Source organism: Streptomyces sp. NBC_00259, assembly GCF_036181745.1.
Classification (GTDB): Bacteria; Actinomycetota; Actinomycetes; order Streptomycetales; family Streptomycetaceae; genus Streptomyces; species Streptomyces pratisoli.
Window position 1 is genome coordinate 454,369 of record NZ_CP108080.1, and the last position, 57,671, is coordinate 512,039.

A 57,671-nucleotide genomic window follows, 5' to 3' on the forward strand; every position below is an offset into this window, starting at 1 on the left:
CCGAGGTCCAGGTCACCTACCGCGGGCTGTGCCCGGCCTGCGCCTAGAAGTCCCGTCCGGATCCCTGATCGAGGGTCGGCACCCCTGGAATCAGGGCCCGCACGCCGGATGTCAGTGGCGCTTGGCATCATGGCGATCATGAGTCACAACATCGCGTACTCCACCGCGGACAAGGCCGACGTCCTGGCCTTTCTGGGCAGCAAGGGGGACCTCACGGCGGATCAGCTGCGCCGTCTCGCCACCATGCGCAGGTGTGCCGAGGCGGACCAGGAGGACCTCGACCACCAGGGCGTCGACTGGGGCATGTCCATACCGGAGGCGCTCGACCACCTCATCGCCGGGCGCACCGATTCGGACGCGCGCTGCGCGGGCAACGCCTACCACACCGCGTTGCAGTTCATCATCGACCGCAACGCGTCCGATCCGTCCCAGCTGGGCACCTACTCCAAGCCCTCGACGTTCTTCGGCCTGGTGGACGACGAGATGCGCCGTCTCGGCGTGCCCGCCGACCTCCTGCCCCACGGCTACCTCTACGGCGGGCTGCCCGACGACTTCCCGTTCATCCCCCACTCGATGGACGGCTACCCGGCCATCGGCCACTTGCCGCTGGCCAGGACCAAGCCCGCCGCCGACGCCTATCGCGCCGTCCTCGACCGGATGGACCCGGACTTCCGGTACGACGTTCAGGAACTCGTCACCGCACTCGACTTCGAGCACGGCGAGTGGGAGTACGCCACGAAGCATGTCGACTGGTACACCCAGGACACGCTCTTCTTCAAGCTCACCTGACCCACCGCCACTGCCCGGGCTTCCGGGACGCGGTGGGATCCCTTCACGGCCGGCTCCGTACCGAGCCGAGGACGACCGCTGTTCCCGCGATGCCCGCTCAGCGGCCGTCGGCGGTGGTGCTGCGGGCGGCGGTGGCGGTCAGGCGGCGGGCGATGAGTGAGGCGTGGATCTCGCCGGCCCGCACCGCGGTGTGGGAGAGCAGGGTGGAGGTGATGCCGTGGGTGTGTTCGGTGCCTCCTTGCAGATAGATGTCGGAGACGACGTTCGGGGTGGTCAGGACACGGTGGTCCCGGCCGATGAGGAGGGCGTCCTCTTCGTCGCGCAGACAGAGCTTGCCGACCTCGCCGAGGCGCTCGCCGATGTCCTGGGGCCGGTAGCCGGTCGCGTGGACGAGCAGGTCGGCGGTGAGGACGTCCCGTTCGCCGGTCGGCAGGTACTCGACGGTGACGTCCAGCCGGTCCCCCCGGTGCCCGACCTCACGGATGCGGGAGACGTTCAGCATGCGCAACCGCTGCGTGCCCTGGACCTTCTCCTGGTACATGGTGCGGGAGAGGGCCTCGATCAACTCCATGTCCACCACGGAGTAGTTGGTGCCGCGGTGGTAGTCGAAGAGCGACTGCTTCACGTCGCGCGGGGCGTGGTAGTAGATGTCGACGGCTTCGGGGTCGAAGATGCGGTTGGCGAAGGGGCTGTCGTCGGCCGGGGTGTAGCCGTACTTGGCGAAGACGGAGCAGATCTCGGCCCCGGGGAAGCTGCGATGCAGATAGTCGACGGCTTCGGCCGCGCTCTGGCCGGCGCCGAGGACCACGGCCCGGCGCACCCGGGTTCCGTTGCCGAGCAGTTCGGCGACCCTGGGGATCAGTTCGCTGGTGTGCCAGACGCGGTCGGAGAGCGCGGTGCCGTGCGGAAGGTGGGGCTCCATGCCGGTGGCCACGCAGAGGTTGCGGGCGCGGCGGACGATCAGCCGCTCGGAGTCGTCCGGGTCCCGGCTGTGGACGTCGAACCAGCACACCTCGCCGTCCCGCGTCACCGGTTTCACGGCGACGACCTCGGCGGAGTACTGGACGAGTCCGTCGACGCGGGCCGCGGCCCATTCGAAGTAGTCGTGGAACTCGATGCGCAGGGGGAACAGGGTCTTCTGGTTGAGGAAGTCCACCAGCCTGCCCCGCTCCCGCAGATAGCAGAGGAAGCTGAAGTCGCTGGTCGGATCGCGCATGGTGACCAGGTCCTTGAGGAAGGAGACCTGCATCGTCGCGTCGTCGATGAGCATGCCCCGATGCCAGCCGAATCGCGGCTGCTTCTCGAGGAACCCCGCCACGAGCCGGTCGCCGTCGGGGACTTGCGCGTTGTGCTCCTGAATGGCTATGGCCAGGGCCAGATTCGACGGTCCGAAGCCGATGCCAAGGACGTCGTAGATGCTGCCGGGCCCACTCTGCAGTGTCTTCACCGCGTCATCGCCTCCCTAAGCAGGCACATGTTAGATAAGGTTAGCCTTACCTTGCAATGTCTGAGGAGGGTTCCATGCGGGTCGTCATGTTCGGCTACCAGACCTGGGGTCATCGCACGCTGCAGGCTCTGCTGGACTCCGAGCACGAAGTCGTGTCCGTCGTCACCCACCCGAAGAGCGACCACGCCTACGAGAAGATCTGGGACGACTCGGTGGCCGATCTCGCCGAGAAGCACGGAGTGCCGGTGCTGCTGCGCAACCGGCCGGGTGACGACGAACTCCTGCGTGTGCTGCGGGATGTGGCGCCCGACATCATCGTGGCGAACAACTGGCGGACCTGGCTGCCTCCGGAGATCTTCGATCTGCCGCCGCACGGCACCCTCAACGTCCACGACTCGCTGCTCCCGGCGTACGCGGGCTTCTCCCCGCTGATCTGGGCGCTGATCAACGGCGAGAAGGAGGTCGGTGTGACGGCCCACCGCATGGACGCCGACCTGGACATGGGCGACATCGTGCTGCAGCGCTCCGTCCCCGTCGGGCCCCGGGACACCGCGACCGACCTCTTCCACCGGACGGTCGACCTCATCGGCCCGATCGTGGTCGACGCCCTGGAACGGATCGAGTCCGGTACGGCGGTCTGGACGCCGCAGGACCGCAGCCGGGCCAGCTTCTTCCACAAGCGGTCGATCGAGGACAGCAGGATCGACTGGAGCTGGCCGGCGGAGGATCTGGAGCGCTTCGTCCGCGCCCAGTCCGACCCGTACCCCAACGCCTTCACGCATCACCGCGGAGAGCGCATACGGATCGTCTCCGCGGCCGTCTCCCAGGGCCGTTACGGCGGCACACCGGGCCGGATCTTCATCCGCGAGGGCGACGGGGTCGTCATCGTCGCCGGAGCGGACGCGAGGTCGGGCCGCCGCCACGGCCTGGTGGTCGAGAAGGTGCGCACCGAGGACGGCGAGGAGCACGCCGCGACGGACTACTTCCGCACCATGGGCGGGTACTTGACGCCCCGCCCCTGAACCCACTGAACCCCCTGAGCCCCTCGGGGCCGGTCGCGGTCAGCCCGCCGTCCCGGTGGCCGCGACCGGTTCCGAGGCATCGTCGTGGTGCCGTCCGATGGGGATGATCATCGGTGTTCCGCTGACCGGGTCCTGGGCGACCTGACAGCGGAGGCCGAAGACCTCCTCCACGGTCCGTGCCGTGATGACGTCCCCAGGGCCGCCCTGCGCGACGATCCTGCCGGACTTCATCGCGATGACGTGATCGGCGTACCGGCAGGCCTGGTTGAGGTCGTGCAGCACCATCACGACCGTGCGGTTCTCGTGCCGGTTGAGATCGGTGATGAGGTCGAGGACGTCGATCTGATGGGCCAGGTCGAGATAGGTCGTCGGCTCGTCCAGCAGCAGGACCGGTGTCTCCTGGGCCACGGCCATGGCGATCCAGGCCCGTTGCCGCTGCCCGCCGGAGAGTTCGTCGACGGCGCGGTGGGCGAGGTCCGTCATGGCCGTGGCGCGCAGCGCCTCGTGGACCGCCTGTTCGTCGGAGGTGGACCACTGCCGCCACCAGGTCTGGTGCGGCGAACGGCCCCGGCCGACGAGGTCGATGACGGTCAGGCCCTCGGGCGCGACCGGTGACTGCGGCAGGATGCCGAGGCGCCGGGCCAGTTCACGGGTCGGGATGGACTGCACCGAGCGTCCGTCGAGCCGTACGGTGCCGGCGCGCGGCGCCAGCAGCCGGGCGAGGGCCCTCAGCAGCGTCGACTTGCCGCATGCGTTGGCGCCGACGATCGCGGTGATCCGGCCCGGCGGTATGGCCACGTCGAGGCCGTCGACGACCACTCGGCTGTCGTAGGCGAGCCGCAGTCCCTCGGCGCGCAGATCGGGCCCGGCCCCGGCGTCGAGGACGGCGGGGCCGAGGGGGCCGGCCGGGTGGACCGCGTTGGTGGTGTCCGATGACATGTGTTCACCCTCCTGAGCCGGCGCGGTTGGCGCGGACGAGCAGCCAGAGCAGGACCGGAGCGCCGAGCACTCCGGTGACGATTCCGACGGGAAGCTCCGTACCGGAGATCAGTTTCCGTGCGATCAGGTCGGCGACGAGCACGATCAGCGCTCCGGTGAGCCCCGAGGCGACGGGCGGCGGCCAGGCGGTACGGGCGAGTCGTTGCGCGATCTGCGGCGCGGCGAGCGCCACGAACGCGACCGGGCCGGCCGCCGCGGTGCCGAAGGCGACCAGTCCGACACCGGTCAGCAGCACGGCCAGCCGGACCGGCTGGACGGCCGTCCCGAGGCCCCTGGCGACGTCGTCGCCGAGTTGCAGGGTGCGCAGCCGGCGGCCGAGCAGCAGCGAGGCGGGCACCAGCACGGCCATGGCCGCGGCGAGCGGGCCGACCTGGTCCCAGCCGCGGCCGTTGAGATTGCCGACGAGCCAGCCGAGGGCGGCCTGGGCCTGGAACTGCCCGCCCCTGGCCATGAGGTAGTCCGTGATGCTGGTGCAGATCCATGCGACGCCGATCCCGACGAGGACGATCCGGTAGCCCGTCGTCCCGCGTTTCCAGGCCAGCGCGTACACCAGCAGCGCGGCGGCGAGCGCGCCGAGCAGGCCGAGGGTCTGGGTGCTGAGTCCCGCGTCCTGGCCGAGCACGATCCCGGCGACGACCGCGGCGCCCGCACCCTGGGTGATGCCGATCATGTCGGGGCTGGCCAGCGGGTTGAGCGTCATCGTCTGGAACAGCGCGCCCGAGATCCCGAAGGCGATCCCGACGAGCAGCGCGGCCGTGGCGCGGGGCAGCCGCAACTCCTCGACGATGAGGACGGTTCCGGGGTCGCCCGTGCCCACGACGGCCTGCATCACCTCCGTCACGGTGAACGGGATGTCGCCGAAGGTCATGCCGAAGCAGAACGCCAGGAAGCCGGCGGCGGCGAGGACGAGGGACACCACGACCAGCCGGGGTCGCAGCACACCGGAGACGGGCGGGACGGACAGCCGGAACGTGATCCGCCCAGGGGTCCGCGCGGATGTCCGCCCGGGGGCGGGGCCCGGTGCGGGGCCGGACGATTCGGCAGGCAGCAGATCGGTCATGCTCACAGCTCCGCGAGTCGTCGGCGGCGGACCATCGCGATGAAGAACGGGCCGCCGATGAAGGCGACGAGGATGCCGGCCTGGATCTCCACCGGTCGGGCGAGGAGCCGTCCGACGATGTCCGCGGCCAGCAGCAGACTCGGGGCGAGCACGGCCGACAGCGGCAGCAGCCAGCGGTGGTCCGGGCCGACTCCGGCGTACTGGGCGAGGATCCGGGCGAGATGGGGGACGACCAGGCCGACGAAGACCACGGGGCCGATGACGGCGACGGCTCCGCCGGTGAGCAGGGTGACCGCGAGGACGCCCTGGACGCGGACCAGGCCGGTGCGCAGACCCAGTGAGGCGGCCACGTCGTCGCCGAGGGCCATGCTGTTGAGGGCGGGCGCGCAGGCGAGGGCGAGCACGGCGCCGACGGCGAGGAACGGCAGGACCTGGCCGAGGACGTGGTCGCTCTGGCCGGCGAGCGAGCCGGCGGACCAGAAGCGGTAGCGGTTCAGCGCGTCCGGGTCGGTCAGGGCGACGGCGCTCGTCAGGGAGAACAGCAGGGAGGTGACGGCGACTCCGGCGAGCGCGAGCTTGACCGGCGTCGTACCGGAGCGGCCCAGTCCGCCGAGCAGATAGACGAGCAGGCTCGCGGCGAACGCGCCGGCGAAGGCGAACCAGATGTAGCTGTAGACGGATCCGAGCCCGAGGACACCGACGGCGAACACGATGGCGAAGGCCGCGCCGGCGGTGACGCCCAGCACGCCGGGGTCGGCCAGTGGATTGCGGGTGAGCGCCTGCATGAGCGATCCGGACAGTCCGAGCGCCGCGCCCGCGGCCAGCCCGAGCACGGTCCGCGGGACACGCACGGACCAGATGACGTTCTCGATCCGGGTGCTCGGCGCGTGGCCGAAGAGGGTGTCCCACACCTGGGTGAGGGGCACGCTCAGAGCTCCGGAGACCATGGACAGGACGCACAGGGCGAGAAGGGCGGCGCCCGGCAGGCCCACGAGGAGCACCGCGCGGGGGCGTCGCGCCCGGATCACCGAGCTCTCCACGTCAACTTCCTTAGGTTAGGCAGCCCTTAACTGTAGAGCAGTGACCAGCGCGCTGCCCACCGACGGAGAAAGCCCTCGGGGATCTCGCGTGGGATCCCCTATTGGATTAGGTAACCCTTACCTTACTATGGCGCCGACCCCGGCTTCTGCGAGCCGGCTCCGACAGACTGGGGAGGCTCGGCCACCGTGTCCGGTTCCGAAGAAGTCGTGTCGTACTGGCGGGAATTGCTCGACCCGCTCCCCCAAGAGACGGCGTTGCCGACGGACCGTCCGTATCCGGTCGAACCGGCCGGGGAACGGTCGGTACGCATCGGCCGCATCACGCCGGCCGAGACCGCCACGGACGAGGCACTGCTCGCGGCGTACGCGGCCGTGCTGCACCGCTGCAGCGGCGCGCCGGAGATCACCGTCGGGCATGAATCGCTGCCCGTGCGCGTCGACTTCGCCGCGGAACCGACCTTCGGCGAACTGGTACGCAGGGTCACGGACGCCTGCGACGGCGCACGCGCGCACCGGATCCCACCGGCCGAGCTGGTGGAGGCGCTGGAGCCGGAAGCGACCCGGGGCGGCGGGCTGTTCTTCAACACCGCGTTCGGCACCGCCGCCCGGCCGGCCGGGGACGCGCCCGGTCCGCTCGATCTGGTGCTGGAGGTCTCCCCCGACGGCGAGGTGCGGGCGACGTACCGGTCCGACCTCTTCGAGGCCGCGACCGTCGACCGGCTCCTCGGGCAGTACGCGACCCTCCTCGCCGATGGCCTGGCACGGCCGGAAGTGCCCGTCGGAGCCCTGGAGTCGATGACGGCGGAGGAACACCGCCGCGTCGTGGCGGAGTGGAACGCGACCGGGCACTCCGTGCCCCTCGCCACCTGGCCCGCGATGTTCGCCGAGCAGGTCCGCGCGCGCCCCGGCGCGATCGCGCTGGTCTTCGAGGACGAGCGGCTGACGTACGCCGAACTCGACGCCCGGGCCAACCGGCTCGCCCATGCGCTGCTCGCGCGCGGCGCCGGTCCCGAGCGGATCGTCGCCCTCGCGCTGCCCCGTTCGGCCGAGCTGATCGTGGCCGAGGTCGCCGTGCTGAAGGCGGGCGCCGCCTATCTGCCGATCGACCACGACTATCCGGCGGACCGGATCGCGTACATGCTGGCGGACGCCGGTCCGGTCTGTCTGGTCACCACGGCCGAGACGGCCGAGGAGTTGCCGGCCCGCGACGGGACGGCGCTCGTTCTGCTGGACACGGCGGAGACCGCGGCCGAGTTGGCCGCCCGGCCCGTCCACGACCCCACCGACACCGACCGCGGCGCTCCGCTCGGCGTCCTGAGCGCCGCGTACGTCATCTACACCTCCGGGTCCACCGGGCGGCCCAAGGGCGTCGTCCTCGCGCACAGCGGAGTGGCCAAGCTCGTCGCCACCCAGACCGAGCGCTTCGGCATCGGACCGCACAGCAGGGTCCTGCAGTTCGCCTCGCCGAGCTTCGACGTGGCGTTCTGGGACCTGTGCCTGGGGCTTCTGTCCGGCGGCCGGCTCGTCGTCGTGCCGTCCGAGCGGCGGGTGCCCGGCGCACCGCTGGCGGACTACGCGAACGCGCACGGCATCACGTTCATGATCCTGCCGCCCGCGCTGCTCGCCGCCATGCCCGACGACGTCCGACTTCCGCCCACGGCGACGCTGCTGGCCGGAACCGAGCGGGTCTCGCCCGAGCTGGTCGGCCGCTACGCGCGCGGCCGGATGATGTTCAACGCGTACGGCCCGACCGAGGCGACCACCAACTCCACGCTCGGGCTGTGCGACCCGGACACCCCGGCGGGCGCCGTCGTCCCGATCGGCGGCCCCGACCCGGGCACCCGGGCCTACGTCCTCGACGCGCGGCTGCGGCCGGTGCCGGTGGGCGTGCCCGGCGAGCTGTACCTGGGCGGCGCGGGGCTGGCGCGCGGCTACCTCGGACGGCCCGGACTGACCGCGGAACGCTTCGTCGCCGACCCCTTCGGCACGCCGGGCGAGCGGCTGTACCGCACGGGCGACCTGGTCCGCTGGAAGGCCGACGGCAGGCTGGAGTTCCTCGGCCGCGCCGACAGCCAGGTCAAGATCCGCGGCTTCCGTATCGAACCGGGTGAGATCGAGTCCGTCCTGCGCCGCCATCCGGCCGTGGACCAGGTCGCCGTCGTCGCCCGCGAGGACCGGCCCGGCGACCGGCGTCTCGCCGCCTACGTCGTCCCTTCGCTCGACCCCGGTTCCGGCCACGACGGGACGGGGCAGGTCGTCGAGGAGTGGAAGGAACTGCACGAACTGCTGTACAGCGCGGCCGGGTCCGACGGATTCCGGGAGAACTTCGCCGGCTGGAACAGCATGTACGACGGCCGGCCCATTCCGGTCGAGGAGATGCGCGAGTGGCGCGACGCCACGGTCGACCGCATCCGCGAACTGGGCGACGCCGGGCGGGTGCTGGAGATCGGCGTGGGCAGTGGACTCGTCCTGTCCCGGATCGCTCCCGGCTGCGCGGCGTACTGGGGTACGGACGTCTCGGACGAGGCGGTACGGGCGCTGCGCGCCCAGGTCGCGGCGGTGCCCGGGCTGGCGGACCGGGTCGAACTGCGCACCCTGCCCGCGCATGACGTCCGCGGGCTGCCCGAGGGCTGGTTCGACACGGTCGTCATCAACTCCGTGGCGCAGTACTTCCCGAGCGCGGAGTATCTCGCCGACGTGCTGCGCAAGGTGTCGGGGCTGCTCGCCCCGGGCGGCCGCGTGTTCGTCGGCGACGTCCGCAACCTGCGGCTGCTGCGGGTGCTGCGGGCCGCCGTGGAGACCCGCAGGGCCGAGGCGGACGCGGACGGCGGCGAGCCCGAGAAGGCCGCGCTGAGGGCTGCGGTGGAACAGTCGGTGCGCTGGGAGGGCGAGCTGTTGCTCGACCCCGACTTCTTCGCGGGTCTGACGGACTTCGACGCGGACATCCGGGTGAAGCGCGCGGTGTTCCACAACGAGCTGAGCCGGTACCGGTACGACGTGGTGCTGCGTCCCCGGTCGGTGTCGGCGCCGGCGTCCCCGTCGGCACCGACGTCCGCGTCCCCGTCCGCGTCCGCGTCCGCGGGCGGGCATGCCCGGGTACCGGCCAGGGAGGTCCGCTGGACCGACGCCGCCGGCCTCGGCCGGGTGCTCGCCGAACGGCCGCGGCGGGTGCGGGTCGTCGGCGTGCCCAACGGCCGTCTCGCCGAGGACCTCGCGGCTCTGCGGGGCCTCGAGGACACCGACCGGCCCGCCGTCGAGGGTGTCGATCCGGAGGTGTTCCACGTCCTCGGTGCCGAGCACGGTTACCGGGTCGCCGTGACCTGGAGCGGGCACGCGGACGACGGCGCCTTCGACGTCGTCCTCGACGACGGTGAGGAACCGCTCGGCGCCGTGTACCGGCCGGGCCCGGGATTCCCGTACGCCAACCGGCCCGCACCCTTCCGCGACATCACCGCGCTGATGAAGACCCTGCGCGCGCACGCCTCCGAGTGGCTGCCCGAGTACATGGTGCCGTCGGCCCTGGTGCCGCTCGGCGCGCTCCCGGTGACCCCGAGCGGCAAACTCGACGTGAAGGCGCTGCCCGTGCCGGACTACGGGGCACTGAGCTCCGGCAGGGCTCCGCGCAACGACCGCGAGAAGCTCCTCTGCGGGCTGTACGCCGAGGTTCTCGGGCTGCGGTCGGTCACCGTGGACGACGACTTCCTCGCTCTCGGCGGCGACAGCATCAGCGCGATCCAGCTGCTGATCCTGGCCAGGAAGGCCGGGGTGCGGCTCACTGTGCGCGATGTGTTCCGGCACCGCACGGTCGCCTCACTCGCGGACGTCGCCGTCGACCGGTCGCTCACCGGCACGGGCGAGGACGGCGAACCGCTCGTGCGGCTGGCCGACGGGGAACTGGAGCGGATCGTGGGCGGCGACCCGCTCACCGTCGAGGACGTGCTGCCGCTCACCCCGCTCCAGGAAGGCTTCTTCTTCCATTCGCTCCTCGCCCGTGGCGACGCGGACGCGTATGTCGTCCAGCAGGTCGTCGAGCTCGCCGGGCCCGTGGACGGCGAAGCGCTGCGGCGTGCCGCACAGGCGCTGCTCGACCGGCACGCCCCGCTGCGTGCGGTCTTCCGGGAGCGTGCCGAGAGCGGTCCCGTGCAGCTCGTCACCCGTGGTGTGCCGCTGCCGTGGCGTGAGCTGGACCTGTCCGCCCAGGAACCTTCGGCGCACGAGGCGCTCGCGGCGGCCCTCGCCGACGACGAGCGCGCCCGCGGCTTCGACCTGGCCCGTCCACCGCTGCTGCGCTGCGCGTTCGTGCGGTACGGGCCCGAGCGTGGCGCGCTCGTCCTGACGTTCCATCACATCGTCGCGGACGGCTGGTCGCTGCCCGTGCTGCACCGTGAACTGATGGCCCTGTACGGCGCGGACGCGGGCTCGCCCCTGCCCGAGGTCGCCCCGTACCGCTCGTATCTGCGCCGGCTGGCCGGGCAGGACCGGGAGGCCGCGCGCGAGGCCTGGCGGACCGCGCTGGCCGGACTCGACGAGCCGACGCGGCTGGTCGACGCCCCGGCGGACGGTGCGCCGCTGCGGCCGGGGCAGGTCCGCGTCGAACTGGACGAGCGGACCACCGCGCGTCTGGCGGCCCGGGCGCGCGAGCTCGGTGTCACCCTCGGCACGGTCGTCCAGGCCGCCTGGGGTCTGCTGCTCGGCCGGCTGACCGGCCGGCAGGACGTGGTGTTCGGGACGACGGTCTCCGGACGGGACGGCGAGGTCGACGGCATCGAGTCGATGGTCGGGCTGTTCATCAACACGCTGCCGACCCGGTTCCGCTGGCAGCCCGCCGACCCGTTGTCCGGCCTGCTCACGCGGTTGCAGGACGAGCAGGCCCGGCTCCTGGACCACCAGCATCTCGGGCTGGCCGAGGTGCAGCGGATCGCCGGTCCTGCGGGCAGCGGTGAACTCTTCGACACACTCGTCGTGTTCGAGAACTACCCGGCGGACGCGGATCTGCGCGACGCGTCCGGATCGGTCCGGATCACCGGGCACGAGTTCCACGACGCCGTCCACTATCCGCTCGCCCTGGTCGTGAAGCCGGGCCGCCGGCTCGATCTGCGGCTGAAGCACCACGCGCAGCGGCTGGACGACGGGGACGTCCGGGCGATCGGGGAACGGCTGTCGCGGGTCCTTCACGCGTTCGCCGAGGACTGCGGCAGGCCGGCCGCGGCGGTCGGGCTGCTGTCGCCGAGGGAGCTGACGCAGGCGCGCCTCGACGGTGCCCGGCGCGAGGTCCCGGCCACGACGCTCGCCCGCGCCTTCGCGGAGCAGGCCGCCCGGACGCCGGACGCGGTCGCCGTCGTGCACGGCGCCGTGACGCTGACGTACGCGGAACTCGACGCCCGGGCGCAGGCGCTGGCCGCGCGGTTGCGCGCGGGCGGTACCGGGCGGGGCTCGGTCGTCGCGGTCGCCGTGCCCCGGTCGCCGGAGCTGATGGTGGCACTGCTCGGAGTACTGAAGTCCGGGGCGGCGTATCTGCCGGTGGATGTGGACTATCCCCTCGACCGGGTCGCGTACATGCTGGGCGACTCGGGTGCGGCGGTCGTGGTGAGCGTCGCGTCGGCCGCGCGGCGGCTGCCCGAGGTCGCCGGGCTCCGCCATGTCGTCCTGGACCCGCCAGAGGCGTCCGAGTCCTCGGTGCCGGATGCCGCCCGGTGGCCGGGGGAAGCCGGTCGGGAGCCGAGGACGCACGGCCCGGCACAGCCCGACGACGACGCGTACGTCATCTACACCTCCGGATCGACCGGCCGTCCGAAGGGGGTCGTCGTCAGTCATCGCGCCGTCGTCAACCGGCTGGCGTGGATGCAGGGCGAGTACGGACTCACTGCGGACGACCGGGTGCTGCAGAAGACGCCGTCGAGCTTCGACGTGTCCGTGTGGGAGTTCTTCTGGCCGCTCATCGAGGGCGCGGCGGTGGTGCTCGCGAAGCCCGACGGGCATCGCGATCCGGCCTACCTCGCCGGGCTGGTGCGCGAACAGCGCATCACCACGATGCATTTCGTGCCGTCGATGCTCGAAGCGTTCCTGCAGGCCGAGGAGGTGACCGGGGATCCCGGGTGGGCGGTGTCCCTGCGCCGGGTGTTCAGCAGCGGTGAGGCGCTGACCGGCGCGGCCGCGGGCAGGTGGCACGCCCTGACCGGAGTGGCGCTGCACAATCTGTACGGTCCCACCGAGGCCGCGGTGGACGTCACGTACCACCCGTACGACGGCACCGAGGACGGGCTCACCGTGCCGATCGGGCGCCCGGTGTGGAACACGGGGCTGCGGGTGCTCGACTCCTGTCTGCGGCCGGTGCCGGCGGGCGTGCCCGGGGAGTTGTATCTCACCGGGGTCCAGCTGGCCCGGGGCTATCACGGCCGTGCCGCGCTGACGGCCGAGCGGTTCACGGCGGATCCGTACGGGCCGCCCGGCAGCCGGATGTACCGGACCGGGGACCTGGTGCGGCGGCGCTCGGACGGCCGCGTCGAGTACCTCGGCCGTACCGACCGGCAGGTCAAGCTGCGCGGCAACCGCATCGAGCTGGGAGAGATCGAGTCCGCGCTCGCCGCGCACCCCGAGGTCGCCCAGGCGGCGGTGACGGTCCGCGAGAACGCCCTGGTCGCGTATGTCGTGCCCGCCCGGGACGCACGGCCGGAGGCCGCCGCGCTGCGCGCCGCCCTCGCGGACGCGCTGCCGGCGGCGATGGTGCCCACGGGCTATGTCGCGCTGGACGCGCTGCCGCTCACGCCGAGCGGAAAGCTGGACCGTGCCGCGCTGCCCGCGCCGCGGGCCGTCCGCGCGGTGGCCCGTGCGCCGAGGAATCCGCGCGAGCAGCTGCTCACCGAGATCTTCGCCGCGGTGCTGAAGCTCGACGACGCGGGCGTCGACGACGACTTCTTCCTGCTCGGCGGCGACAGCATCAGCTCCATCGGGGTCGCCGGACGGGCCCGCCGGGCGGGTCTGGACCTGAGCCCCCGGGACGTCTTCGAGCACCGCACCCCCTCCGCCCTGGCGGCGGCCGCCGCGACCGTACCCACGCAGCGGCGACCGGAGCACGACACGCCGTCCGGACCGGTGCTCACCCCGGAGGAGCGGGAGCGGGTGGAGCTGCTGGCACCGGGCCGGATCGAGGACGTCTGGCCGCTGGCGCCGCTCCAGGAGGGCCTGTTCTTCCACTCCACGTACGACGACAGCGCCCTGGACGTCTACACCGTCCACGAGTCCTTCGACTTCGCCGCGCGTGTCGACGCCGACCGGCTGCGCGCGGCCGCACGGACGCTGCTCAGGCGCAATCCGAGCCTGCGCGCCGGGTTCACCAGCGAAGGGCTGCGCCAGCCGGTGCAGTTCATCGTGCGCGACCCGCAGGTCCCTCTGGAGGAGGCCGACCTGTCCGGCCTGAGCCCGGCCGAACAGGACCTCCGGCTCACGGAGTTGATGGACGCGGAGCGCACCTCACGCTTCGATCTGACCCGGCCCCTGCTCTTCCGGATGCTGCTCGTGCGGCTCGGTGAGGAGCGCGGCGACCGGCTCGTCATCGGGCGCCATCTCATCCTCTGGGACGGCTGGTCGGCGTGGCTGTTCCTCGATGAGCTGTTCGCCCTGTACGAGAGCGGGGGCGACCCGGACGGTCTGCCGATGCCCGGCTCGTACCGTGACTATCTGCACTGGCTGGACCGTCAGGACAGCGGTGACGCGACCCGTGCCTGGCGGGCCGCGCTCGACGGTCTCGACGAGCCGACGCTGCTCGTTCCCGCCGTCTCCGACCGAGGTCTCGAGCCCGTCATCCCGGAACGTCTCGACGCCGCGCTGCCGGCCTCGACCGGGGAGCGGCTGCGGGACACGGCGCGGCGGCACGGCCTGACGCTCAACACGGTGCTGAACGCCGCCTGGGGGCTGGCCCTGGCGAGCACCACGGGCCGGACCGACGTCGTCTTCGGCACGACGGTCGCGGGACGGCCCAGCGAGGTGCCGGACGTCGAGAGCGTCATCGGCATGTTCCTCAACACCGTGCCCGCGCGGATCGCCTTCGACCCGGACGAGCCGGTGCTCGCTCTGCTGCGCCGGATCCAGGCGGAGCGCCTGGCGCTGATGCCGCACGAGTATCTGGGTCTGGGCGTGCTCCAGGCCGAGACCGGGCACCGGCGGCTCTTCGACACGCTCTTCGTGCTGCGGAACTCCGACACCGAGGAGCGGCTCGCCGGACTGCGGGAGCGGCACGGGGCCACGGCCGTGGCCAATGTCGACGCGACCCACTATCCGGTCAGCCTGGTGGTCACCCCGGGCGAGCGGGTCGGGATCACCCTGGCCTACCGGCAGGACCTGATCACCGCCCCGTACGCGCGGACGCTGCTGGAGCGCTTCACCCTGCTGCTGGACCGGCTGGTCGCCGACCCGGACGCCCGCACCGGCTCTCTCGATCCGCTGCTGCCCGCCGAACGGGACGCGCTCGCCCGGGCGGACGCGGAGGGCCGCGACCCCGTTCCGGACGAGACCGTCGCCGACATGCTCGCCGCCCAGGCCGCCCGCACTCCCGACGCGACGGCGCTCGTCTTCGGCGCGCGGACCCTCACGTACGCCGAACTCGACGCGCGCTGCAACCGGATGGCCCGGCTGCTCCTGGCCCGTGGGGCCGGTCCCGAGCGGATCGTCGCGCTGGGTCTGCCGCGCTCCATCGACATGGTCGTGACGCTGTTCGCGGTGCTGCGCACCGGTGCCGCGTATCTGCCGCTGGAGCTGGACCATCCGGCCGACCGGCTCGCGCTGATGCTCCAGGACGCCCGGCCCCTGTTGCTGCTGTCGACGGCCGCGGTGTCCGAAACCCTGGAGGGGGACCTCCCGCGTGTGCTCCTGGACGATCCGGGAACCGTGGCCGAGCTGGCGGCGCTGCCGGCCGGTCCGGTCGGCGTCCGCTTCAGCCTGGAGCACCCCGCCTACGTCATCTACACCTCCGGCTCCACGGGCCGGCCGAAGGGTGTGGTCACCCCGTACCGCGGTCTGACGAACATGCAGCTCAACCATCAGACGGAGATCTTCGCTCCGGCGATCGCCTCGGCCGGCGGCCGCAGGCTGCGCATCGCGCACACCGTCTCGTTCGCCTTCGACATGTCGTGGGAGGAGCTGCTGTGGCTCGTCGAAGGACATGAGGTGCACGTCTGCGACGAGGAACTGCGCCGTGACGCCACCGCCCTGGTCGCGTACTGCGAGGCCCATCGCGTCGACGTCGTCAACGTGACCCCGACGTACGCGCATCTGCTCATCGAGGAGGGCCTGCTGGAGGGGCACCGGCCGCCGCTGGTGCTGCTGGGCGGCGAGGCGGTCACGGAGACCGTCTGGAACCGGCTCCGGGACACGGACGGCACCTACGGCTACAACCTGTACGGCCCGACCGAGTACACGATCAACACGCTCGGCGGCGGCACGCACGACAGCGCGACACCGACCGTCGGACGGCCCATCCGTGCCACCCGTGCGCACATCCTCGACGGCTGGCTGCGGCCCGTCCCCGACGGCGTACCGGGCGAGTTGTACATCGCGGGCGTCGGTCTCGCGCGCGGCTATCTGGACCGGCCGGGGCTGACGTCGGAGCGTTTCGTGGCCGATCCGTTCGGCGCACCGGGTGAGCGCATGTACCGCACCGGTGACCTGGTGCGGCGGCGGCCGGACGGCAATCTGGACTTCCTCGGCCGCACCGACGACCAGGTGAAGATCCGCGGCTACCGGGTCGAGCTGGGCGAGATCGAGACCGCTCTCGACCGGCATCCGCAGGTGTCCCGGGCGGCCGTCGTCGCCCGTGACGATCCGGGCGCGCCCGGCACCAAGCGCCTCGTCGGGTACGTCGTCCCGGCCGAACCCGGTGACGAGGCACGGCAGGCGGCCGAGCGCGAGCAGATCGGCGAGTGGCAGGAGATCTACTCCGCCGAGTACGCCGAGATCGGCACCGCCGTGTTCACCGAGGACTTCGCGGGCTGGAACAGCTCCTACGACGGCGGACCGATCCCGCTGGAACACATGCGGGAATGGCGCACGGCCACGGTCGAGCGGATCCGTGAACTGCGGCCCCGGCGCGTCCTGGAGATCGGTGTCGGCTCCGGGCTGCTGCTGTCGCAGCTCGCCCGCGACGCCGAGGCCTACTGGGCGACCGACTTCGCCGCGCCCGTCATCCGCAAGCTCGGGGAGGATCTGCGGCGCGATCCGGAGCTGGCCGCGAAGGTCGAACTGCGGTGCCTGCCCGCCGGAGTGACCGACGGGCTGCCCACCGGCTTCTTCGACACGATCGTCATCAACTCCGTCGTCCAGTACTTCCCCAGCCTGGACCATCTGGCCGAGGTGATCGACGGGGCGATGGATCTGCTCGTGCCCGGCGGTGCGCTGTTCATCGGCGATGTCCGCAATCTCCGTACGGCCCGGGCCTTCCAGAGCGCCGTCCAGCTCACCCGCGCCGGGGCGGACGCCGACCCGGACGCGGTCCGCGGGGCGGTGGACCGGGGAATGGCGCTGGAGAAGGAACTCCTCGTCGACCCCGACTGGTTCGGCACGCTCGGTTTCGGTGTCGATCTGCGCACCAAGTCGGGGCGGTTCCGCAACGAGCTGACCCGGCACCGCTACGACGTGGTCCTGTACCACGACCGTGCCCATGCGCTGGAGGTCGGCGACGCCCTGGCGGTCGACTGGGCGGGCGCCGGAGCGCTCGCCGCGTATCTGGACGACAGGCGCCCCGAGCGGCTGCGGGTCCGGCGCATCCCCGACGCCCGTACGGCGGACGAACTGGCCGCCCTGCGCGCACTGGAGGAGGGCCGGCTGTACCGGGGGGACGCGGGCGGGGTGGAACCGGACGCGGTGCGCGAGCTCGCGGCCGGGATCGGCTACCGCACGCTGACCACGTGGTCCGACGAGGCCGGCCACTTCGACGCCGTGTTCCTGCGGGACGTGCCGTGCCAGGGCTTCCGGGTGTCGGGCGGACTGTATCTGCGCGGCGGCGAGCGGGCCGGGTACGCCAACACGCCGACGACGGCCCGTGGCAGCGGTGCGCTGGTCCGGCGGCTGCGCGAGGACCTCGGGCGGGAGCTGCCCGGCTACATGGTGCCCGCGGCCTTCGTGGTCCTGCCGCGACTGCCGATGAACGACAACGGCAAGCTCGACGTACGGGCCCTGCCCGACCCGGAGCCCGCCGTCGCGCTCACGGCGGGGCGCGGCCCAGGCACCCCCGAGGAAGAGGCGCTGTGCCGGCTCTTCGCGGAGGTGCTGGGACTGCCACGGGCCGGAGCCGAGGACAACTTCTTCGATCTCGGCGGGCATTCGCTGCTCGCCACCCGGCTGATCAGCCGGGCCCGTACGGACCTCGGCGCCGAGCTGGCCATCCGGGATCTGTTCGAGGCGCCCACTCCCGAGCTGCTGGCGCGGCGCGCCGGCACGGGCAGGCCGGCGCGCCCGGCGCTCCGGGCGAGCGAGCGGCCGGAGCGGGTGCCCCTGTCGGCGGCGCAGCGGCGGCTGTGGCTGGTGGAGCGGATCGACGGCGGCTCGGTCGCGTACAACTTCCCGCTGGTCTTCCGGCTGCGCGGGGAGCTGGACCTGGACGCCCTGCGGGCGGCGCTCACCGACGTGTCGGAACGTCATGAGGTGTTGCGGACCCGGTTCCTGGAGCAGGACGGTGAGCCGTACCAGTGGATCGCCGCCCCGGGCGAGGCGGAGCCGGAGTTCTCCGTCGCCGACTGCGGCGAGCGGGAACTGCCGGAGCGGATCCGGGCGGCACAGCGCCGTCCGTTCGACCTCGGCCGCGAACTGCCGCTGCGCGCCGAGGTGCTGAGGGTCGGCCCGGCCGATCATGTGGTGGCCCTGGTGCTGCATCACGTCACCACCGACGAGTGGTCCGACCGGCCGTTCCTCGCCGATCTGAACGCGGCGTACGCGGCGCGGGCGGCGGGGCGCGCGCCGCGGTGGGCACCCCTGCCGGTGCAGTACGCGGACTACACGCTGTGGCAGGACCGGCTGCTGGAGGAGGCCGCCGAACGGCAGCTCGCCTACTGGACCGAGGCCTTGCGCGGCGCGCCCGAGGAGCTGGCGCTGCCGCTGGACCGGCCACGCCCGGCCTCGCCCACGGGGGCCGGTGGCAGTGTGCGCGTCGAGCTCCCGGCCGCGACCGCGGGCGCACTGCGTGAGCTGTCGGCCGAGCGGGGCGCCAGCATGTTCATGCTGTTCCAGGCGGCGACGGCGGTGCTGCTGCACCGGCTGGGCGCCGGGGACGACATTCCGCTCGGTGCGCCGATCGCGGGCCGCAACGACACGGCACTGGACGATCTCGTCGGCTTCTTCGTCAACACGCTGGTGCTGCGGACCGATCTGTCCGGGGATCCGTCGTTCGCCGAACTGCTGGGCCGGGTACGGGAGTCCGCCCTGGAGGCCTTCGAGCACCAGGACCTGCCGTTCGACCGGGTCGTCGAGGCCGTCAATCCGGCGCGGGTGGCGGGCCGCAATCCGCTGTTCCAGGTCATGCTCGGCTATCACTACCGGCCGGACGGCGATCCGGAGGTGTTCGGGCTGCCGACCGAGTGGTTCGACATGGACACCGGGATGGCCAAGTTCGACCTCCACTTCACCTTCGTGGACGAGTCCGGGCGGCTGGTGCTGCTGCTGCAGTACGCGACGGACCTCGTCGACGCCGCCACGGCCGACCGGCTGGCCGCGCGCATGCTCACCCTGCTGGACCGGATCGCGGCCGAACCGGGCCTGCCCGTGGGCCGGCTCGATCTGCTGGCCGAGGACGAGCACCACCGTGTGGTGAACGGCTGGAACGACACCGCGCGCGACATCCCTGCGACGACGCTTCCGGAGCTGTTCCGGGCCCAGGTGGCCCGTACGCCGGACGCCACCGCCCTCCTCGTCGACGGCGAGGACGACGACGGGCGGGCCGCGGAACGGATCACCTACGCCGAGCTGGACGCCCGTGTCGAGGAACTGGCCCGGGTGCTGGCGGGGATGGGCGTCGGCCCTGAGGACACGGTCGCGGTCGCGCTGCCGCGCTCGGCCGACCTGGTGGTGGCGCTCCTCGCGGTGCACCGCGCCGGGGCGGCGTATCTGCCGCTGGACCCGCAGTACCCGGCCGAGCGGACCGCGTTCATGCTGGCGGACGCCGGGCCGGTGTGCGTCATCAGGGACCGGCTGCCCGAGGGCGTACCGGGCGAGCTGCCGCGGTCGTACGACCCCGCGCACCCGGCCTATGTGATCTACACGTCCGGTTCCACCGGGCGGCCCAAGGGCGTCGTCGTCCCGCAGTCGGGCATCGTCAACAGGCTGCTGTGGATGCAGGACACCTATGGGCTCACGGCCGCCGACCGGGTGCTGCAGAAGACCCCGCTGAGCTTCGACGTGTCCGTCTGGGAGGTCTTCTGGCCGCTGATCACCGGGGCCACGCTGGTGCTCGCCACACCGGACGGGCACCGGGACCCGCGCTATCTGGCGCGGCTCGTCCAGGACCGGGGCGTCACGACGGCGCACTTCGTGCCGTCCATGCTCCAGGCGTTCCTGGAGGAGCCGGCCACCGCCGGATGCACCGGTCTGCGCCGTGTGATGTGCAGCGGCGAGGCGCTTCCCCCCGTCCTCGCCGGACGCTTCCACGAGGTGCTGCACGCCAGCGAACTGCACAATCTCTACGGGCCCACGGAGGCGTCGGTCGACGTCACCGCCGTCCCGGTCCTCCGTGGCGCGGCGACGGTCCCGATCGGCCGGCCGGTGTGGAACACCCGGGTGTACGTGCTCGACCCCGCGCTGCGCCCGGTCCCGCCGGGTGTGGCGGGTGAGCTGTATCTGGCCGGTGTCCAGCTCGCGCGCGGCTACCTGGCCAACCCCGGTCTGACGGCGGAGCGGTTCACGGCCGATCCGTACGGTCCGCCCGGCGCCCGGATGTACCGCACGGGAGACCTGGCCCGGTGGAGCGCCGACGGTGTCGTGGAGTACCTGGGCCGCACGGACGACCAGGTCAAGATCCGTGGCTTCCGCGTGGAGCCGGGCGAGGTCGAGGCGGTGCTCGCCCGGCACGCGTCCGTGGCCCACGCCGTCGTCGTCGCGTACGACCAGCGGCTGGTGGCCTACGTGGTCCCGGCTGCGAGCCACACCGCCGACGGGGCGGAGCTGCGCCGGCTAGCGGCGGCCGTTCTCCCGGCGCACATGGTCCCGGCGGCCTGTGTCGCCCTGGACGCCCTGCCGTTGACGCCCAACGGGAAGCTCGACCGCAGGGCGCTGCCCGTTCCCGACTTCACCGCCGCGGCGCGGTCCTCGGGGCGCAGGCCGCGCACGGCGCGCGAGGAGATCCTGTGCGAGGAGTTCGCCGGGGTGCTGGGCGTGCCGAGGGCCGGTCTCGACGACGACTTCTTCGCCCTCGGCGGTCATTCGCTGCTGGCGATGCGGCTGGTGAGCCGGATCCGTTCGGCCCTGGACGTGGAGGTGTCGCTGCGTGACGTCTTCGACGCGCCGACCCCCGCCCGGCTGGGTGAGCGGCTGGAGGGAGCGGCCAGGAGCGCGGCGAGGCCGGCGCTGACCGCACGCACGCGTCCGGAACGGCTGCCGCTGTCGTCGGCACAGCAGCGGCTGTGGGTGCTCTACCAGGTGGAGGGCGCGAGCCCCACGTACAACATCCCGACCGCCTGGCGGCTTTCGGGCGCCCTGGACGCCGGGGCGCTGCGGGCCGCCGTGCAGGATCTGGCCGAGCGGCACGAGACGCTGCGGACGGTGTTCCCGGAGGCGGACGGCCGGGCGTACCAGCTGGTCCTGGACCTGGACGCCACGCACATCCCGGTGGAGCTGCGGCGGGTGGGCGGTGAGGACCTGGCCGCCCGGCTCGCCGAGGCGGCGGCGCACGGGTTCGCGCTGGATCGCGAACCCCCTCTGCGGGTCACCGTGTTCGAGACGGGTGAGCAGGAGTACGTGCTGCTGCTCCTGCTGCACCACATCGCCGGTGACGAGTGGTCGGACCTGCCGCTGAGCCGTGACCTGGCCACCGCCTACGCGGCGCGTGCGGCGGGACGGGCACCCGAGTGGGCGCCGCTGCCGGTCCAGTACGCCGACTACACGCTGTGGCACCGCGAGGTGCTCGGTGACGAGAAGGACCCCGAAAGCCTGGCGTTCCGTCAGCTCGGCTTCTGGCGGCAGGCCCTCGCCGGGCTGCCGGAGGAGCTGGTGCTGCCCACCGACCGGCCACGGCCGCTGGAGGCCACGTACGCCGGCGGCACGGCGGATCTGTCGATCGGCGCGGAGCAGGCGCGGGAGCTGCGACGGCTGGCGCGGTCCTGCGACGTCAGTATGTTCATGGTCGTCCAGGCCGCCGTGGCGGCCCTGCTGACGCGGCTCGGCGCGGGCACCGACATCCCGCTGGGCAGCCCCATCTCGGGCCGCGCCGACCGGTCGCTGGAAGAACTGGTCGGCTTCTTCCTCAACACGCTGGTGCTGCGCACCGACACCTCCGGCGACCCGACGTTCCGTGAACTGCTGGGCCGGGTGCGGGAGGCCGACCTGGCCGCGTTCGACCACCAGGACGTGCCGTTCGAGCGGCTGGTGGAGGTGCTCAACCCGGCGCGTTCGCTCGCGCGGCATCCGCTGTTCCAGGTGATGGTGGTGTATCTGACGGCCGGCGGGGAGGAGCCCGGGCTGCCCGGACTGCGTACGCGCCGGGAGGAGGTCGGGCAGTCCACGGCCAAGTTCGACCTGTCCTTCGACTTCGTGGAACGGGCCGGCGGGGACGGCGTGGACGGGGTGCTGGAGTACAGCACCGACCTGTTCGACCGGGCGACCGCGGATTCCTTCGCGGAGCGGCTGCTGAGGATCCTGCGTGCCGTGGCCGCCGACCCGGACACCCGGGTGAGCGGGATCGACATCCTGGGCGAGGCCGAGCGCCACCGCGTCCTGCACGAGTGGAACGACCGGCCGCAGGCGGGCCCTGCGACCACCGTTCCCGCGCTGTTCGAGGAACAGGTGCGCAGGTCGCCCGACGCCCCCGCGGTGGCTTCCGACGGTGTCGAGCTGACGTACGCCGCGCTCGATGCCGAGGCCAACCGGCTCGCCCGGCTGCTGGTCGCCCACGGCGCGGGGCCCGAGCGGTTCGTCGCCCTGGCCCTGCCCCGTACCGCCGCGTTCATGGTGGCCGTCCTGGCCGTGCACAAGGCGGGCGCCGCGTATCTGCCGCTCGATCCGGACGCGCCGGCGGGGCGGACGGCCGGGATGCTCGACGACGCCCGGCCCGTACTGACGCTCACCACCCGGGAGTTCGCGGACGTCCTGCCCACGGCCCCTGCGGTGCCGGTCCTGTTGCTGGACGCACCGGAGACCCTGGAGCGGCTGGCCGCCCAGGACCCGGGCGGCCTCTGCGACGGCGACCGCGGCGGTCCGCTGACCCCGTGGCACCCCGCGTACCTCATCTACACGTCCGGCTCCACGGGCCGCCCGAAGGGCGTGGTCGTCACCCACGAGACGGTGGGCCATCTGTTCCACAGCCACCGGGAGACCCTGTACGCGCCGGCGGTCGAGGCCACCGGCAGGCGTCATCTGCGCGCCGGGCACGCCTGGTCGTTCTCGTTCGACGCCTCCTGGCAGCCGCAGCTGTGGCTGCTGGACGGGCACTGTGTGCATGTGGTGTCCGAGGAGACCCGGCGCGACCCGGAGCTGCTCGCGGCGGCCGTCGTGGCGCACGGCTTCGACTTCCTCGAGGTGACGCCGTCGTTCTTCGCCCAGATGACCGAGACCGGACTCGTACGGGACGACCGGTGTCCGCTCGCCGTCGTGGGTGTCGGCGGTGAGGCCGTGCCGACGGCGCTGTGGGAGCGGCTTCGCCGGCTGCGGGGCACCGAGGCGTTCAATCTGTACGGGCCGACGGAGTCCACCGTCGACGCGCTGGTCGCGCGGGTACGGGACAGTGAACGACCGCTCGTCGGCCGGGCCGTGGCCGGTACGCGCGCCCATGTCCTCGACGAGCGGCTGCAGCCGGTGCCGCCGGGTGTGACGGGCGAGCTGTATCTGTCGGGCGGCGGTCTGGCCCGGGGCTATCTCCACGATCCGGCGCTGACCGCGGAGCGGTTCGTGGCCGATCCGTTCGGTGCGCCGGGCTCCCGGCTGTACCGGACCGGGGACCTGGCCCGCTGGACCCCCGGCGGGCAGGTGGACTATCTCGGCCGGGCGGACGACCAGGTGAAGATCCGCGGCTTCCGGGTCGAGCTGGCCGAGGTCGAATCCGTCCTGGCGGGCCATCCGGCGGTCGGGCAGACCGTGGTGACGGCCCGCCAGGACGGGCCCCGGAAGCAGCTGGTGGCCTATGTGGTCCCCGCGGCCGGACGGTCGGCGGATGCGGGCGCGGATGCGGCTGCGGCTGCGGCTGCGGATGCGGATGCGGATGCGGATGCGGCGACGCTGCGTGCGTACGTCGCCGAACGGCTTCCGGACTACATGGTGCCCGCGGCGGTCGTGCTCCTGGAGGCGCTGCCCAAGCTCGCCAACGGCAAGCTGGACCGCGGCGCGCTGCCCGCGCCCGCCTTCTCCGCGATCTCGTCGGGACGCGCGCCGAGCACACCGGTGGAAAGCATCCTCTGTGCCGTGTTCGCCGAGGTCCTCGGACTGGAGCGGGTCGGTGCCGACGACGACTTCTTCGTCCTCGGCGGTGACAGCATCGTCGCCATGCAACTGGTCGGCCGGACGCGTGCCGCGGGCCTGCGGATCACGCCGAGGCTGGTGTTCCGCCACCGGACCCCGGCGGGCCTGGCGACCGTGGCCACCGGACTGACCGAGGCCACCGGCTCCGCCCCGGCCGGCGACGACGGTACGGGCACCGTCCCGCTCACGCCGGTCATGCACTGGCTGCGGGAGCTGGGCGGCCCGTTCCGCAGCTACCACCAGTCGGCGCTCGTCCGGACGCCTACGGAGCTGGACCTGCCGAAGCTGGCCGCCGTGCTGCAGACGCTGGCCGACCGGCACGACATGCTGCGGGCCCGGCTGGTCCGCGCGGGCGGTGAGGCGTGGTCCCTCGAAGTTCCGCCGGCCGGTGCGGTGGACGCCGCCGCCTGGATCGAGCGCGTCGATGTGGCCGGGATGGACGAGGGGGCCCTGCGGGCGGCCGTGGCGGAGCGGGCCCGTACCGCCCGTTCGGCGCTGGACCCGGACGCCGGACTGATGGTCGTGGCGGTGTGGTTCGATGCCGGGGACCGGCCGGGACGGCTGCTGCTGATGGCGCACCATCTGGTCGTGGACGGTGTCTCCTGGCGGGTGGTGCTGCCGGAGCTCGCGGCCGCCTGGGCGGATGTGTCCGAGGGCCGGTCGCCCGCGCCGGAGCCCGCCGGAACGTCGTTCGCCCGCTGGTCGCGGACGCTCACCGAGCTGGCCCGGGACCCGGCGCGGGAGGCCGAACTGGCGGTGTGGACCGAGGTCCTGGACGCGGTGGAGCCGCTTCCGCTGAAGCGGCCGCTGGACCCGGCCCTCGATACGGCGGGCACGGTACGGGAGGTGGCGCTGCGGCTGCCCGCCGAACGGACCGGACCGCTGCTGTCGGCCGTGCCGGCCGCGTTCGGCGCGACCGTCAACGATGTGCTGCTGACGGGCCTCGCACTCGCGGTGGCGGACTGGCGTCGCCGCCACGACGGCGGCAGCGGCACCGCGGTCCTGGTCGACCTGGAGGGGCACGGCCGCGAGGAGGAACTGGCCGGGGACGACGCCGATCTGTCCCGTACGGTCGGCTGGTTCACCAGCGTCTTCCCCGTCCGGCTGGACCCGGGCCCGGTCGATCTGCCGGGCGCGCTCGCCGGCGGCGACGCCGTCGACGAGGCGCTGCGGCGGGTCCGGGAGCACCTCGGCTCGCTGCCCGCGAACGGTGCCGGGTACGGCATGCTGCGGCATCTCAATCCCCGCACCGGGCCGGTCCTGGCGGAACTGGCCGTGCCACAGATCGAGTTCAACTATCTGGGCCGCTTCGGGATCCCCGAGGAGACCGACTGGTCCTACGCCCCCGAGGAGGAGGTCTCCGACATCGGCCCGGAGCCGGACATGCGCGAAGGGCACGCGCTGACCGTCAACGTCGTCACCGAGGACCGGGCCGGTGGACCGGTCCTCGCCGCCCACTGGTCGTACCCGGAAGGCGTGCTGTCCGGGGAGGCGGTGCAGGATCTCGCCGAGACCTGGTTCCGGGCGCTGGAGTCCCTGGTGGACCGCGCCGCCGCCCGTGGCCGTACCGAGAAGTCCGTACACCCGCACCGAGGAGAATCACGATGACGAACCCGTTCGAGAACGAGGACGGCGTCTACTCCGTCCTCGTCAACGACGAGGACCAGCACAGCCTGTGGCCCGAGTTCGCCGAGGTCCCGGCGGGCTGGCGGGTGGTCCACGGGCCCGGGAGCAGGCAGTCGTGCCTGGACTACATCGAGGCCAACTGGACCGACATGCGCCCGAAGAGCCTCCAGGAGTCGATGGGCGGCTGACGCGGGGCAACGGAGAAGGGGCGGGGCCACGGGGAGTTCCCCGTGGCCCCGCCCCTTCTGTCAGGCCTTCCAGGTCCTTCCGGTCTCTCCGGGCCTTCCGGTCTCTCCGGTTCAGGAGGCGGGCTGCTCGACCTTGGTATCGGCCTTGCCGTCGACGGCGGCGGCCAGCTGCGGGGCGAGTCGCTCGACGACGTACGGCAGGCTGAGGGGGGAGACGAACGACGTGGCGTTGCCGTAGTCGCTGCTCTCGTGGATGAAGACCTCGCGGCCGTTCTTCACCACGTTCAGATCGCCGTACGAGGCGTCCTTGTGCAGCTTGTCCGCGTCCTTGGTGACGTCACTGACGATCCAGACGATGGCGTCCTGGTCGAGCAGGTCGGTGCGCTCCTTGCTGATGTTGGCCCCGAACTTGTCGCCGATCGCCTTGTCCAGATCGGTGGGGAGCTTGAAGCCGAGGTCGGTGAGGAGCCGTGAACGCGCGTCCTGGGTGCCGAAGACGAACATGCCCTCGTACGGGGTGGCCATCACGGCCGTGGCACCAGCGAAGGCGGGGTGCTCCTTGCCGGCGGCCGCGATCTTCGCCTCGACGTCCGCGACGACCTTCTCGGCCTCCGCGGGCTTGTTGAGCGCCGTGCCGACCTTCTTCGTCAGCTCTTGCCACGGGATGCCGTAGTCGTTGTACTCCTTCGGCTGGGCGACGACCGGGGCGAACTTGGACAGCGACTCGTACTGTTCCTTGGTGAGCCCGCCGTACAGGGCGAGGATCAGGTCCGGCTTGAGGGCGGCGATCTTCTCGACCTGCGGTCCGGTGCCGGTGTCCTTGAGGACGGTGGGCACGGGGCCGCCGCCCAGCTTGTCCTGGGCCCAGGGGCCGATGGCTCCCTTGTAGCCGCCGAGCCACTCGGTGGTGCCGACCGGGACCTTGCCGAGGGCCAGTACGGCGTCCTGGTCGGTGAGGCCGACGGTGACGATCCGCCGGGGCTCGGACGTGATCGTGGTGGTGCCGTACTTGTGCTCGATCGTGACCGGGTAGGCGGTGTCGCCGGAGGAGCTCTTGTCCGTGGTCTTGGCCTTGTCGGAGCCGGAGTCCTCGCCGCAGGCGGTGGCGGTACCGAAGAGCAGCAGGACGGAGGCGAGCACGGCGGCGAGCCGTGGGGCGCTGAGGGAGCGGGCCATCGGTGGTCCTTCGGTTCGGGTTCCTGTGGAGCTTCGGGTGCGGTGGAGCTGCGGATTGCCGTGGTGCGACAGGGGTTGCCGTGGGGGGTGGGGTCCTATGAGCCGGCGGCGCGGGTGTCCGACCACGCTTCCCAGAGCGCGGCGTATCGTCCCCCGGCGGCGCGGAGTTCGTCGTGCGTGCCGGTTTCGACGATGCGTCCGGCGTCCATGACGACGATGCGGTCCGCGGTCGCCGCCTGGGTGAGCCGGTGGGCGACGACGAGGGCGGTGCGTCCGTCGACGGCGCGGGCGGCGGCCTTCTCCAGGGCGCGGGCGCCCGTGCTTCCGGCCTCGGCGGTGGCCTCGTCCAGCACGGCGACGGGCGGGTCGGTGAGGATGAGCCGGGCGAGCGCGAGGGCCTGCGTCTGTGCGCTGGTGAGCCGGTGCCCGCCCTCGCCGACGACGGTGTCCAGGCCGTCCGGAAGCGCCTCGGCCCAGCCGAGGGCGTCGACCCGGTCGAGTGCGTCGCGCAGTTCGGCGTCCGTGGCGTCCGGCCCGGCCAGCCGGAGGTCGTCGGCGAGGGGGCCGGCGAAGACATGGACCTCCTGGGTGACGAGGGCGACCGTGCGGCGGACGGCGGCGGGCCCGAGGGCGTCGAGGTCCGCGCCGCCGAGCCGGATGGTGCCGCTGGCCGGACGGTGGATGCCGGCGATGAGCTTGGCCAGGGTGGTCTTGCCCGCGCCGCTGGCGCCGACCAGGGCGACGCGCTCGCCGGGGCGCAGGGTCAGGTCGATGTCGTGGAGGACCGGATGGCCGGGTTCGTAGGAGTGGCCGAGGCCGGTGACGGTGACGGAGGCGTCGCGCGGGGTGGCGGGCCGCTCGGGCTGGGCGGGCAGCGGCAGATCGGCGACCCCGACGAGCCGGGAGAGCCCGGCGGTCGCCTTCTGGGCGTCGTCGAGGAGGACCAGTGCGGCGTTGACGGGCGTGAACAGACTGTGGAAGTACAGGGCCGCGGCCGTCGCGGTGCCCAGCGACGCCGAGCCCTCCCGCACCAGCCAGAAGCCGGCGGCCAGCATGGCGGCGAGGCCGATGAACTCCCCTATGTGGAGGCGGCAGTAGAAGCTCAGGACCAGGCGCACGCCGCGCATGGTCACCTCGACGGCGGTCCATGAGCGCCGTGCGACCCGCTCGGCGTGGTCCTCCTCCAGTCCGAGGGCCCGGACGGTGGAGGAGCCGCCGATGGTGCCGAGCAGTTGCTGCTGCTGGGCGCCCGAGGCCACGCGCTGCTCGGCGTAGACCGGTACGGCGCCGCGGAGGTACCAGCGGGCGGTGTGCACCTGGACGGGTACGGCGAGCAGTGCCGCGAGCAGGAAGCGCCAGTCGAGGACGGCGAGCGCGCCCAGGGTGAGGACGATGGCGACGAGTGAACGGGCCAGCTCGGGCAGCGCGTTGCGGACGGCTCCCGCGATCAGTGAGACATCGCCGGTGACCCGTACCGTCAGATCTCCCGAGCCGGCCTTCTCCACCTGTTCCAGCGGCAGTCCGAGGGCCCGTTCCACGAACCGCTCGCGCAGCCGGGCGAGTACGGTCTCGCCGAGCCGCGAGACGAGGGAGAGGCCGAGCCCGGTGCTGACGCCCTGGGTAACGGCGACGGCGACCAACAGGACCACGGTCGTCGTGATGGCGCCGGCCGGCGCGCGGTCGGCGGCCAGGTCGACGATGCGGCCGAGCAGCGGCTGGGTGAGCAGCCCGATCGCCGTGGCGACGACGACCGCCGCGAATCCGCCCCAGGCGAGGGCCCGGTAGGGGCGCAGGAGTTCCCGCACGGCGGCGCGGGTGCGGGCGGCCGTCGCGACCGGCAGCAGCTCCCGCTCCTCGCCGTCCGCTGCCGCTGCCGACGTGCCCTGACCGGCCGTCATGACAGCACCGCCGTACGGTAGTCCGTGCGGCCGCGGACCAGTTCGGTGTGGGCCGCCGTGGCGGACACCCGGCCTCCTTCGACGAGGACGACGCGGTCGGTCACCGCGAGCAGTACGGGGCTGGTGGTCACGAGGATCGTGGTGCGCTCGCGCCGGATGTCCCGGATACCGGCGGCGATCCTGGCCTCGGTGACGGCGTCGACGGCGGTCGCCGGGTCGTGGAGCACGAGGACCGGCGGATCGGCGGCGAGGGCCCGGGCGAGAGCGACGCGCTGGCGCTGTCCACCGGAGAGCGAGCGTCCGCGTTCGGTCACGGCCGTACGCGCTCCGTGCGGCAGGCTCGCGGCGACCTCGTCGGCGCCGGACGCCGCCATGGCCGCGGCGATGTCGGCCGTGGGGGACGCCGCGGCCGAGACGTTGTCGGCGAGGGTGCCTTCGAAGAGGTCCGCGTCGTGTTCCGCGACGAGGATCGCGGCACGGACGTCCGCGGGGTGGAGGGCGGTGAGTTCCACCCCGTCCAGTTCCGCCGAACCGCTGTCGGGGTCGCCGCGGCGGCCCAGGCACCGCAACAGGGCGGTGGCGTCCGCGGGGTCGGGGGCGACGACTCCCACCACCTCGCCGGGCGCGGCGTCGAGGTCGACACCGGCCAGCGTGCCGTAGTGGACACCGCGCAGTCGCACATGCCCCTGGGCCCTCGTCCCCGGGACGCCTTCGGTCGCCGTGCCGGGGCCGCCCGTGGCCGTCGTCGCCGATTCCGGCCCGGCCGGCCGGCCGGTGCCCGCGGGCACGGCGGGCGGGGCCGCGAGGACGGCGGCGATGCGTGAGGCCGAGGCGCGCCCCTGGGCGAACTCGGAGTTGAGCCAGGAGAGTTCGGACAGCGGGCCGAGCAGGAACAGCGCGAGCCCGACCGCCGAGACGAGTTCGCCCAGGCTGATCTCGCCCCGGGCGGCGAGGCGTCCGCCGACGAGGGCGACGAGGGCGATGAACGTGCCGGTGAGGGCGAGGACGACGCCCTTCTGCCACGCCTGTGCGCGGGTTGCCCGCAAGGTGGCGGTCAGTGAGTCGCGGCTGGTGCCGCGGTAGCGGGCAACGGCCGCCGTCTCGGCGCCGATTCCCTTGAGGACCCGCAGTCCGGCGACGAGGTCGGCGGCGATGCCCGACGCGTGTGCCGCGCGCTCCTGCTCGGCCTCGCTGCGCCGCTCCAGGGGCTTGCTGAGCAGATGGCCGAGCCAGATCAGCAGCGGGGTGCCGAGCAGGACCACCAGGCCGAGCGGCACGGAGATCCGCAGCAGGAACACGGCTCCGGCGAGGAGCGCGGTCAGCGCCGAAACCGCCAGCACCAGCGCCATGTTGACGGCGCCGACGCGCCGGGCGTCCTCGGTGGCGAGCGTGGTCAGGGCGCCGGGCAGCTGCCCGTCGTCGGCGCCGCCCGCCGGGTCCAGTATCCGCCCGACGAGGTCGGTCCTGAGTCCGTGTGCGGCGGCCTCGGAGGCACGCTCGCCCGCTCGCGCCCCGAAGCGGAAGCTGAACGACAGGATGAGATAGGCGACGGCCAACGCCCCGGTCCACAGAAGGAGTTGGCCTCCGTCGCCACGGGACACGGCACGGTCGACGACGAGTCCGATGATGACGGGGACCAGGGCTTCGCCGGCCTGGTGCCCGGCCCCCAGGGCCGAGCCGAGGGCCACGTCGCGCCACTGTCCCTTGACCGCACGCCCCAGGACGTCCCGCCCCGACGGTCCTCCAGCTCCCACCGCACCCCTCCGGACCGGCTCCGCGGCAATCCTTGGGTCGAGCACGAATACTTAGGTAAGGCTAGACTAAGTACTCACTGCCGGGCTACCCCGGTGGCCCACCTCGGCGCCGGGCCGGTCGGCCCGGTCCGCAGGCGGGTTCACGGCCGCCGAGTTGCCCGGAGCACCTCGAGGGCGATCGTGGAACTGTGGACGGAGACGACGAGGGCCGGCGGGACGCAGCGATACTGGATGCCTTGTTCAGCCAGGCACCGCAGGGCCTCTTCGTGTGCGACACGGACCTGCGCGTCGTCCGGTTCAACAGGGCTGCGCCCGGCGTGCGCGGGATTCCCCCCGAGAAGGTGCTCGGGCACACCTTCGCGGAGTTCGCCCCCGGAATAACGGAAGTGGACGTCACCGCGCTGTGCGAGGAGGTCCTCCGCACCGGGAAGGTGATCCGTGACCGGCTGGCGCGGGGCAGGCCCCCGTCGAACCCGGACAAGGACATGATGGTCTCGTTCTCCCTGTTCAGACTGCAGGGAGCGGACGGCGAGATCCTCGGTCTGGCGGCCCTCGTCGACGATGTGACCGACCGCGAGTCCGCCCTGGAACGGCTGGATCTGCTCCACGAGGCGAGGAAGTCCATCGGCACGAGCCTCGACGCGTTCCGCACCGCGGAAGAGCTGACCGATGTCCTGGTGCCCCGGGTCGCCGACGCCGCGGCGGTGGACATCATCGACGAGGCACTGCGCGGACGCTCGCTGCCGTCCGGGCCCGTGTCCGCGGACACACCGATGCGCCGGGCCGCGTTCCGGTCGGTGCGCGGCGGCGAAGGGCCCAGGCCGAAGGGGGAACTGGCCACCCTCCCGTTCCCCACGCCGTACACCCAGGTGCTGAACGATCTGAGACCACGGATCGTCTCCGGGATCGCCCCGGACGACACGTGGCTCGCCGCGGATCCCGACCGGGCGGCCGCCCTCAGGTCCGCGGGCGTCCACTCCCTCCTCGTGCTGCCGCTGAGGCTGCGGGACACGGTGCTGGGACTGACCGCTCTGTACCGCTTCGACCGCCCCGACCCGTTCGACGGCGACGACCTCGCGCTGGTCACGGAGATCGTCGCCAAGGCCACGCTGCACCTCGAGAACGCACGCAGTTACGTACGCGAGCACACGATCGCCACGACGCTTCAGCGCGACCTCATGCCGTGCCGGCCGCCCGGACTGTCGGCCGTGGACACCGCGTACGCCTATCTGCCCGAGGGTGCCGGAGGCGACTGGTACGACGTCATTCCGCTGTCGGGCGCCCGGGTGGCCCTGGCCGTCGGCGATGTCGCCGGGTACGGGATCGAGGCCGCCGCCATCATGGGGCAGCTGCGCACCGCGCTGCGTACGCTCGCGCTGCAGGACCTGGAGCCCGAGGAGGCCCTCACCCGCCTCGACGAGACGGCCGCCTTCCTCGGCCGCACCCGCTCCCCCGTGGCGGCCGACTGCGAGAACGCCCCGGACTTCGTCGCGACCTGTCTCTTCGCCGTGTACGACCCGGTCTCGCGCAGCTGCACCGCCGCCCGGGCCGGGCACCCGGCGCCGCTGGTGCTGGGGCCCGACGGGTCCACGACCCCCTTCGAGGTGCCCTCGGGACGTGCGCTCGGGTCCGCCGACGGCATGGGATACATGTCGACCACCGCCACCCTGCCGGAGTCCACCCTTCTGGCGCTCTTCACCGACGGACTGGTGAAGCCGTACGGCCGGGACACCGAAGCCGCCCGCTCCCGGCTGGGGGAGATCCTCTCCCAGCCCGACGCACCGCTGGACCAGCTCTGTGACACCGCCGTCTACGAGCTGGTACCCGCCGAGCCGAGGGACGACGCCGTACTGCTGCTCGCGCGCACCCGCGCCCTGCCCGCGGACCGCGTCACCGTGTGGTCCCTCCCCCAGGACGATTCGGTCGTCGCCACGGCCCGGCGGCTGGTCGAGCACCAGCTCGGGGCGTGGGACCTCACCGACGCCGTCTTCACCACCGAGCTGATCGTCAGCGAGCTGGTCACCAACGCGATCCGCTACGGGCAGGGGCCCATCGAGCTACGGCTGATCCTCGACCACACCCTGATCTGCGAGGTGTCGGACACCAGCAGCACCTCACCGCACATGCGGCACGCCACCGCGACCGACGAAGGAGGCCGGGGACTGTTCATCGTCATGCAGCTCAGCGACCGCTGGGGCAGCCGTTCCACCGCGGACGGCAAAACCATCTGGTCGGAACAGGTGATCCCGGACGGCCCTGCCCGGTAGGGTCCACGCACCGAGGACGCCGCCGGCTTCGCCGCCCTTCGCCGCTGACTCGCCCGGACGGTCCCGGGCACGACAGCATGGAGGGAGGACACCCGGTGGCGGCTGCCCACGCGAGGAGGCGGTACGGACGGTGACGAGGCATGGCTTTGCGTTCTGCGGGGCCGAGCTGGCGGCTGTCTACGTGCTCGCCGGAGGCGGCAACGAACTCCATCTGGCCGAGCTGACCGGCGACCGCAGGATGCTCTACGGGCTCCCGGCGATCCTCGCCGTGGAGGGCCACTCCCCCGCCGCCGAGGCCTTCCGCGCCGGCCGGCCCCTGTGGCTGAGCCCCAAGGAACTCGCGGCGTACGTCGAGAGCGACCCGCACCACTTCCCCGGCCGAATACGCGGCGAGGACAGCGAGACGCCGGCCCGGCTCTCGCTGGGTGCCGTCCCCCTCGGCCGCGGCGCCAACGAGCTGGGCTGCCTGATCGTGGCGGGCGTGGTCCCCGACGGCTTCAGCCCCGACCGGCGCAGCCTGCTGGAGCTCTACGCCGACCAGGTCGCCGCGGGCCTGGAGTCGGCCGCCGCCCGCACCTCCGGGAGAACGGCGCCGCAGACGCATCTGGCGCAGGCCCTGGTCCCGCAGCGCGGTGGCGCGTTCATCCTCGAACTGAGCACCGGTCGCATGGAGGCACACGCCCATGTGCTGGATCTGCTCGGGATCCCTCCCGAGCAGTTCGACGGCCGGGTGGAGACCCTGCTGTCCTGCGCGGTCCCGGACGACATGCCCGCGCTGATGGCGATCGTGGAACCGGGCAGGATGTCCGCCGACACGGAGCAGATGGCGTTCCGTATCCGCCGGCCCGGCGGTGAGCTTCGCTGGCTGGGGCTGCGCTGCCGGGTGGAGGTCGACGCGGACGGCGCCCCGGAACGGGTGCTGGGCGTGGTCGCCGACGCCGCCTATCTGCGGCCCAGTGCCGACGAGGTCTCCGCGGTGCAGCGGCTGTCCGCCAAGCTGGCGGGTGCGACCACCATCCGGGAGGTCAGCCAGCTGGTGGTCGGTTCGCTGCGCGGGCCGCTGGACGCCGACCGGGTCGCGGTCGCCGAGCTGGAGTCCGACCGGCTCGTGGTCACCCTGCTCGACCCGCCGGAACCCGACGCCTGGCCCGACGTGTGGCGCTCCGAGTGGCGCTCCGAGTGGCCGGACGTGTCGACCCACGACCTGCCCACGCTGGAGGCCTCGCTGCGGGAGGGGCATGTGAGCCTGTGGCCCGCGGGCGCGGAACTCGAACCGGGACTGGCGGGCACCGGGCCGGGCGGGCTCGCGGTGCTGCCGCTCCCGGCGGACGGCCGGATGGTCGGGGTCTGTCTGATCGGGTGGGACGAGGAGCACCGGTTCGGGCCGGAGGAGCGGTCGCTGCTGACCGCGACCGCGGGTCTGGCGGGGCAGGCGCTGATGCGCGCGCACGCCCTGGACGCCGGGCACGAACTCGCCACCATGCTCCAGCGCAGCCTGCTCCCCAGAAAGCTCCCCGAGCTGCCGGGCGGGGAGGCCGTGGCGCGCTATCTGCCGGCGACGGCGGGGCTCGAGGTGGGCGGCGACTGGTACGACGTCATTCCGCTGGGCGAGGGGCATGTGGCGCTCGTCATCGGGGACGTGCAGGGGCACAGCGCGGGGGCCGCCACCATCATGGGCCAGATGCGCACGGCCGTCAGGGCCTACGCGGTGGAGGGCCATCCGCCCGATGTGGTGGTCGCCCGTGCCAACCGGCTGCTGGTCGGCATGGAGACCGATCTGTTCGCCACCTGCCTCTACGTGGACCTGGACATGGAGGAGGGCATCGCCCGGCTGGTGCGGGCCGGTCATCTGCACCCGGTGATACGCCACCCCGACGGCAGCACCGAGGAACTGATGGTGGAGGGCGGCCCACCGCTGGGCGTGCTCGCCGACGAGGAATTCCCCATGACGGAGGCCGGGTTGGTGCCCGGCACGCTGCTGATGATGCTGACGGACGGTCTGGTCGAGTCGGCGAACCTCACCCTGGAGGAGGGCATGCGGCGGGTGTCCGAGGTGCTCGCCGCGGCCGACCCCACCGACGCCGGACGGGTGGCCGATGAACTGGTGGTCCGGGTGAACCGGCGCGACGACGACGTGGCGCTGCTGCTGCTGCGCTACGACGGCACACGGGTACGGCCGATGCGGACCCACTGGACGGTGTGGCGGCTGCCCGACGCCGTGATGCACGCTCGCCGGTTCACCGCTCGCACCCTGCGTTCCTGGGGCGTGGTGGAGGAGCTCGACGCGGCCCTGCTGGTCGTGTCCGAGCTGGTCACCAACGCCATCGCGCATACCCAGGGAGAGGTGCGGCTGGATGTGACGCTGTCCTCGGACCGGCTGCGGATCGCCGTGAACGACGCCTCGCCCCGCAGTCCCGTCAAGCCCGCCAACCAGAACTGGGAGGCGACGGGCGGACGCGGGCTGCTCATCGTCGAGGCCTCGACCGCCTCCTGGGGCTCGGTACCGCTCAGCGGCGGCAAGCAGGTGTGGGCCGAGATCCCGCTGGCGCCGCGTGAGCAGCTGGCCAGGGCGCAGTGAACCGCTTACGCCGGGCCGATCGTGCCCGGGCCGTCGAGGTCGCTCCACCGCCGGCCGATCCGCTCGGCCTGCAGGGTGAGGGCCTCCACCAGTTCCCGCGTGCTGCGCGCGGCGGTCGTGCGCAGCACGGCCACGCTGATCTCACGCGCGAGCGGAGGGCCCGTCGGCTTCCGCACCGCGACGTCCTCGCGCGGGGTGCCCAGGGCGAGCCGCGGGACGAGCGCCACTCCCGCACCCGCGGCCACGAAGCCCTGGACGACGGCGTAGTCGTCGGTCCGCAGGGCGTGCACCGGCTCGAAGGAGTACTGCGCACAGGCCCAGGACAGGACCCGGTCGCAGGGGTCCCGGGGGTCCGCCGAACCGATCCAGTCGTCGTCCTTGAGCTCTTCGAGGGGTACGTGCGTCAGGGCGGCGCAGCGGTGGTCCTCGGGCATGACGAGCAGCAGCGGGTCGGTCAGCAGCGGATGCAGCTCGAAGTCGTCGTCGAGGTCGAGCCGGTCGCCCGGCTGGGAGAAGACGAGGGCGGCGTGCAGCTCCCGGGCGCGCAGGCCCCGCAGCAGGACCGGCAGCTCGCCCTCGACGAGGGACACCTGCACCCCGTCCTGTCGCACGGCCTTCACCGCCGGGGGCAGCAGCAGGGCGCCCGCCGTGGGGAAGGTGCCGATGTGCAGGGTGTGCGTGCCGCGCTCGGCCAGGTCCCGGACCTCGCGTTCGGCGAGCCGCAGCCGTTCGAGGACGGCCTCCGCGTGCGGGAGCAGTGCCGCTCCGAGCTCGGTCAGCGCGGCGCCACGGGGCCCTCGTCGCACCAGACGGGCGTCGAAGTGCGCTTCGAGGACCCCGAGGTGGTGGGTGATGGTGGGCTGTGTGTAGTGCAGCGCGCGGGCGGCGGCCGCGAGCGAGCCCTCCTGGGCGATGGCCTTCAGGACGGTCAGCTGACGCAGTTCGAGCATATAGACATTGTATGGAGGGCTAGAGGTAACTCATGTATTCCTCGATACCCTGGAGCGTGCGACGCTCACCGGCGTGAACAGCACAACCACCGCACCGACCACCGGCCCGCCGCCCGCCCGGAGCGGCCCGCAGCCCGCCCCGTACGCCGAGGCGCTCCGCGCCCAGGCGAGCCGCGACTGGGTCCGGCTGAACGTTCCCGGACACGCCGCGGACACGGCGAGCTTCGGCCCGCTCACCTCCCTCCTCGGCCCGGAGGCGCTCCGCCTGGACTTCCCGCCCCTCCTGGACGGCATCGATCTCGGCCCCACCGCCCCGCTGGGCGAGGCACTGTCCCTGGCCGCCGAGGCGTGGGGCGCCCGCCGCACCTGGTTCCTCACCAACGGCGCCTCGCAGGGCAACCAGATCGCCTCGCTCGTGACCCCGGCCCTCGGCCGTGTCCTGGTCGTACAGCGCAGCGTCCACTCCAGCGTCATCGACGGACTCGTGCTCTCGGGCCTGGAGGCCGCGTTCGTCCAGCCCTCGGTCGACGAGGAGCAGGGCATCGCCCATGGAGTCACCGCGGAGGACCTGGCGAAGGCCCTCGCCGAGCACCCGGACGCGGCGGCCGCCTACGTGGTCTCCCCGAGCTACTTCGGTGCGGTCGCCGATGTCCGCGCCCTGGCGGAGACGGCGCATGCCGCGGGTGTCCCGCTGATCGTGGACGAGGCGTGGGGCTCCCACTTCGGCTTCCACCCCGCACTGCCCGGCAACGCGCTCTCCCAGGGCGCGGACCTGGTCACCTCCAGCACCCACAAGCTGGCCGGGAGCCTCACCCAGTCGGCGATGCTGCACCTCGGGCACGGGCCCTTCGCCGATCGGCTCGAACCGCTGGTGGACCGTGCCTTCCGCCTCGTCCAGTCGACGAGCGCGAGCGCGCTGCTCATGGCCTCCCTCGACCTGGCACGGGCCACGCTGGTGGCGGGCCACGACGCCATCGGGGCGTCCGTGGAGGCGGCGGACACGGTACGCCGGGTGATCCGCCGGCTCGGCAGGTACGCGATCGTCAGCGACTCCTTCGGGCTGTTCCCGGACATCGCCGCCGCGGATCCCCTGCGCATCGCCATCGACACCCGCAGCGGCGGCATATCCGGCCACGAGGCACGCCGCCTGCTCAGCCGCGACCACCAGATCATGGTGGAGGTGGCCACCGACTCCGCGATCGTCGCCGTGGTGGGGGCGGGTGCCGCGCCGGACACGGACCGCTTCATCGAGGCCCTGCACTGTCTGCCCACGCCGCTGGTCGACGCCGGCCCGGACAACCGCTCCCGTCTGCGGCTGCCCGCTCCCGGCCCGGCCCGGCTCACCGCCCGCGAGGCCTTCCTGTGTCCTTCGCGCAGTGTGCCCGCCGGGGAGGCCGTCGGCATGATCTCCGCGGACACGCTCGCCGCCTACCCGCCGGGCATCCCGAACGTACTGCCGGGCGAGGTCATCACCGCCGAGGTGGTGGACTTCCTCCAGCGCACCGCCACGGCTCCCAGTGGCCATGTGCGCGGCGCTCTCGACCACGCGGTCTCCCGCCTCCGCGTCGTCGACCCCGCTCCACGGCTCTCGCACTGAGCCGGTCCTCGTATCCGCTCGAACTCCCGGAGAAAACACCATGAACCGACAGCTCACCGCACGCAGGGCGATCGCGGCCGTCGCCACGACCGGCATCGTCTCCCTCCTCGCCGCCTGCGGCAACCAGACCGAGGGCGCCGAGGAGACGGGCGGCGACAAGGCCACTGCCGTCGCCGCTCCGCTGGCGGACAAGCTCCCGCAGTCGATCCGCGACAAGGGTGTCATCAAGGTCGGCTCGGACATCGCCTACCCGCCGGTCGAGTTCAAGGACGGCTCCGGCAAGGTCGTCGGCATCGACCCCGACCTCGCGGACGCGATGGGCAAGCAGCTCGGGGTGAAGTTCGAGTTCGAGAACGGCACCTTCGACACCCTCATCACGGGTCTGCGCTCCAAGCGCTACGACCTCGCCATGTCGGCCATGACGGACACCAAGAACCGTCAGGAGGGTGTGGACTCCGAGACCGGCAAGAAGGTCGGCGAGGGCGTCGACTTCGTCGACTACTTCACCGCCGGTGTCTCGATCTACACGAAGCAGGGCGACGACAAGGGCATCAAGACCTGGGCCGACCTGTGCGGCAAGAAGGTCGTCCTGCAGCGCGGCACGGTCTCCGAGGACCTCGCCAAGGCCGAGAACGCCAAGTGCCTGAAGGCCAAGAAGGGCAAGATCGCGATCGAGGCCTTCGACAACGACCAGCAGGCCCAGACCCGTTTGCGTGCGGGCGGCGGTGACGCGGGCGTGTCCGACTTCCCCGTGGCGGCGTACGCGGCCAAGACCTCCGGCGGCGGCAAGGACTTCCAGATCGTGGGCGAGCAGGTCGAGGCCGCGCCGTACGGCATCGCGGTGGCGAAGACCAACACCCAGCTGCGTGACGCCATCCAGGCCGCGCTCGACGCCATCATCAAGAACGGCGAGTACGAGAAGATCATCGCCAAGTGGGGTGTCCAGGCCGGCTCGGTGACCGAGGCGAAGATCAACGGCGGTTCCTGACCGCCGAAGCACTGTCACTGAGCCGCTGAAAGGCACATCCTCCATGTCTGTTGACCTCACCCCCCGGACGACCGGGCGGGAGGCGATCAAGGCTGTTCCGGTGCGGCACTACGGCCGGTATGTCACCGCCGTCGTCGCGATCGCGCTGTTCGTCGCGATCGTCTACGCCTTCTCCCAGGGCAAGATCAACTGGGGCGCGGTCCCCGACTACTTCTTCGACCCGCGCATCCTCGACGGCGTCGGCCAGACCCTGATCCTGACCGTCCTGTCGATGGCGATCGGCATCATCGGCGGCATCCTCCTCGCCGTGATGCGCCTGTCGAACAACCCGGTCACCTCCTCCATCGCCTGGTTCTACATCTGGTTCTTCCGCGGCACCCCGGTCCTGGTCCAGCTCGTCGTCTGGTTCAACCTCGGCCTCGTCTTCGAGTTCATCAACCTCGGCCCGTTCTACAAGGACGAATGGTCCGACTTCATGACCCCGTTCCTCACCGCACTGCTGGGACTGGGACTCAACGAAGCCGCCTACATGGCCGAGATCTGCCGCGCCGGCCTCCTCGCCGTCGACGAAGGCCAGACCGAGGCCTCCCACGCCCTGGGCATGAGCCAGGGCAAGACCCTGCGCCGCATCGTCATCCCCCAGGCCATGCGCGTCATCGTGCCCCCCACGGGCAACGAAGTCATCAACATGCTCAAGACCACCTCCCTGGTCGCCGTCGTCCAGTTCTCCGAACTCTTCCGCCAGGCCCAAGACATCGGCCAGACCTCCGGCGCACCCGTCGAGATGCTCTTCCTCGCCGCCGCCTGGTACCTGATCATGACCTCGGTCCTCAGCGTCGGCCAGTACTACCTCGAACGCCACTACGCCCGCGGCTCCAGCCGCAGCCTGCCGCCCACCCCCCTGCAGAAGATCAAGGCCACCCTCTTCACGGTGCGCCGCCCGAAGGGAGCCGCGGCATGACCGCCATGGTGAAGGCCGAAGGCGTCCACAAGTCCTTCGGCCACATCGAAGTCCTCAAGGGCATCGACCTCGAAGTCGCCCCCCGCGAGGTGTTCTGCCTCATCGGCCCCTCCGGCTCCGGCAAGTCCACCTTCCTGCGCTGCATCAACCACCTCGAGAAGATCAACGCGGGCCGGCTCTACGTCGACGGCGAACTCGTCGGCTACCGCCAGAAGGGCGACAAGCTCTACGAGCTCAAGGACAGCGAGGTCGCCCTCAAACGCCGCGACATCGGCATGGTCTTCCAGCGCTTCAACCTCTTCCCCCACATGACCGCCCTCGAGAACGTCATGGAAGCCCCCATCCAGGTCAAGGGCGAGACCAAGGCCGTCGCCCGCGAACGCGCAGCCAAACTCCTGGACCGCGTCGGCCTCGCCGACCGCGCCCAGAACTACCCCTCCCAGCTCTCCGGAGGCCAGCAGCAACGCGTCGCCATCGCCCGCGCCCTCGCGATGGAACCCAAACTGATGCTCTTCGACGAGCCCACCTCCGCCCTCGACCCCGAACTCGTCGGCGACGTCCTCGACGTCATGCGCGGCCTCGCCGAAGACGGCATGACCATGGTCGTCGTCACCCACGAGATGGGCTTCGCCCGCGAAGTCGGCGACTCCCTCGTCTTCATGGACGGCGGCGTCGTCGTCGAATCCGGCAACCCCCGCGACGTCCTCACCAACCCCCAGCACGACCGCACCAAAGCCTTCCTCTCCAAGGTGCTGTAGTAGTCGTCCGTGGGTGTCCGGCGCTGGGGCACCCGCTACACCGGAAGCGGCTGTTCGGTCCAGATGACCTTGCCGCTGCCGGTGTAGCGGGTGCCCCAGCGCTCGGCGTACCGGGACACCAGGAACAGGCCCCGTCCCCCTTCGTCCGTGGTGGCGGCCCGCCTCAGGTGGGGGGCGGTGCTGCTGCCGTCGGACACCTCGCAGATCAGGTTCCGGTCGCGGATCAGCCGCACCGTGATCGGCCCACGGGCGTGCCGGATGGCGTTGGTGACCAGCTCGCTGAGGATCAGCTCGGTGGTGAACACCTCCTCCGCCAGTCCCCAGCCGTTCAGGGTGCGGGTGACCTCCGCCCGTACCCGTCCGACGGCGGAAGGGTCGCTCGGCACGTCCCAGGTGGCGGCGCGGTTCCCGCCCAGCACCCGGGTACGGGCGACGACGAGGGCGACGTCGTCGCCGGGCCGCTCGGGCAGCATGGCGTCGAGCACGGCACGGCAGGTCTCCTCGGGAGTGCGGCCGTCGCGGGCGAGGACGCAGCGGAGCAGCTCCAGTCCCTCGTCGATGTCCCGGTCGCGGTCCTCGACGAGGCCGTCCGTGTAGAGGACCAGGCTGCTCCCCTCGGACAGATGCAGTTCCGACGTCTCGAAGGGCAGACCGCCGAGGCCGAGCGGCGGGCCGGCCGGAAGCCCGATGAACTCGACGTCTCCGCCGGGGTGCACGATCGCCGGCTCCAGGTGTCCGGCGCGGGCCATGGTGCACAGGCGCGAGGCCGGGTCGTAGATGGCGTACAGACAGGTGGCTCCGGTGACCCCGGTGACGGAACCGTCCTCGTTCTCGTCCTGGTCGATGCGGGAGACGAGTTCGTCCATGTGCCACAGCAGTTCGTCGGGCGGCAGGTCCAGGGTCGAGAAGTTGTGGACGGCCGTACGCAGCCGTCCCATGGTGGCGGCCGCGTGGAAGCCGTGACCGACGACGTCGCCGACCACGAGGGCCACCCGGGCGCCGGGCAGGGGGATCACGTCGAACCAGTCGCCGCCGACCCCGCCGAGGCCGGGTTGTGCGGGCAGGTAGTGGTACGCGACGTCGAGGGCGGCCTGCTCGGGCAGGGCGCGCGGCAGCAGACTGCGCTGAAGGGCGACCGCCATCATGTGCTCACGTGTGTAGCGGCGGGCGTTGTCGATGTTCACGGCGGCGCGGGCGACCAGTTCCTCGGCGAGCGACACGTCCTCGTCGTCGAAGGGCTCGGGCTTCCGCGCGCGCCAGAAGGTGGCGATGCCGAGGGTCACATCACGGGCACGCAGCGGGACGGCGATCATCGAGTGGATTCCGTACCCGACGAGTCTGCGCGCACGGGCGGGCTCCTGTTCCTGCCAGCCGGAGAACGCGCCCAGATCCGCCTCCAGGACGGTCTTCCCCCTGGCGTACGCCTCAGCCTGCGGTGTGGCGTCCACGAAGTGGATCAGCCGTCCCTGCGCGTAGAGCGGGGTGTCGTCCCTGATGCCCGCGAAGGCGATGCGGCGCATGCCGGTGCCGGTCTCCGCGGGTTCCTCGCCGCTCATCACGGCGTCCGGCAGATCGACCGTGACGTAGTCGGCGAACCGCGGGACCGCGAAGTCGCTGAGTTCCTGGGAGGTCCGCACCACGTCGAGGGTGGTACCGATCCTCATCCCGGCGTCGTACACGAGCCTCAGGCGCCCCTGGGCGGAGTCCGCCCTGCCGGTCAGCGCCCACAGCTCGGTGGTGTCGCGCAGGGTGGCGACGGTGCCGACCGGTACGTCGCAGGATGTCGCCTCCGGGCTCATGGAGCGCTGGTTCACGGCCACGAGCCGGTCCCCGATCACATGCACCTCGTCGCTGGCCGGGCGTCCGGACCGCAGCAGCCGGGCGATGTTCGCGTCGATGCCGAGTTCGCCGACGGGGCGGCCCTGGGCGTCCGGGGGAATGGCGAGCAGCCGTCGCGCCTCGTCGTTGACGAGCACCAGCCGGTGGTCGGTGTCGACGATCAGCACACCCTCCCGTACGGCGTGCAGGACGGCGTCGTGGTGCTCGTACATCCGGGTCATCTCGGTGGGTCCGAGGCCGTGCGTCTGGTGCCGCAGGCGCCGGCTGATCAGGGCCGCGCCCGAGGTGGCGACGGCCAGGGCGAACACGGCGGCGCCGATCAGCACGGGCAGCTGGTCCCGGGTCAGGCCGCTCGCGCGATCCACCGTGATCCCGGCCGACACGAGACCGAGCACCTTCCCGTCCCTGCCGGTGACAGGTGCGACGGTCCGTACGGAGGGGCCCAGGGAGCCGGTGACGGTCTCCGTCACGACGCCGCCCGCCGCCGCCGGTGCGATGGTGCCCACGTACTTCTTCCCGATCCGGTCCGGGTCCGGATGGGTGTGGCGGATGCCCTCCGGGGTCATGACGACGATGAAGTCCAGCCCGGAGGCCACCCTGGTGGCCTCGGTCCGGCTCTGCAGGGCCGCCGTCGGATCGGCGCCGGCAAGGGCTTCCTTGACACCCGGCGCGCTCGCGAAGGCCTGGGCCACGGCGATCGATCGGTTGCGGGCCTCCCGCTCGCTGTCGGCCCGGGACTGGAGGACCAGTGCCACGACAGCGGCGACGACGAGCAGCAGAGCCACCGTCGCCTGCAGGATGAACACCTGGCTTGCGACGGTCCGCGCGCTCATCACCGAGCGCAGGCGGCCGAGGGGACCGGCCATGTTCCTATCTAACACCGCGCCCATACGCTGGGCGACCGGTCCCCGGGCGGTCCACGGGGTCACTGCCAGACGCGGATGTGGTCGACGTACACGGTGGAACTGGAGTCGAGCGGCGCGTTCGTGACCGAGCCGTCGGCGAACTGCAGGACCTCGTGGGAGAGGATCGGGAACTCCCTCACCAGGCTGATCAGCTCGGGGTCGGTGACGGTGCGTACGACGGCGCCGTCGTAGGTGAACTGGATCCGGGTGGGCGTCCAGCTCATGCCGTAGGTGTGGTACCAGCTGCTGTGCAGGCCGGGGGCGCCCACCGTGGCGGAGGACTGCTTGTGGTCGGCGGCGTAGCCGTCGTAGTGGATGGTGACGGGGTAGGTGTCGGCCTGGTCGGCGGTCTCCGTGATGTCGTACTCGGCTCCGTCCGCGGCCGTGCCCGGCGTCGAGCCGTGGCCACCGCTCGCCTGGAGCCAGACGGCCGCGAGGTGGCCGTTCGTCGCGTACGGGGTGTGCACGCGGGCTTCGAGGGTCCCGTGGGTGTAGTCGAACTTTCCCTGGCTGTCGACGCGGCCGCCCGCGTACTGCTTGTCGGCGAGTCGGGTGAGGTCGATGGCGAGGTTTCCGCCGTCGGAGGTGATGACACGCACGTTGGCGGGCTTGTACCACCAGCGGATGCCGTCGGTGCGGGAGGACTCGGTGCGTTCCTGGTCGCGGGCGGTCCACTTGGACGTGTCCAGGGACGTTCCGGTGAACTCGTCGCTGAACACCAGGGCCTGGGCCGCGCGGGCCGTGCTGCCGAGCGGCTGGACGCCTGCGGGTGTGGCGGGGTCGACCAGGGACGGGGGCTCCTCGACGCCGGCCGGTGCGGCGGCCGCGCCCACGCAGGCGGCAAGCGCCGCGCAGGTCCCGATGAGGCGGCGGAGTACGGAGCGGTGCGGAACCATGGGGCTTCTCCTGACACGTGCGCCGGGCAAGGACGGCATGGGCCTGTGATGCACACGACAACCTGTGGTCACGCGACAAGTTCGGGGAGCGCGCCCCGGCGCGGAAGACATCGCGGCGGAATTCGGCAGGGAAGTCCAACAGCTGAAGCGGAAAGTCCACCTCTGGTGAATCCACCTCCGGCACGCCCGCCTCCGCCACCGGGAGGCGCGGCGAGGACGGATACGGCGAGGGGTGGCCGCATGTGCCGCGGCCACCCCTGCCTCCCTGCCGGCCCCGACGCGCGTCAGTTCGCGTCGGGCCGCCTCATGTCCACTGCAGCCTCATGCCCACGTCGGCCTCAGGCCCTCTTCAGCCTCAGCGTCACCAGCTCGAACGGACGCAGCGAGAGAGAGACCGAGTCACCCGCGCGCTGTGGCTCCTGCGCCTGCGGCAACGGACGCTCCAGCAGGTCCGTCGCCTCTGCGCGGGCCACCTGGAAGCCCGCCGTCAGCGTCGCGCGGGCCCGGCCGCCCAGCGACTCGTGGAACCTGACCACGACGTCCCCGCTGCCGTCGTCCGCGAGCTTGACGGCGGTGACCACCACCGCGTCGTTGTCCACCGTGATCAGCGGCGCGATCCCGTCGTCCGCACCTGTGGCCCGCCGCTCGGGCAGGTTCACCCGGTAGCCCTCGCGGACCGCGTCCCCGATGGTCGCGCCCGGCACCAGCGCGTGCCGGAAGCGGTGCACGCCCTGGTCGGTCTCGGGGTCGGGGAAGCGCGGGGCGCGCAGCAGCGACACCCGGACCGTGGTCGTCGTACCGGCGTCGGAGGTACGGACGCTGCGGGTCACGTCATGCCCGTAGGTGGAGTCGTTGACCAGCGCCACGCCCCAGTCGGGCTCCCCGATGTGCACGAAGCGGTGGTTGCAGGCCTCGAACTTGGCCGCCTCCCAGCTGGTGTTGGTGTGCGTCGCCCGGTGGAAGTGGCCGAACTGCGTCTCCGACGCGTACCGCTCGGCGTGCACGTCCAGCGGGAACGCCAGCTTCAGGAACTTCTCGGTCTCGTGCCAGTCCACCTCGGTGTCGATGTCGAGCCGCTTGGCACCGGGCGCGAGCGACAGCACCTGGGTGACCTTCGATTCGCCGAAGGAGCGCACGATCCGTACCGCCGCCGTCTGCGAACCCTCGACCGCCTCGACCGCGTCCGCGTCCACGAGGTCCGTCACCGTGTTCCGGTAGAACTCGTCGACATCCCAGGCGTCCCACATGTTCGGGAAGTCGGGGTGGATCTGCAGCAGGTTGACGGCGCCGCCGGGCGCGACCGTCTCCCGCTCGGCGCCGATGTCGTAGACGGACACGACGAGTCCGCGCTCGTCGGTCTCCACGCGCAGCAGGCCGTTGTCGAGCACGTGGCCGCCGCCGTCGCGCGGGAGCAGATACGAGGTGCCGCCCTCGGCGGGCCGTGCGGCGCCGCCCGCCGCGACGCCGTGCCGGCTGTGCGGCGCGGAGTTGAAGACCAGCTCGGCCGTGCCCTCACCGGCGAGCGCGCGCTGGGCCGCCTCGACGACGCCGTTCAGCTCCTCGGCGACCGCCGCGTACGTCTTCTCGGCCTCGCGGTGCACCCAGGCGATGGAGGAGCCGGGCAGGATGTCGTGGAACTGGTGCAGCAGCACCGTCTTCCAGATCCTGTCCAGTTGCTCGTACGGGTACGGGAACCCGGCCCGTACGGCGGCCGTCGCCGCCCACAGCTCGGCCTCGCGCAGCAGATGCTCGGAGCGCCGGTTGCCCTGCTTGGTCCTCGCCTGGCTGGTGAGCGTGGCGCGGTGCAGCTCCAGGTAGAGCTCGCCGACCCACACGGGCGCGTTGGGGTATTCGGCCTCGGCCTTGGTGAAGAACTCCTCCGGGGTCTCCCAGACGACGGTCGCCGCGCCCTCCAGGTCCCGCATCCGGGCCGCCTTGGCGACCATCTCGCGGGTGGTGCCGCCGCCTCCGTCGCCCCAGCCGGTCGGGGCGAGCGAGTGCCGGGCCACGCCCTTGTCCTTGAAGTTCTTCGCCGCGTGGGCGATCTCGCTGCCCTTCATCGAGCAGTTGTAGGTGTCGACGGGCGGGAAGTGGGTGAAGATCCGCGTCCCGTCGATGCCCTCCCACTGGAAGGTGTGGTGCGGGAACGTGTTGGTCCGGCTCCACGAGATCTTCTGCGTGAGCAGCCACTTGGAGCCCGCCGCCTTGATGATCTGCGGCAGCCCGGCGGCGAAGCCGAAGGTGTCCGGCAGCCACGCCTCGTCGTTCTCGACGCCGAACTCCTCCAGGAAGAACCGCTTCCCGTGCACGAACTGACGGGCCATCGCCTCCGAGCCCGGCATGTTGGTGTCCGACTCGACCCACATGCCGCCGGCCGGCACGAACCGGCCGTCGGCGACGGCCTTCTTCACCTTCGCCCACACCTCGGGCCGGTGGTCCTTGATCCACGCCCACTGCTGGGCCTGCGACATGGCGAAGACGAAGTCGGGCTCGTCCTCCAGCAGCGCCGTCATGTTGGACGTCGTACGCGCGACCTTGCGCACGGTCTCGCGCAGCGGCCACAGCCACGCGGAGTCGATATGGGCGTGGCCGACGGCGCTGATGCGGTGCGCGGACGGCTGGGCGGGGGTGGCCAGCACCCCTTCGAGGCACGCCCGCGCCGCGGCCGCCGTGCCCTTGACGTCCTGCAGGTCGACGGCGTCCAGGGCCCGGTCGACGGCGCGCAGGATCTCCCAGCGCCGGGCGGAGTCGGCCGGGAGCTCCGGCATCAGCTCGCCGAGCACTTCGAGGTCCAAGACCAGCTGCCACACCGTCTCCTCGAAGACGGCGAGGTCCATGCGGGTCAGCCGGTACTGCGGGTCGCTGCCCGCGGTCTCCTTGTCGCCCAGCTGCGTCGGCAGGAAGGGGTGGTAGTCGAGGATGACCGGGTTCGACGCGGCTTCGATGTGCAGCCGCACCTCCTCACCGCCCTCGACGGGCGCCCCGATGCGCACCCACTGGTTGCGCGGGTTGAGGCCCTTCACCGGGGTGCCGTCGGGGCGGTACACGAGGCCCTCGCACTGGAAGCCGGGCATGTTCTCGTCGAAGCCCAGGTCGAGGATCGCCTCGACGGTCCGCCCGGCCCACTCGGCCGGCACGGTGCCGGTGACCCGGAACCAGCTCGTCCCCCAGGGGGCGCCCCACTTCGCCCCGACCGCTGTCGGCGACGGCTCGGCCGCCAGCCCTTCGGCGACCGGGACGGGTTCGCCCGGAGCGTTCCAGACGGCCACCTCCAGCGGCACGGAGGCGGAGTACACCGCGGGGCGGATGCGCTCGTCGAGGACGCGCTTGAGGCGGGACTCGACCAGGCTGCGGTCGTCATGCATGAGGGTTCGCTCCCTTGGGGGGACGGTGCTTCTTACCAGGTGTGGGTGACGGTCACGGGGTCCGACGAGGTGTACAGCTCCCCGACGCTCCGCAGTTCGAACGTTGTTGTCCGCTCGCCCTGTTCGGGCTGGAGGCCCGGGACGAAGAAGGCCCGCTGACAGGTGCCGCCGAGGAAGCGCCGCGTCCCGTCGGGCAGGACCCGGTGCAGTGTGGAGTGGCGTACGTCGCCGGGCGCGGCGTTCCACGCGAAGCGCAGGTCGCCACCCGTGGCACCGGTGATCACGGGCCCGGACGGAGCCGCGGGCCGCTGGTCGTTCCCGTCGTGGACCGCCAGCGCGCCCAGCCGCCAGCGCACGGGCGCGCCACCTCCGGTGAGCCGGACGCCCAGCGCGTGCACGGTGCCGGACATCCCCGTCAGCCGCACCGTCGACGTCCGCCAGCCCTGCCCGGCGGCACCGAGCGGGACGTAGGTGTACGGGACGGGCTCACCCGGCCCCGCGGGCCCGGTGGTGGCGACGGCCAGTTCGACGGTGACGTTCCCCGCGTCGGCGCGGTGCGTCAGCTCGACGACCGTGTCCTCGGTGACCGTGAGCCGGGTCGCGTACAGGTCCAGGGTCGCGGGGGCGTCGAGCGCGCCGTCGACCAGGACGCTGCTGCCGCCGTGCCACGCGTCGGCGAAGTCGAACGTCACCGAAGGCCGTTGTCCCTCGGTCCGCACGGCCCAGCGCCGGGACGGCAGCTTGTCCTGCAGACCCAGGTGGTTCCAGGCGCGGTCCGAGGTGACGCGGCCGCCCTCGTACCAGCGCAGCCCGTGCCCGGTGTTGAAGACGCTCGCGAACGGGACCGAGGTGACGGTCGAGCGGTCGGCGACGGACACGGCAGGGGCGCGCCAGTCGTCGTCGGGGTCGGGTTGTGACGGGTCGAGCGAGCGTCCGGTCCAGAAGCGGTCGTCCGCGGCGTGGAAATCGCCCGGGGTGCGCCCGACGGGCAGATGGTTGCGGGTCCACTCGGGCCGGTAGAGGCCGACCGAGACGACGTGCGACGAGCCGGCGGGCACGATGGCGTCCCAGTTCACCGAGGAGTTCCAGCCGTTGGCCTCGACATCGGCGCCCGCCCACAGCTCGTAGCGGTCGCGTCCGAGCTGCTCGGCGGTCCCTCCGGAGGAAACGAGGCTGCCCGGCGTCCAGCGGAAGTCGACGAACATCGAGTCGGCGGCCTGGAAGAACACCTTGTTCTGGTTGTTGAGCGCGCCCTGCCAGCTGACCGAACCGCTGACGGTCATCGAGTCGTACCAGGTGACGCGCAGGCCCTTCGCCGAGGAGAGGGCCTTGAGCTCGGTGAGGAAGCCGAGCATGTCGGTGGCGAGCGCCGCGTTCCCGCCGCCGGTCTCGGCGTTGATGAACCAGCCGTCGAAGCCGTACGCCTCCGCGACCGCGACGAGCTGCGTGGCCAGCGGGTAGTGCCCGGCCGTGTCCTTCTGCACCAGGTCGCGGGTCCACTGCAACTGTCCGCCGTACGCGACCGGGGGCAGGAAGACATTGCCGAGGACGGGCACTCCGTGGCGGTGGGCCGCGTCCACGATCGGCGCGTTGGGCGCCAGGATCAGGCCCTCCCCCGACGAGCCGCCCCAGAAGACCAGCTCGTCGAGGTACGACCAGTGGGTGAGGGCGTAGTGGTCGGCGGTGGGCGCGCCCTGGGAGGGGTTGCCGGCGGTCGGGGCGAAGGAGACGAGCGACTGGACACGGGCCCCGCCGACGCGGGCGGTCGTGTTCGCCGGGGTCGGGGTGAACCGTGCGGCGAGCGGCACGGACGCGGCGTTGAACGCCAGGTCCGTGTCGTCCTCGGCCCGCCACGACTTCAGGCTGCGCCAGGTGATGCCCGGGCCCGGGGTGCCCGAGGGCAGCGAGTCGGGGTACCAGTAGGAGGCGTACGGCTGGAGTCCGGGGGCGGCCTCGGCCGCCGCCGCGGCGGCGGGCGGTGCCGGGACGAGGGCGGTCGCGGCGACGGCTCCGCCGGCGAGCAGGACGGTGCGTCTGGTCGGCTGCTGGCTCACGAACTACCTCCGGTGGGGTGAAGCGTGGTCAGGTCGGGTCGGGTCAGGTCAGGTCGGAGCGGTCTACAGAACCTGGTCCGGGGTGACGGTCCCGGTGATGCCGCGGGCGGCGAGGTGCTCGGCGTCGTCCGCGCGGCTCGCGAGCACGACGGCCGGGCGCGCGCCGTCGGCGGTGAGCCGGGCGAAGGCCTCGAACACGGCGCCGCCGGGCGCGCACACCGAGCGCTCGGGGGCGCTGTCGTCGTCCCCCGCGTCCACGACGAGCGCGGTGGTGCGGGGTGCCGGCAGGTACGGCCGGGCGCGCTGCTCCTCGACGATGCGGGCGATGCTCTTCCCGGCCGGCTTGATCTGCCGGTCGCTGGTCATCAGGCCCAGGCTGTACTCGAGTTCGGGGAAGTCGGCGAGCGAGCGGGACACGTCGTGCGAGCACCACCAGGTGATGCCCCAGAGGTCCTCGCAGTCGAGGGCGCCCGCCACGGTGGCCTCGGTGAAGGTGTCCGCGTGTTCGGCGGGGATCAGCGGGGCGGGCGCGCCGACCTCCTGGAGCCAGACCGGCCGGTGCGGCTGCAGCGCCCAGGCCTTGGACAGCTCGATCAGGTAGGCGGCGTGGTGCTCGGTCGCCGTCCCCGTACGTCCGTGGCGCTGGGCGGTGCCGTTGAACACCCAGGAGTGCACGGCGGTGACGGCCCCGAGCCGTGCGGAGTGCGCGGGGGTGAAGGGCTGGTCGTCCTGGTACCAGGCGGCGTCGTACTCGGCGTGCAGATGCAGCTTTCCGGGCGCGCCCTCCTCGCAGGCGCCGAGCAGCACGTCCAGCCAGCGCTCGGCCTGCGCGGGGGTGATGCGGTCCGGGTCGGGGTGTGGCCCGGACGAGAACTGGTTGACCTCGTTGCCGATGGTCATCCCGATGAAGTTCGGCCGGTCCGCGAGGGCCGCGGCGAGCGTGCGCAGATACTCGGCCTGCCCCGACACCACGTCCGGGTCGGTGAAGAGGTTGCGCCGGTGCCAGGTCTGCGTCCAGGACGGCAGGAAGTCGAAGCTCGACAGATGCCCCTGCAGTCCGTCGACGTTGACGTCGAGGCCGCGCTCGGCGGCGGCGTCGGCCAGCTGTACGAGCTGCTCCACGGCGCGCGGGCGGATCAGGGTGCGGTTGGGCTGGAAGACCGGCCAGAGCGGGAAGACCCGGATGTGGTCGAGGCCGAGGCCGGCGATGGAGTCCAGATCGGCGCGTACGGCGTCGAGGTCGAAGTCGAGCCAGTGGTGGAACCATCCCTGGCTGGGGGTGTAGTTGGCGCCGAAGCGCACGGATGAGGTCATGTGCGGAGAGGTTCCTCGGAGTGGAGTGGTCGGTCCCGGGACGGCCCTGGTCAGCCCTTGACGGCGCCTTCGCCGACGCCCCGGAAGAAGTAGCGCTGGAGACAGGCGAAGAGGACGATCAACGGCAGTACGGCGATGATCGTGCCCGCCGCGACGAGGCGTTCGTCGTTGGCGAAGGTGCCGTGCAGATAGTTCAGACCGATGGTCAGGGTGAAGTTCTGCGGATCGCTGAGGACGATCAGCGGCCAGAGGAAGTCGTCCCAGGCGCCCATGAAGGCGAAGATGGCGACGACCGCGAGCGTGCCCTTGACCGAGGGCAGGGCGATACGGACGAACCGCTGCCAGGCGTTCGCCCCGTCGACGAACGCGGCCTCCTCGATCTCGTACGGCAGGTTGAGGAAGGCGTTGCGCATCAGCAGGACGTTCATGGCGGCGATGCAGCCGGGCAGCAGCACACCGACGAGCGTGTTGTTCAGGCCGAGGTCACGCATCGTCGTGAACTGGGCGATGATGATGCCCTCCACGGGCACGAGCATCGCCAGGATGAACGCGAGGGTGGCGGCCCGGCGCCCGCGGTAGCGCAGCCGCGCGAGGGCGTATCCGGCGAGTGCGGCGCCGACGCAGTTGGTCAGCACGTTGGCGACCGCGACCTTGAGCGAGTTCAGGGCGAAGTCCCAGACGGGGATGGTGCGGGCCACCCGCGTGTAGTTGTCCAGGGTCGGGTCGTCCGGCAGGAACTGCGGCGGAGAGCTGAAGATGTCCTCGTTCAGGCTCTTGAGCGAAGTGGACAGCTGCCACAGGAACGGTCCGACGGTCAGCGCGAGAACGGCGAGGAGCAGTACGTACCGCAGCACGATCTCCCAGACGGGCATCCGGCGCCCGCCCTCCTGGGCGGTCCGGCTCCTGCGAAGCGGCTTCGCGGGCCTCGGCCGCGTGGCGGTGTCGGCCGCGGTCATCGGTCCTCCTTACGGTCGGCGCGCAGCACCAGCAGCATCAGGGCGACGGTGACGACGAAGACGACCACCGAGATCGCGGAGGCGTAGCCGACCCGGCCGGACAGGCCGGTGCCGGTGCGCTGCACGAGCATGACGAGGGTGGTGTCCTCGCCCGCGGGGCCGCCGGCGGGCCCCGCCATCAGATACACCTCGGAGAAGACCTTGAACGCGGCCACCGAGGCGAGCGCGCCGACCAGCACCATCGTGGAGCGGACCGCGGGCAGGGTGACGGTGACGAACCGGCGTACGGCGCCCGCGCCGTCCACGGAGGCGGCCTCGTGCAGTTCGCGCGGGACGTTGGCCAGCGCGGCCAGGTAAATGATCATGTAGTAGCCGAGGCCCTTCCAGACCGTGACCGTCATGGCGCTCAGCAGGAGCAGCCACTGGTCGCTCAGGAAGCCGACCGTGCCGATCCCCACCGCCTCCAGTACCGCGTTGACCAGCCCGCGCTCGTCCAGCATCCACACCCAGATCAGGCCGACCACGACGATGGAGGCGACGACCGGGGTGTAGAAGGCCGAGCGGAAGAAGGTGATGCCGGGGATCTGCTTCTGCACGAGCAGCGCCAGCAGCAGCGGCAGGATCACCAGGGCGGGTACGACGCCGAGCACGTACAGCGTGCTGTTGCGCAGCCCGATCCAGAACATCTCGTCGCCGAGCATCTCCTGGAAGTTGGCCAGGCCCACGAACCGGCCGGGGATCAGGGTCCTGCGGTCGGTGAAGGAGTTGGCCACCGTGGAGAGGAACGGGTACAGGCTGAAGGCGCCGGCGACCAGCAGTCCGGGGGCGGCGAACAGCCAGGGGCTGGTGGGCAGATGCCGTCGGATCCGCTGCCCGGGACGCGTGCGGCCCGCGGGGTCCGGGGGCTCGGGCGACACCGGCTCCGTCGTCGTGCTGCCGGAGCGGATCGCCGTGGAGGCGGTGGGGGTCTTCATGGCGAGTCCGTGTCTCAGCTCTGCTTCAGCAGCTTGTCACACGCCTTGACAGCGTTGTCAAGTGCTTCCTTGGGGCTCTCCTTGCCCTGGAGCGCCTTGGCGACCGAGTTGCGCAGCTCGGTCTTCATCTGCTCGCTCATCAGGACCGGGGTGTAATTGACCGCGGTCTTCAGGGACTTGGCGGCCGCGATCCGTACGCGCGTCTCGTCGGTGCCGTCCTCCTTGGTGAAGTACGGGTCGTCGAGGGAGCCCGCGGTGCTCGGGAAGATGGCGACCTGCTTGGCGAACGCCATCTGGTGCTGGGCGTCGGTGACGAAGTGCGCGAAGGCGACGGCGGCCGGCGTCTGCTTGCTCTGGGAGTTCACCATCACCCCCATCACGTACATGTTGTCCTTGCCGGTGCTGCTGATCTGCTCGGTGATCCCGATGCTCTTGTAGAGCGTCGGCGCTTCCTTCTTGAACTTCTCCAGGTCGAGGGCGGAGCCCGGGTTCATGGCCACGGCCTGGGTGAGGAACTTCTTGCCCGACGACTCGGGCGTCGCGGTCAGCGCCTGCGGGTCGAGTGCCTTCGCGTCGTACAACTCCTTGTACTTGGTGAGGAGTTCGACGCCCTTGGGCTCGTTGAAGGTGAAGGCGGAGCCCTCGTCGTTCATCAGCCGGACGCCGTAACGGCCGAAGTCCTCGATGGTGGGGACGTTGGCCAGGGTGGCGATCTCGCCCTTGCTCTTCTCGGCCAGTTGGAGCGACTGGGCGAAGAGCTCGTCGTACGTCGTCGGCGGCTGTTCGGCGTCCAGGCCCGCGTCCTTGAACAGCTTCTTGTTGTAGAACAGCGGGCCGGTGTTGAGATACCAGGGGAAGGCGTACGTGCCGTTCACGCCCGGGACCTGATGGCCCGCCCAGGCACCCGGCAGGTACTCCTTCTTGTACTTCGCCGCTGCCTTGTCGAGGTCGAGGGCGAGGCCGGCCTTGGCCAGCGGGGCGACCAGGTCCGGGGAGACGTTGACGACGTCGGGGAGCGTGCCGGCCGCGGCGTCGGCACTGATCTTGTCGGCGTAGCCCTCACCGGGCTGGTCGACCCACTTCACCTCGGTTCCGGGGTACTTCTTCTCGAACTCGGCGATGAGCCCGGTGAAGAACGGCTTGAAGTTGGCCTGCAGGTTCCAGGTCTGGAACGTGATCTTGCCTTCCACCTTGCCGGACGCGTCCGGCGTCCCGGCGGCGCCCGACCCGGCGCCACAGGCGCTGAGCGGCAGTACGGCGGCGAGGACGGTGGCAGCGGCGACTGCCCTGCGGGAGATACGCACGGTGATACGGCTCCTTTGCTCGGCCCGGCGTGGGGCGGCACCGGGACGCATGGCGTCGGCGGATGCTGCCAGCAGACCCTGCATTGCGGCCGCGGAGAAAGTCAATGGATTCGTTCGAGAAAGTTCATTCTCCGTGGAGTCACCGCAGCTCAGAGGCACACACGCAACCCCTTGCGTGATCGACTAATGCGCTTTAGAGTGGAGGAACTCAAGCGCATTAGTGCACCGATGTCCGGGAAAGGGGCACGGGTGGTGGCGAACCCTCCGTCCGCCAAGGACACATCGCCGGCCCGGCGGTCCCCGGCGCGCCGGCCGACGATGAAGGACATCGCCCGCCGTGCGGGGGTCTCGGAGAGCGCCGTGTCGTTCGCGCTCAACGACCGGCCCGGGGTCTCGGAGATCACCCGGGACCGGGTGCGCCGGGTCGCCGAGCAGTTGGGCTGGCGGCCCAGCACCGCGGCCCGCGCGCTGTCCGGTGAAGGCGCGGCCACCGTGGGCCTGGTGGTCGCGCGGCCCGCCGGGACGCTCGGCGTCGACTCGTTCTTCCTCCAGCTGATCTCGGGCATCCAGGAGGTGCTCTCCGAGCGCCATCTCGGCCTGCTCTTCCAGGTGGTGGAGGACGTGGACGCCGAATGCGCCGTCTATCGCCGCTGGTGGGCCGAGCACCGGGTGGACGGAGTGCTGGTCGTCGACCCGCGCACCGACGATCCCCGGGCCGCGCTGCTCGACGAACTGGGCCTGCCGGGCGTGGTGATCGGCGGGGTTCCGGAGGGCGGCCACCCGGGGCTGTCCACCGTCTGGGCGGACGACGCCGGTGCCATGGCGTCCGTCGTCGGCCGCCTTCATGCGCTCGGGCACCGCCGCATCGTGCACATCGCGGGCCTGCCGGGCCTCGCCCACACCGAGCGGCGCATCCGCTCCCTGCGCGCGGAGGCCGAGCGCCTCGGGCTGACCGAGGCCCGTTCCGTCACCACCGACTACTCGGACGCGGAGGGCGCGGCGGTCACCCGCGGCGTTCTGACGGGCGAGGCGCCACCGACCGCGCTCGTGTACGACAACGACGTGATGGCCGTGGCGGGAATCGCCGCGGCGACCGGTCTCGGCTACGCGGTGCCCGACGACGTCTCGATCGTGGCCTGGGAGGACTCGGCCCTGTGCCGCCTCGTGGAGCCGTGGCTCGCGGCGCTCTCCCGGGACACGGTCTCCTTCGGCCGCAGTGCGGCCCGCGAACTCACCGCCCTCCTCGACGGCGGCCCGGCCCGCACGGTCCAGGTGCCGGTGCCGGAGCTGATCGAGCGGGAGAGCATCGGCCCGGTGCGGTCCGGAGGCTGAGGACGACGCCGCGCGCCGGCCACCGGCCACCACCGGTGCGCGGGCCGGGTCGCGCCCCGGTTCCTTACGACCTGTGCGGCGGAACCGGCCGCCGGACGAGCGGACTCGTGGCCGCTCAGAGCTGTGCCCTGCGGCCGCACGGGCCGCAGGGCACAGGTGATGCTGTGACGGATCAGCCGCGGGCGGCGCGGCGCTTGCGCGTCACGACCAGGATGCCGCCGCCGGCCAGGACCGCTACGGCCGCGGCTCCGGCGATTACGGGGGTGGCGCTGGAGCCACCCGTCTCCGCGAGGTCGCCCGGAGTGCTGGGCGCGGGCGTCGGAGTCGCGGACTGCGGCGGCTCCGTGCTCGGGGTCTCGGAGGGCTCCGGCTCCTCGGGCTTCGGCGTCTCGGAAGGCGGCGGCGTCGGCTCCGGCGTCTGCGAAGGCGGCGTCGTCTCGCAGACGGGCGAGGACTTGGTCTCGTCGTGCGAGAACCGGTCGCCGTCGCCGGCCTTCACGACGAGCCGCACCGCGGCCTCGGCCGTGTGCTCGGGCAGCTTGATCGTTTCGCTGAATCCGCTGCCGAACTCCTTGGTGGGCAGCAGGTCCTTGCCGTCGACGGTGATGGTCACCGTGTTGGTGACGTCGTCGTTGTAGGCCTTGAGGTCGACGGTCACCTCGGAGCAGGTCACCGTCCAGCGGGGGGTGTGGGCCGATGCCGGAGTGGCACACAGACCAACTCCGATGAAACCGGCCGCCGCGCTCGCTATGAGAGCGCCCGAGCGTCTCCGCGCGCGGGTGGATACCTTCATCAATCCTCCATGTACATGCGTACATCGGGTCTGGTGCCAGCGCACAGTACTCCCCCGCTTTCCGGCACCGAGCACCGCCCACCTCTCCGGCGGACAATGGGCGCATGCGGCTGCTGATCACGTCCGACACCCATGTGCCGAAGCGGGCCCGGGAGCTGCCCGACGAGCTGCTCGCGGCCGTCGGGCGGGCCGACGCGGTGCTGCACGCGGGCGACTGGGTGGACACGGCGACCCTGGATCTGCTCGAAGCCCGCGCCCGGCGTCTCATCGCCGTGTACGGCAACAACGACGGTCCCGGGCTGCGGGCCCGGCTGCCGGAGGTGGCGCGGGCCGAACTCGGCGGGCTGCGCTTCGGTGTCGTGCACGAGACGGGTGTCGCACAGGGCCGTGAGCGGCGGTGCGCCGAGCGCTTCCCCGATCTGGACGTGCTGGTCTTCGGTCACAGTCACATCCCGTGGGACACCACGGCCGAGGGCGGGCTGCGGCTGCTGAACCCGGGTTCGCCGACGGACCGGCGGCGGCAGCCGTACTGCACCTACATGACGGCCGTGGCGGCGCACGGGCAGCTGACGGAGGTCGGACTGCACCGGTTGCCGCCACGGCCATAGGGCGTGGCGCGGGGTTCAGGAACGGTGCAGCAGGGCGGTCATGGTGTCCAGAAGCACCGCCTCGGGGTCCGGCACGCCACCGGTCGAGCGCCAGGCCACGAATCCGTCCGGGCGAACCACCACGGCGCCTTCGTTCGTCGCCCCGTGGAGTGCCGCCCAGTCGGAGCCCGACTCGGGCACGAGGTCGCTTCCCGGGCCCTCGCCGATCCGGTAGGCGTCCAGGGTGATGGACAGCCGGGCGGCGACATGCTCCGCCGCCGTGTGCCACGAGGCGCCGCCGGAACCGGTGAGCAGGACGAAGTTGCGTTCGTACAGGTCCAGCGTGGACAGCGTCCGCATCGTGCCGGGCGGGTGCAGCCACATGTGCGGGGCGCGGGTACCGGGGTCGCCGGTGATCCGCATCCGTTCGGGTACGACGGGCAGTGCCGGGTCGGCGCCCAGCACGGCGCCGTGCGGATAGCAGTAGCCCATGGCGACGGTGAGCATCCCGCTCTGCCGTCCGCCGGCCATCTCGGGGGCCGGCGCATAGCCCGGGTGGCTGTGCTCGGCCGAGCGCACCGAGGCACGCTCGCTCGTCGCCTGCGCCA

31 protein-coding genes (2 of these 31 only partly in view) are annotated in these 57,671 nt (G+C 72.1%); 13 read left to right on the top strand and 18 right to left on the bottom strand.

Annotation, left to right across the window (positions count from 1 at the left end):
• Together OG766_RS02160 and OG766_RS02165 are read left to right on the top strand one after the other, a co-directional pair.
• Nucleotides 1–47 carry the 3' portion of a Fur family transcriptional regulator gene (locus tag OG766_RS02160; protein WP_328724404.1) on the top strand. The gene continues 364 nt to the left of window position 1, outside the view, so only the last 47 of its 411 coding nucleotides appear in the window; the start codon falls outside the window, past its left edge; its stop codon occupies nt 45–47.
• A 91-nt stretch (nt 48–138) separates the two neighbouring features.
• Nucleotides 139–789 (top strand): DUF7691 family protein, encoded by a 651-nt coding sequence (locus tag OG766_RS02165; RefSeq protein WP_328724405.1) that lies wholly within the window; start codon nt 139–141, stop codon nt 787–789.
• Nucleotides 790–886: 97 nt separating this feature from the next.
• Here OG766_RS02165 and OG766_RS02170 read toward each other — a convergent pair whose 3' ends face one another.
• Nucleotides 887–2,236 carry a lysine N(6)-hydroxylase/L-ornithine N(5)-oxygenase family protein gene (locus OG766_RS02170; protein WP_266377094.1) on the bottom strand — a complete coding sequence of 450 codons (1,350 nt, stop codon included), beginning with the start codon at nt 2,234–2,236 and terminating at the stop codon, nt 887–889.
• Nucleotides 2,237–2,310: 74 nt separating this feature from the next.
• Between OG766_RS02170 and OG766_RS02175 the strand changes: the two genes are divergently transcribed.
• Complete coding sequence (locus OG766_RS02175; RefSeq protein WP_266377092.1) at nt 2,311–3,258, top strand: methionyl-tRNA formyltransferase; 948 nt, start codon at nt 2,311–2,313, stop codon at nt 3,256–3,258.
• Nucleotides 3,259–3,297: 39 nt separating this feature from the next.
• On the opposite strand, the gene OG766_RS02180 is transcribed toward OG766_RS02175, so the two are convergent.
• The 3 genes from OG766_RS02180 to OG766_RS02190 are packed head-to-tail and all read right to left on the bottom strand — an operon-like array spanning nt 3,298 to nt 6,357.
• The gene (locus tag OG766_RS02180; RefSeq protein WP_328724406.1) at nt 3,298–4,197 is read right to left on the bottom strand and encodes an ABC transporter ATP-binding protein; all 900 of its coding nucleotides are present in this window, start codon (nt 4,195–4,197) and stop codon (nt 3,298–3,300) included.
• Nucleotides 4,198–4,201: 4 nt separating this feature from the next.
• A complete protein-coding gene (locus OG766_RS02185) occupies nt 4,202–5,317 on the bottom strand; it encodes a FecCD family ABC transporter permease (protein ID WP_328724407.1) in 1,116 nt (371 codons plus the stop codon).
• Between the two features lie 2 nt (nt 5,318–5,319).
• Nucleotides 5,320–6,357 (bottom strand): FecCD family ABC transporter permease, encoded by a 1,038-nt coding sequence (locus OG766_RS02190; RefSeq protein ID WP_266377086.1) that lies wholly within the window; start codon nt 6,355–6,357, stop codon nt 5,320–5,322.
• Nucleotides 6,358–6,543: 186 nt separating this feature from the next.
• On the opposite strand from OG766_RS02190, the gene OG766_RS02195 reads away from it, so the two are divergent.
• Together OG766_RS02195 and OG766_RS02200 are read left to right on the top strand one after the other, a co-directional pair.
• On the top strand, nt 6,544–25,611 hold the full coding sequence (locus tag OG766_RS02195) for a non-ribosomal peptide synthetase (RefSeq protein WP_328724408.1): 19,068 nt from the start codon (nt 6,544–6,546) through the stop codon (nt 25,609–25,611).
• A complete protein-coding gene (locus OG766_RS02200; RefSeq protein WP_266377079.1) occupies nt 25,608–25,817 on the top strand; it encodes an MbtH family protein in 210 nt (69 codons plus the stop codon). Before OG766_RS02195 ends, OG766_RS02200 begins: the two co-directional genes overlap by 4 nt.
• A 111-nt stretch (nt 25,818–25,928) precedes the next feature.
• Here the strand turns inward: OG766_RS02200 and OG766_RS02205 are convergent, their stop codons facing one another.
• From OG766_RS02205 to OG766_RS02215, 3 genes are all read right to left on the bottom strand, one after another.
• Nucleotides 25,929–26,993: an iron-siderophore ABC transporter substrate-binding protein gene (locus OG766_RS02205; RefSeq protein ID WP_328724409.1), complete on the bottom strand. Its 1,065-nt coding sequence runs from the start codon at nt 26,991–26,993 to the stop codon at nt 25,929–25,931.
• Nucleotides 26,994–27,088: 95 nt separating this feature from the next.
• Nucleotides 27,089–28,891, bottom strand: coding sequence for an ABC transporter ATP-binding protein (locus OG766_RS02210; protein WP_328724410.1), 1,803 nt, complete (start codon nt 28,889–28,891; stop codon nt 27,089–27,091).
• Nucleotides 28,888–30,645 (bottom strand): ABC transporter ATP-binding protein, encoded by a 1,758-nt coding sequence (locus OG766_RS02215; RefSeq protein ID WP_266377070.1) that lies wholly within the window; start codon nt 30,643–30,645, stop codon nt 28,888–28,890. Before OG766_RS02215 ends, OG766_RS02210 begins: the two co-directional genes overlap by 4 nt.
• A 188-nt stretch (nt 30,646–30,833) precedes the next feature.
• Between OG766_RS02215 and OG766_RS02220 the strand changes: the two genes are divergently transcribed.
• On the top strand, nt 30,834–32,912 hold the full coding sequence (locus OG766_RS02220) for a SpoIIE family protein phosphatase (RefSeq protein WP_328724411.1): 2,079 nt from the start codon (nt 30,834–30,836) through the stop codon (nt 32,910–32,912).
• Between the two features lie 130 nt (nt 32,913–33,042).
• A complete protein-coding gene (locus tag OG766_RS02225; protein WP_328724412.1) occupies nt 33,043–35,490 on the top strand; it encodes a SpoIIE family protein phosphatase in 2,448 nt (815 codons plus the stop codon).
• Between the two features lie 5 nt (nt 35,491–35,495).
• Here OG766_RS02225 and OG766_RS02230 read toward each other — a convergent pair whose 3' ends face one another.
• Nucleotides 35,496–36,440: a LysR family transcriptional regulator gene (locus OG766_RS02230; protein WP_266377059.1), complete on the bottom strand. Its 945-nt coding sequence runs from the start codon at nt 36,438–36,440 to the stop codon at nt 35,496–35,498.
• A gap of 73 nt (nt 36,441–36,513) precedes the next feature.
• Between OG766_RS02230 and OG766_RS02235 the strand changes: the two genes are divergently transcribed.
• From OG766_RS02235 to OG766_RS02250, 4 genes are read left to right on the top strand one after another with little or no spacing between them, the layout of a single operon-like run.
• Nucleotides 36,514–38,037, top strand: coding sequence for an aminotransferase class I/II-fold pyridoxal phosphate-dependent enzyme (locus OG766_RS02235; protein WP_328724413.1), 1,524 nt, complete (start codon nt 36,514–36,516; stop codon nt 38,035–38,037).
• A 40-nt stretch (nt 38,038–38,077) separates the two neighbouring features.
• Nucleotides 38,078–39,025 carry an ABC transporter substrate-binding protein gene (locus tag OG766_RS02240; RefSeq protein WP_266377053.1) on the top strand — a complete coding sequence of 316 codons (948 nt, stop codon included), beginning with the start codon at nt 38,078–38,080 and terminating at the stop codon, nt 39,023–39,025.
• 43 nt (nt 39,026–39,068) lie between these two features.
• On the top strand, nt 39,069–39,986 hold the full coding sequence (locus OG766_RS02245) for an amino acid ABC transporter permease (RefSeq protein WP_328724414.1): 918 nt from the start codon (nt 39,069–39,071) through the stop codon (nt 39,984–39,986).
• On the top strand, nt 39,983–40,744 hold the full coding sequence (locus tag OG766_RS02250) for an amino acid ABC transporter ATP-binding protein (RefSeq protein WP_323137264.1): 762 nt from the start codon (nt 39,983–39,985) through the stop codon (nt 40,742–40,744). The genes OG766_RS02245 and OG766_RS02250 overlap by 4 nt, the downstream gene beginning before the upstream one ends.
• Before the next feature lie 35 nt (nt 40,745–40,779).
• On the opposite strand, the gene OG766_RS02255 is transcribed toward OG766_RS02250, so the two are convergent.
• The 8 genes from OG766_RS02255 to OG766_RS02290 all read right to left on the bottom strand — a co-directional run bounded on the left by OG766_RS02255 (nt 40,780) and on the right by OG766_RS02290 (nt 54,351).
• The gene (locus tag OG766_RS02255; protein ID WP_266377045.1) at nt 40,780–43,449 is read right to left on the bottom strand and encodes a SpoIIE family protein phosphatase/ATP-binding protein; all 2,670 of its coding nucleotides are present in this window, start codon (nt 43,447–43,449) and stop codon (nt 40,780–40,782) included.
• A gap of 59 nt (nt 43,450–43,508) precedes the next feature.
• A complete protein-coding gene (locus OG766_RS02260) occupies nt 43,509–44,384 on the bottom strand; it encodes a glycoside hydrolase family 16 protein (protein ID WP_266377041.1) in 876 nt (291 codons plus the stop codon).
• 338 nt (nt 44,385–44,722) lie between these two features.
• Nucleotides 44,723–47,749 carry an alpha-mannosidase gene (locus tag OG766_RS02265; protein WP_266377038.1) on the bottom strand — a complete coding sequence of 1,009 codons (3,027 nt, stop codon included), beginning with the start codon at nt 47,747–47,749 and terminating at the stop codon, nt 44,723–44,725.
• Between the two features lie 32 nt (nt 47,750–47,781).
• Entirely contained in the window at nt 47,782–49,803 is a 2,022-nt protein-coding gene (locus OG766_RS02270) for an endo-beta-N-acetylglucosaminidase (RefSeq protein WP_328724415.1), read from the bottom strand.
• Nucleotides 49,804–49,866: 63 nt separating this feature from the next.
• Nucleotides 49,867–51,117: a glycoside hydrolase 5 family protein gene (locus OG766_RS02275; protein ID WP_328724416.1), complete on the bottom strand. Its 1,251-nt coding sequence runs from the start codon at nt 51,115–51,117 to the stop codon at nt 49,867–49,869.
• Nucleotides 51,118–51,167: 50 nt separating this feature from the next.
• Entirely contained in the window at nt 51,168–51,989 is an 822-nt protein-coding gene (locus tag OG766_RS02280; protein ID WP_266378353.1) for a carbohydrate ABC transporter permease, read from the bottom strand.
• An 80-nt stretch (nt 51,990–52,069) separates the two neighbouring features.
• Complete coding sequence (locus OG766_RS02285; RefSeq protein ID WP_266377027.1) at nt 52,070–53,047, bottom strand: carbohydrate ABC transporter permease; 978 nt, start codon at nt 53,045–53,047, stop codon at nt 52,070–52,072.
• A gap of 14 nt (nt 53,048–53,061) precedes the next feature.
• The gene (locus OG766_RS02290) at nt 53,062–54,351 is read right to left on the bottom strand and encodes an ABC transporter substrate-binding protein (RefSeq protein ID WP_328724417.1); all 1,290 of its coding nucleotides are present in this window, start codon (nt 54,349–54,351) and stop codon (nt 53,062–53,064) included.
• A 228-nt stretch (nt 54,352–54,579) separates the two neighbouring features.
• Between OG766_RS02290 and OG766_RS02295 the strand changes: the two genes are divergently transcribed.
• Nucleotides 54,580–55,683, top strand: a complete 1,104-nt coding sequence (locus OG766_RS02295) for a LacI family DNA-binding transcriptional regulator (RefSeq protein ID WP_423246996.1) — start codon at nt 54,580–54,582, stop codon at nt 55,681–55,683.
• 172 nt (nt 55,684–55,855) lie between these two features.
• Here the strand turns inward: OG766_RS02295 and OG766_RS02300 are convergent, their stop codons facing one another.
• Complete coding sequence (locus tag OG766_RS02300; RefSeq protein ID WP_328724418.1) at nt 55,856–56,476, bottom strand: LAETG motif-containing sortase-dependent surface protein; 621 nt, start codon at nt 56,474–56,476, stop codon at nt 55,856–55,858.
• A gap of 104 nt (nt 56,477–56,580) precedes the next feature.
• On the opposite strand from OG766_RS02300, the gene OG766_RS02305 reads away from it, so the two are divergent.
• Nucleotides 56,581–57,084, top strand: a complete 504-nt coding sequence (locus OG766_RS02305; RefSeq protein WP_328724419.1) for a metallophosphoesterase family protein — start codon at nt 56,581–56,583, stop codon at nt 57,082–57,084.
• A gap of 15 nt (nt 57,085–57,099) precedes the next feature.
• On the opposite strand, the gene OG766_RS02310 is transcribed toward OG766_RS02305, so the two are convergent.
• Nucleotides 57,100–57,671, bottom strand: the 3' end of a protein-coding gene (locus OG766_RS02310) for an FAD-dependent oxidoreductase (RefSeq protein WP_266377015.1). 1,069 nt of this gene lie beyond the right edge of the window; 572 of the gene's 1,641 nt are visible here — the last part of the coding sequence; its start codon lies off the right edge, out of view; it ends in the stop codon at nt 57,100–57,102.

Coding starts and splice junctions, on each gene's coding strand:
- OG766_RS02165 (WP_328724405.1), top strand. CDS start 139: ATGAGTCACAACATCGCGTACTCCACCGCGGACAAGGCCGACGTCCTG.
- OG766_RS02175 (WP_266377092.1), top strand. CDS start 2,311: ATGCGGGTCGTCATGTTCGGCTACCAGACCTGGGGTCATCGCACGCTG.
- OG766_RS02180 (WP_328724406.1), bottom strand. CDS start 4,197: ATGTCATCGGACACCACCAACGCGGTCCACCCGGCCGGCCCCCTCGGC.
- OG766_RS02185 (WP_328724407.1), bottom strand. CDS start 5,317: ATGACCGATCTGCTGCCTGCCGAATCGTCCGGCCCCGCACCGGGCCCC.
- OG766_RS02200 (WP_266377079.1), top strand. CDS start 25,608: ATGACGAACCCGTTCGAGAACGAGGACGGCGTCTACTCCGTCCTCGTC.
- OG766_RS02205 (WP_328724409.1), bottom strand. CDS start 26,993: ATGGCCCGCTCCCTCAGCGCCCCACGGCTCGCCGCCGTGCTCGCCTCC.
- OG766_RS02210 (WP_328724410.1), bottom strand. CDS start 28,891: ATGACGGCCGGTCAGGGCACGTCGGCAGCGGCAGCGGACGGCGAGGAG.
- OG766_RS02230 (WP_266377059.1), bottom strand. CDS start 36,440: ATGCTCGAACTGCGTCAGCTGACCGTCCTGAAGGCCATCGCCCAGGAG.
- OG766_RS02240 (WP_266377053.1), top strand. CDS start 38,078: ATGAACCGACAGCTCACCGCACGCAGGGCGATCGCGGCCGTCGCCACG.
- OG766_RS02245 (WP_328724414.1), top strand. CDS start 39,069: ATGTCTGTTGACCTCACCCCCCGGACGACCGGGCGGGAGGCGATCAAG.
- OG766_RS02250 (WP_323137264.1), top strand. CDS start 39,983: ATGACCGCCATGGTGAAGGCCGAAGGCGTCCACAAGTCCTTCGGCCAC.
- OG766_RS02255 (WP_266377045.1), bottom strand. CDS start 43,449: ATGGCCGGTCCCCTCGGCCGCCTGCGCTCGGTGATGAGCGCGCGGACC.
- OG766_RS02260 (WP_266377041.1), bottom strand. CDS start 44,384: ATGGTTCCGCACCGCTCCGTACTCCGCCGCCTCATCGGGACCTGCGCG.
- OG766_RS02265 (WP_266377038.1), bottom strand. CDS start 47,749: ATGCATGACGACCGCAGCCTGGTCGAGTCCCGCCTCAAGCGCGTCCTC.
- OG766_RS02275 (WP_328724416.1), bottom strand. CDS start 51,117: ATGACCTCATCCGTGCGCTTCGGCGCCAACTACACCCCCAGCCAGGGA.
- OG766_RS02280 (WP_266378353.1), bottom strand. CDS start 51,989: ATGCCCGTCTGGGAGATCGTGCTGCGGTACGTACTGCTCCTCGCCGTT.
- OG766_RS02285 (WP_266377027.1), bottom strand. CDS start 53,047: ATGAAGACCCCCACCGCCTCCACGGCGATCCGCTCCGGCAGCACGACG.
- OG766_RS02295 (WP_423246996.1), top strand. CDS start 54,580: ATGTCCGGGAAAGGGGCACGGGTGGTGGCGAACCCTCCGTCCGCCAAG.
- OG766_RS02300 (WP_328724418.1), bottom strand. CDS start 56,476: ATGAAGGTATCCACCCGCGCGCGGAGACGCTCGGGCGCTCTCATAGCG.
- OG766_RS02305 (WP_328724419.1), top strand. CDS start 56,581: ATGCGGCTGCTGATCACGTCCGACACCCATGTGCCGAAGCGGGCCCGG.